Origin of the sequence: Aquimonas voraii (assembly GCF_900101825.1) — a bacterium.
Taxonomy (GTDB): domain Bacteria; phylum Pseudomonadota; class Gammaproteobacteria; order Xanthomonadales; family Xanthomonadaceae; genus Aquimonas; species Aquimonas voraii.
In genome coordinates, this window is the sequence record NZ_FNAG01000011.1 from 54,328 (window position 1) to 109,074 (window position 54,747).

The window sequence follows — 54,747 nt, forward strand, 5'->3', positions numbered from 1 at the left end:
GCTGTTGATGTTGCGTTGCCTTGAATAAGCCTGCGACATCAGGGTGCCACGATGAGTGGCGTGGTTGTGCCTGAGGATAAGCGCATGATCGAAGAAATCATCGAGTTTGCGATTAGGCCCGTTGTCGTCAGACTCAGTGAAGAAGCTTCCCAATCAATCAGCTTGAAGGTGGTCTTCATGGGCGCGGATCGGGTTGTGGCCAACGACCTGCTGCTAGAAGCTCCGATCAGTGGCGGCTCGATTGCTGCAAGTGGTGAAGTGAGGATCATCCTCAAAGATTCGGATTACCCTTGTGGTTTCATTGTCGAGGCAATCCTTGATGGTTTTTCTCCAGAGACAGGATTTTCGGGTTTCTCGATGCGCGGCAAATTAAAGGTGGAAGATGAGGTGCCGCGGGTGAAGTTGATCGCGTATTCCCATCGCTACAAAGTGCGGGAGTGGAGTCGAGATTTCCGCTTTAAGTGACTGTCTTGGGGCGATGATTTCAGTTCTCAACTGCAGGGTCCCAGCTGACTTAAGCCTGCGATCGGCGATCTCGCCAGGTCAAGATGCAAATGAATGCTGGTGCCCTCTTCTGGGGTGTCTGGGACGTCTCAGTTGGTTCCATTGAGGGTGCAGGAATGAGGACTGTAAAATTGCTCTCGCAAGAGCACCAGTTCGCGCTTACTGAGGGCGGTGGCGGAGGTTTGTTTTTGGAGGTTCTTTGCGGTGGATTCGCAATGTATGAGCTTGAAATGAAGCTAAACGACGAGGAAATCGAAAGGTTTCGCGCGGTCGGAGTAGATTTTCTGGCGAGCCTCGCGAACGAGATTAGGAGAAAATCGCCCGAGCTAGTGGCTAGATTGAAGGAAAGATAGGAAACGACAGCCTCCGCAGTTGACAGGGCTGCCTGTTCATTTGGCAAAGATTTCCGAGCATGGAAGTGATGATTTCCTGTATCTGTCCGATGCGCTCTCCACCAGGAGCGGGTGCGATTCGAGTGGCGATTGACGAAGAACGATGGGTGGAGCTTTACAGATGCAGTGCGTTCTACTCGTATTGGTGAGGCTAGCGTGCTGGAGTGGCACAACAAAGAACTCTCCCAAGAGGAAGTCAGTCGTTGGCTGCAGCGCCAATCCAGCGATCACAGATAGGATCAGTGTCGGGCCGAGCATTTGGCCGCGACCGCTCTTTGACAACTTGCTCTGCCCCTCGCAATCGGCGTGATGCTGATTGCGAAGCCCGTTGGCCGCGTGTTCGCGCGCGAGCGGGGCCGCCGGCATCATCACCCGCTTCGCCTACGACGCCCGCCACCGCGTCATCGCCATCGACCACCCGATCGGCGGCGACGAGGGCTTTGCCTACAACGGCGAGGGCGAGCTGCGCGTGCACACCGACCGCGCCGGCCAGCGCATCGAGATCGAGCGCGACGGCCTGGGTCGCATCACCGAGCGCCGCTACGGCGCAGCCCAAAGCGGCGAGGTCAGCCGCGAGGCCTTTACGCTGGATGGCGACGGCCAGCCAACCACGCTGAGCCAGTACGGCGCCGCCGACGGCCCGCACCACGTGCAGCGCCGCTACGACGGCCAGGGCCGCCTGATCGAAGAAGACGACCGCTTCAACCAGCGCAGCACCTGGACCTACGACGAAGCCGGCAACCGCCTGAGCGTGACGGACCCGGCCGGCACCACCACCACCGCGCCGGATCGCCTCAACCGCATCGCCCGCCAGACCACGGCCGCGGGCAGCACGGAGCTCAGCTACAGCAGCGCCGGCCGCCTGCAACAGATCACCCACCCGAACGGCGCGCGCAGCGAAACCCGCTACGACGCCGCCGGCCGCATCGAGCGCATCACCCACCACCAGGGCAGCAGCGAAGTCGCGCGCTTCGAATACGCCTACGACGCGCGCGGCAACCGACGTGAAGAGCGCCGCATCGACGCCAGCGGCACCCAGCGCACGACCTACGACTACGACAAAGACGACCGCCTCACCGGCACCACCGTCACCGCACCCGGCGGCAGCGTCACCGAGACGACCTACACGCTGGACCCAGTCGGCAACCGCAGGCAGGAAGTCGTACGCCGCAACGGCGCCACCGTCAGCGACATCGCCTACACCTACCAGGCCTACCAGCGCCTGACCGAAACCCGCGACACAGCAGAGGCCAGTCCTACTTCGCTGATTCCGGCCGGGCGAGCCTGCACTCGAGCAGCCCCCCCTCGCAAGGGCGGCCTTCCGTCGTGGCGGTGGCGGGCGTTCTGCTTGCCGCTCGCTGATCGATCCACGGTTTCAGGGAGACCGATGCCGGCGCCCAACACGGCCGCTGCGTCAGGCCCCCGCCCGCAGATGCCGCGCCTGCCGTTTCGGCGTCGCCCCGGCCTTCGGCGCGTCGCGCTGCCGCGGCTGCGGTGCCGGGCTGTCGGCGGGTTCGAAGTCGAAGCGGGAGCGGCCGCCAGCGGCGCGGTAGTCGTCAATCAGGGCGCAGTCGATTGCGTCGCCTGGTGTGTCACCTCGCGCCTGCAGGTGTTCACGCAGCAGTAGAACAAGTCGCTCATGGGCGATCGCATGTGTCTGGCCGATGCGTGCGTAGAGCCCGTCGCTGAACGCGAGGAAGTGGGCGAAGGGCGACTCGTCCAGCAGCAGGCCCAGCGTGCGCGGGAAGCGGCCGGAGTTGGCGACCAGGTCCCAGTAGCGGGCGAAGCGCGACAGTCGTTGCAGGGTGGCGAAGTCGAGCTCGCGGGTGGAGAGGATGTTGTAGGGCGGGTCGGGGTTGAAGCGCAGGTCGAACTCGGCGGTGTGGCGGGCGATCGGCGCGCCGCGCAGGCGTTTCAGTATTCCGAACTGGATCTCGTGCGGGGCCAGCCGCACCAGACGGTCGAAGCCGGCGGCGAAGCTGGCCATGTCCTCGCCGGGCAGGCCTGCGATCAGGTCGACATGCAGGTGCGCGCGGCTGTGCTCGCGCAGCCAGCGCAGGTTGGCCTCGGCGGCAGCGTCGTTCTGCTTGCGCGACACGCGCGCCTGCACCTCGGGGTTGAAGCTCTGGATGCCGATCTCGAACTGCAGGCTGCCGGGCGGGAAGCGCGCGATCATCGCCTTCAGGCGTTCGGGCAGGTGGTCAGGGATCAGCTCGAAATGCACGAACAGCGGGTCGTCCGGTGCGGCTTCGAGCTTGTCCAGAAAGAACTGCAGGATCGCCAGCGAGGTGTCGACCTTGAGGTTGAAGGTGCGGTCGACGAACTTGAACTGGCGCGCGCCGCGGGCGTACAGGGTTTCCAGCTCGGCGAGGAAAGCGGGCAGTGGAAACGGCCACGCGGTCTTGTCGAGCGCTGACAGGCAGAACTCGCACTTGAAGGGGCAGCCGCGCGAGGCTTCGACGTAGAGGTGCCGACCCTTCAGGTCTTCATCACTGTATTCGGCGTAGGGCAGGGCCAGCTGGGCCAGCGGTGGCTGCGCGCCGGGAATGCGCTTGGCGGCGGGCGGCGTGCCGGCGAGCAGGGCGCGCGCGAGCTCGGCAAAGCTGAGGTCGCCCCAGCCGGTGATGACGTAGTCGGCCAGCGCGCAGATGCGCTGTTGATCGGTCTCGTGGCTCACTTCGGGGCCGCCGAGCACGATCGTCACCTCAGGCGCGACCACGCGCAGCTGGGCGACCACTCGCGTGGTTTCCTCGACGTTCCAGATGTAAACGCCGAGGCCGAGGATGCGCGGCGATTCGGCCAGCAGCTTCTCGACGATTTCCTCGGTCTTTTGACCGATCACGAACTCGCGGATGACCGAGTGCTCGCGCAGCTCGCCAAGGTTGGCGCGCAGGCAGCGCAGACCCATCGAGGCATGGGCGTAGCGGGCGTTGAGGGTGGCAAGGACGATGGCAGGCATCCGTACAGGGTACGGGCTGCGGTGGGGTTGGCGGAAATCGCAGGTCTGCGAGTTGACCCGGAATCCCGAACCGCAGGCGTGGTGCGAAACCGGGAGCTCGCCCCGGGTGGTCGGACGCTCGGGTGTGTGGCGAGCCCCGGATGCCACGGTGGGCCAGGGCCCACCCTATGAGTCCGCGAAGCGTGATCGGGTGACCAACGCCCGCTTCGTCGGGGCTCAACGCGCTCTCATTCCTCGCGCTGGATAGGGTGGGCCCCGGCCCACCATGAGCACGACACCGCCTCACCCCACGTCTCGCTCTGCAGAGCGAGACGAACACATCGAGCGCAGTCCGCCGATCGCCTCAGCGCTTCTGGAAGCGGTAATGCGCGACCAGCCACTCGTTGCCGCCGGCGTAGCCGAACAGCTCGGCGCAGGCCATCCAGAACATGCGCCAGCGCTGCGCCCAGACCTTCGCCTCGGCCTTGCCGTAGACGTCCTCGAACAGGCGCAGGATCTCGTCGGCATGGCGGTCCTGGTTCTCCAGCCAGTGGTTGCTGGTGCGCTCGTAGTGGGTGCCCGACAGGCGCCACTGTTCCTCCAGCCGCAGGTGCTCCTGGAAGTGCAGGAAGGTGTCGGCCGCCGGCATCAGGCCGCCGGTGAAGAAGTAGCGGCCCATCCAGTTGTCTTCGCCCTCGGTCTCGAAGGGATACATCAGCTCGCGGTGGCAGAAGATGTGGCAGAACAGCTTGCCGCCCGGGTCCAACCAGCCGCTGATGCGCTCGAACAGCACGCGGTAATTGCGCACGTGTTCGAACATCTCGACCGAGACCACGCGGTCGAAGCGGCGGTCGCCCAAGTCGAGCACATTGACGTCGCGGGTCAGGATCTCGACGTTGGTGAGGCCGCGCTTGGCGCACTGGCCGAGGATGTGCTCGCGCTGGCTGGCCGAGTTCGACACGCCCAGGATGCGCGCGTTCGGAAAGCGCTCGGCCATCCACAGAGTCAGAGAGCCCCAGCCGCAGCCGAGTTCGAGGATGCGCATGCCGTCGGCAAGTTCGGCGCGCTCGCCGTACAGCGCCAGCATCGCTTCTTCAGCCTGGTCCAAGGTCTCCCGGCCACTCGGGTAGTAGCAGCTGCTGTATTTCAGTCGCTTGCCGAGGCAAAGCTCGAAGAAGCGCGCCGGCACTTCGTAGTGCTGGCGGTTGGCGGCATCGGTCTCGATCGCCAAGGGGCTCTCGCGCAGGCCGTCCAGCAGTTCGCGGAAGCGCGTCCACGCGGCGACCGCGTCGCCCGCGTGTTCCTCGCGCAGGCGCTGCGCGCACAGGCGGCGGATGCCGAGTCGGGTCAGGGCATCGGGCACCAGCCCGCGTTCGCACAGGTCGATCAGGCTCATCGGGCGTCGGCTCTCGGGAAGAAGAAGGAAAGGGCGTCAGGCGCGCGGGCGACGCGGCGGCCAGAGGAAGAACATGCTGACTTCCTGCTGGTAGCGGCGGTAGTCCTCGCCGCGCGAACGCAGGGCCTGTTGCTCGGTGTACGGAATGCCCGTCACCCAGAGCAGCGAAACCAGCATCGCGATCGGGCCGATCAGGCTCAGCCACCAAAGCGGCGAATCCCAGGCCAGCAGCACGTAGGCGAACCAGTGCAGCCACTCGAAGAAGTAGTTCGGGTGCCGCGACCAGTTCCAGAGGCCGACGCGGCAGGTCTTGCCGCGATTGCCGGGGCAGCGGCGGAACTTGGCGAGCTGCATGTCGGCCAGACTCTCGCCGGCCAGGCTGCCGGCCCAGACCAGCACGCCGAGCAGCATGCTGAGGCTCAGGCCCGTGTGCGGATTGGTGGCCACCGCCAGGAAGGGCAGCGAGAACAGCACCACCAGCAGTGCCTGGGCCATGAAAAAGCCGAAGAATTTGCCCTGGTGCCCCTGCCAGTGCTCGCGCAGGGCGGCGTAGCGGCCATCTTCGGCTTCGTGCAGCACCCGGGCCAGCAGATGAAGGGCCAAGCGCACGCCCCAGATGCCGCCGAGCATGGCGATCAGCAGCCGCGGCAGGCCAGCGCCCGGGCCGAAGCTGCCGTAGAGCAGGGCGGCGACCGCGAGCAGGGCGGCCCAGGCGACGTCGACATAGCCGGCATTGCGGGTGCGGATCTGCAGCAGCCAGACGGCGCTCATGCCGACGACCGCTGCGCCCCCCACGACGGCGACCAGAAGCTCGGGCGAGAAGTTGGACACTCAGACCGCCCTCGGTTCGCGTTTCAGCCGCTCGGCCAGCGCGAGCAGGGAGGGCGTGAGCACCGCCCAGACGGCGCCGATGACCGCGAGGCTCAGCAGGGCGCTGCCATTCAGATCGACGGCATGCCAGACGTGCGCGGCCACCCAGTAGGCGAGGGGGCCGCCGATCAGGCCGAGCAGCACGGCCAGCACGGGCCGACGCTTGAGTGCATCCATCGAGTGGTTCAGGGTGAGAGCGAAAGCCACCCACAGGGCGACGATCCAGATCGGGGCCGCAGACTCCCAGGGCACGGGCGTCTCGAACACCAGCAGGCCGCCCAGCACGAGGGCGGTGTCGACCAGGAAACCGGCGACCGCGGCGATGGCCATGAGCTTCAGATCCGCGCGCGGCGCCGGTGACAGCGGGACCTGCCAGGCGGCGAACAGGGCTGCCGCGACCGGACCTGCCCACCACAGACCCTGTGCCGCGCCGCCGACGGTCACCATCCAGACCAGCTGGAAGCAGACGAGGTTGGCCAGCAGCTTCATGCGTGCAGCTGCGGCGCGCGGGCGCCGTGCAGATCAGGCAGGTACTCGGCGCGCTGGCAGCGCGGCGCGGTCAGCAGCAGCTGGACGTCGCCGATCGAGCGCTCGATAAAGCCGCCCTCGCAGTAGCAGAGGTAGAACTCCCACATGCGGATGAAGCGCTCCGGGTAGCCCAGGGCGCGCACTTCATCGAGCCGGGCGAGGAAGCGCTGTCGCCAGTGGCGCAGGGTCAGCGCGTAGCTCGGGCCGATGTCCTCGAGGTTGTAGAGCTTGAGATCGGTCGAGCGCGCGATCGCGCCCTGCATGGCGTGGATCGAAGGGATGAAGCTGCCGGGGAAGATGAAGCGCTTGATGAAGTCCACCGACTTCAGTGCGACCTCGTAGCGGTGGTCCTCGATGGTGATGGCCTGGATCAGGGCCATGCCATCGTCCTTGAGCAGGCTGCGGACCTTGGCGAAGTAGGTGTCGAGGTACTGGTGGCCGATCGCCTCGATCATCTCGATCGAGACCAGCTTGTCGTAGCTGCCGGTGAGGTCGCGGTAGTCGGACAGCAGCACGGTGATGCGGTCCGAGAGACCGGCTTCGGCGATACGCGCCAGTGCCAGCTCGCGCTGCTCCTTTGAGAGCGTGGTGGTGGTGACATGCACGCCGTAGTGCCGGGCCGCATGGATTGCGAAGCCGCCCCAGCCGGTACCGATCTCGACCACGCGCTCGCCGGGCTTGAGGTCCAGCTTCTGGCAGATTCGGTCGAGCTTGCGGGTAGAGGCGATCTCCAGAGCTTCGGCGGGGTCGTCGAACACCGCCGAGCTGTACATCAGCTTGTCGCAGAGAAACAGCTTGAACAACTCGTTGCCGAGGTCGTAGTGCGCCGCGATGTTGCGGCGGCTGCCCGCGCGCGTGTTTCGCTGCAGGGCGTGCCAGGCCTTGAGCGCCCAGCCGCCGAGACGCGCCAGACCGCCCTCCACGGCGTCGAGCAGATCGCGGTTGATCACCAGGATGCGCACCAGGGTGACCAGGTCGCTGCACTGCCAGTGACCATCCATGTAGGACTCGCCGGCGCCGACCGAGCCCTGGGCCGCGACCATGCGGTAGAAGGCCGGGTCGAAAATGCGGATGCGGCAGCGCAGAGTCTCGCGGCCCTCGACCGCGTGGCCGAGCTTGACCTGGCCTTCGGCGTCCTCGACCACCAGCTCGCACTCGCGCAGGCCCGCCAGTCGGCCCAGCAGCTGGGCGCGCAGGCGGCGATCGAGGCCCTTCAGGGCGGCCATCGGCAAGGCTTCAAGCTGGCTGCCCAAGGGTTCGCCGGAATAGAGCGTGCTGGCTTCGGTGCGGGAATTCATGCGGGCATCGGCCGGAAGCTGCGGAAGTGGGCGACAGCCTGCACGCCCCGGCGTCGACTGCGCGTCATCACGAATGTGTTTTGTTGGGGTGATCGTAGACCGGGTTGCGTTTCAACCACAGCCGCAGGGCCTGCCAATGAATCGCGAAGACGACCTTCGCCGTCATCCAGGGGTGACGCAGCAGGCAGCCGGCCAGCGTCGCCGCGGACAGTGGGCGCCTTTGCAGGGTGAGGGTGGCGTCAAAGTCGCGGCCGTCCGCCCGCTCGATGTTCATGTGCACGAACAGGCGTTCGTCCGGCGCGTTGAAGCGCCAGTCGTAGCCGCGATCCATGGGCATGAAGGGCGAGACGTGGAAGCGCTTGTCGAAGCGCCAGCGCCATTGGTCTGCGGGCAGCGCGGCCTCGATTTCGCCGTGAGTGCCGGCTTCGGCGCCGTCGATCGGCAGCACGTAGCTGTGCCGCTCCTTCCAGGGCGTGTTGGTGATCTCGGCGACGATGCCCTCCAGCGTTTCGCCGTCGGCCTTGAAGCAGTAGTAGAAGCTGACCGGGTTGAAGCTGTAGCCGAAGTAGCGCAGATGGGTCAGCAGGCGGATCGGGCCTTCGGGGCGGTGGCCGGTGACTTCGGCATAGCGGCGGCGTACCGCCTCGTCCAGCGGTACCGATGCATCGCCGAGGTAGTCCTCGCGATGGAAGGCGGCCACGTTGCGACGCCCCACCGACCACAGCCAGCGCCCGGCGAACACGCGCTCAAGCTCGCCGAGGTCGAGATAGAGCATGAACAGCGGATAGCGGAAGGCGTGCGGGTGCGGCGCGTGCCGCCGGTGCTGCACCTGGCCGACATAGACCGCGCTGGCCAGCGGTCGCGTGTCGGCATCCGGTTTCATTGCGGCCAGCGCACGCCCAGCGCGCGCACCACGTCGATCGCCGAGCGGATGCCGTCCTCGTGGAAGCCCCAGCCCCAGTAGGCGCCGGCGTACCAGATGCGGTCGACGCCGTTGATCTCGCCGCGGCGCGCTTGTGCCGCGACGCTGGCATGGGTGTACTCGGGATGCGCATAGCGCATGCGCGCGATGATTTTGGCGGGGTCGATCGCGGCCGTGCGGTTCAAGGTGACCACAAAGGGCTCGCGCGATGTCAGGCCCTGCAGCAGGTTCATGCAGTAGCTGACCGTGCAGTCGGCGCTGGGCTCGGCCGGGATGTGGGCGTTCCAGGCGGCCCAGGCGCGCGGGTTCTTCGGCAGCAGACGCGCGTCGGTGTGCAGCACGGTCTCGTTGGGCTGATAGCGGATCGCGCCCAGCACCTCGCGCTCGCGCTCGCTCGGCTGATCCAGCAGCTTCAGCGCCTGATCGCTGTGGCAGGCCAGCACGACCTGGTCGAAGGTCTCGGCATAGTGCGGGGTGGTAATCTCGACGCCGCCCTCGACCCGGCGCACCGACTGCACCGCCGACGACAAGCGGGCCTCGACGCGCCAGCGGCTTTCGAGCGCGCGGATGTAGGCGCTGGAGCCGCCCTTGACCACCCGCCAGGTCGGGCGCGCGCCGGCGCTCAGCATGTGGTGGTTGGCCATGAACTGCACCAGATACCGCGCCGGAAACTGCAGCACGCGGTCCGACGGCGAGCTCCAGAGCGCCGAGGCCATCGGAATCAGGTGTTCGTCGATGAACATCGACGAGTAGCGGTGCTCGCGCAGGTAGTCGCCCAGCGCCGGGCCCTGCGCGTCGCCCTGCAGCAGGGCCGGTGACTCGCGGTAGAAACGCAGGATGTCCGCCACCATGCGGTAGAAGCGTGGCCGCAGCAGGTTGCGACGCTGGCAGAACAAGCCGTTCAGGGTGCCGGCGTTGTATTCGAGCCCCGTGCGCTCGCTGTGCACCGAGAAGCTCATCGTCGTCGGCTGCGTCTCCACCCCCAGCTCGCGGAACATCGCGGTGAGCAGCGGATAGTTCTCGGGGTTGTGGACGATGAAGCCCGAGTCGACCTGGAAGCTGCGGCCCTCGCGTTCAACGGTGTGCGTATGGGTGTGGCCGCCCAAGCGCGAATCCGCCTCGAACAGCACCACCGAATGCTCGCGCGCGAGCTGCCAGGCCGTCGCCATGCCGGCGATGCCGGATCCCACCACTGCAATGCGCATGTCAGTCCTTGCCGCGCTTCAAGCCCGCAGGCACGGGCTTCAGGTCCCAGACCAGACCCAGCCAGGTCATCAGCTTGAGGCCGTAGTAGGTCAGATCGATTTCCCACCAGCGGAAGCCCTGGCGCGCCGAGCCGGGGAAGTGGTGGTGGTTGTTGTGCCAGCCTTCTCCGAAAGTCAGCAGGGCCAGCCACCAGTTGTTGCGGCTGTTGTCGCGCGTCTCGAAGCGGCGGCTGCCGATCTGGTGCGCCAGCGAGTTGATGGTGACGGTGGCGTGGAAGAGCACCACGGTCGACACGAAGAAGCCCCAGATCAGGAGCTGCGGGCCGCTGGTCCCGAGCCCCGGCGCGGCCGTCTCAAGCCAGCCACCGAGCAGGAACAGCGCGGTCGCCAGCGCCACCGGCATGAGCACGTCGAAGCGGTCGATCAGGCGAAGTTCGGGATACTTGGCGAGGTCGCCGATCGCGCCGGTGTCGGTGCCGAAGGCGCCACGCGTCAGGAACCAGCCCATGTGCGAACGGAAGAACCCGTGCTGCACCGGCGAGTGCAGGTCGCCCGGCTGGTCGGAATGGCGATGGTGGTGGCGATGATGGGCGGCCCACCACAGCGGCCCGCGCTGCACGCTCATCGCGCCAATCACGGCGAACACGAACTGCATCGGCCGCGAGGTCTTGAAGGCCTTGTGCGAGAAGTAGCGGTGGTAGAAGCCGGTGATCGCGAACATGCGCAGCGCATACAGGCCGGCGGCGACCGCCACTGCGAACCAGGACACGCCGACCCAGATCACGCCGAAGCAGGCCAGATGCAGGCCGATGAAGGGCACCACGCGCAGCCAGTCGATGCGGTCGGGATCGCCGGCATCGGCCGGCTGCACGCTGTTGTCGAACCAGCGGACGAGGGCAGCGATCGGAGCGGGCAGGGTGCGCGACTGGGGCGCCGGATCGGGCGTGGGCATTTCGGACATGGGCGCGATTGTGGGGGTGATCGGTGATTTCGCAGTGAATCGCGACGCGATTGCATCTGGCTGGGGCACACTGGTGGGCCCTGACCTGCGGCTCTACGCGCCCAGCGCCTACGCTGGATGCAAACGCTCTGCCACTGCGCGATGTCTGTCCAGCCCCCTCGTTCCCCCCGCTACGGTCTTGCCCGTGTCCTGTCCAAGCGTGGCCTGTGCTCGCGCTCCGAGGCCGAGCGCTGGGTGCGCGCCGGTCGCGTGACCGTGCGCGGGCGTGTGGTGACGGACCCGGAGTCGCCGACGGCGCTGGACGAGCCGCGAATCGTCGTCGACGGTGGGCAGGCGCAGAGCGCCGAGCGCATCTATCTGGCCCTGAACAAGCCGCGCGGGCTGGTCACCACGGCGCGCGACGAACGCGGTCGCGAGACCGTCTACCGCTGCCTTGAGGGGCTGGGGCTGCCTTGGGTGGCGCCGGCCGGGCGTCTCGACCAGGCCAGCGAGGGCCTGCTGGTGCTGAGTAACGATCCCGCCTTCAACGCCGCTCTGACCGAGCCCCGCACGCCGCTGCACAAGACTTACCGGGTGCAGGTCGAAGGCCAGCCGGCCGCGGGCCTGCTGGCACGCCTGCGCTCGGGCATTGATGACGCCGGCGAACGCCTGTCCGCAGTGTCGATCGAGTTGATGCGCCAAGGGCCGCGCAACGCCTGGCTGGAGGTCGTCCTCGACGAAGGTCGCAACCGCCACATCCGCCGCCTGCTGGCCGCCGGCGGGCTGCCGGTGCTGCGCCTGATGCGGGTGGCGATCGGGCCGCTGGCGCTGGGTGAGCTGGCCAAGGGCGCGGTGCGCAGGCTGGCCGAGGAGGAAGTTGACGCCCTGCGCCGCGCCGCGGGGGCGGGCTGAGCATGGCGGTCGCGCCCGTCAGCTTCCGCGAAGCTCTGGCTGTCTGGTGGCGCATCGGTTGGCTGAGCTTCGGCGGGCCGGCTGGGCAGATCGCCCTGATGCATCGCCTGCTGGTCGAGGAAAAGCGCTGGATCGACGAAGCGCGCTTCCTGCACGCGCTGAACTACTGCATGTTGCTGCCCGGCCCCGAGGCCCAGCAGCTCGCGACCTATGTCGGCTGGCTGCTGCACGGCGTGCGCGGCGGCCTTTTGGCCGGACTGCTGTTCATCCTTCCCGGGGCGCTGGCGATCCTCGCACTGTCCTTTGTCTACGTGCTGCTCGGCGAAGTCGCGGTGGTCGACGGCCTGTTCTTCGGTCTGAAGGCGGCGGTGCTGGCCCTGGTGCTGCAGGCCCTGATCCGATTGGCCCAGCGCACGCTGCGCGCGGCCCTGCCGATCGCTATGGCAGTCGCCGCCTTCATCGCCCTGGTCGTGTTCGACGCGCCGTTTCCGTTCGTGGTGCTGGCTGCCGGCGCGCTGGGCATGCTGAGTGCTGGGTATTGGCGGTCAGTCGGTCATGGCGATGACGAGCACGCCCTGCACGACGTGCAGCACCCGGGCACCCTGCGCGCCGCTGTGCTCTGCGCATTGCTGTGGTTGCTGACGATTGGCGGCCTGCTATGGACGCTGGGTGGCGAGCATGTCTTCAGTCGCATCGCCCTGTTCTTCTCGCAGATGGCGGTGGTGAGCTTCGGTGGTGCGTATGCGGTGCTGGCCTACGTCGCCCAGCAGGGCGTCGAGGTTTTCGGCTGGCTGCAGCCGGGCGAGATGATCGACGGCCTGGGCCTCGCCGAAACCACGCCGGGTCCCTTGATTCTTGTCACCCAGTTCGTTGGTTTTCTTGCCGCTTTTCGCGAAGCCACGGGCTTGCCGCCGCTGCTGGCTGCCACCCTGGGCGCGCTGTTGACCACCTGGGTGACCTTCCTGCCCAGCTTCGTCTGGATTTTCGCCGGCGCGCCCCATGTCGAACGCCTGCGCGGGCGGCCGCGCCTTGGTGCCGCGCTGGCGGCGATCAGCGCCGCCGTGGTCGGTGTCATCGCCAAGCTGGCCCTGTGGTTCGCGCTCAATACCCTGTTCGCCGAGCGTGTGCGGGTAGAGACCGGGCCGGTTGACCTGCTGCTGCCGGTGACGGGCAGCCTGCAGCCGATGGCGCTGGCGCTGGCCGTGATCGCCGTCCTGCTGGTGTTCGTCGCCAAGCGCGGCGTGTTCACTGTGCTCGGGGTCTGCGCCGCGCTGGGCATCGCCCTGCAGCTCGCCGGTCTGGACTGAGCCCGCCAGCGGCATACTGCGCGCCCATGCTCACCGATCGCTCCCTCCCGGGTTTCCTGCGTTTGCTCACCGATCTGCGCTGGCTGGCGGTGGCCGGCCAGCCGCTCGCGATCGTGGTGGCGATCAGCGGCATGGACATGCCCTTCGCGCCGCCGCCGCTGTGGGCCGGCGTGGCGGTGCTGATCCTGTTCAACAGCTGGGCGCAGTGGCGCTGCAATCGCGGGCTGGCGCGCTCGCCGTTCGAACTGGCCCTGCATTTGGCGGTGGATCTCGGCGTGCTGACCTGGCAGCTGTACTGGAGTGCCGGCACCGCCAACCCTTTCGTGTCGCTCTACCTGGTGCCGATCGCGCTGGTGGCGGTCGCGCTTCCGCTGCGCTGGGTGCTGGCGGTGGGGCTGTCGGCCTGCGTGGCCTACCTGCTGCTCGCCCTGTTCGCGCCGGGCTGGCCGCATATGCACGGTGCCCGCGCCCTGCAGCTCGACCTGCACCTGTGGGGCATGGCGATCAACTTCCTGCTGAGCGCCCTGCTGTTCGCAGTCGCCCTGCGCTACCTCGGCAACATGCTGCGCGAGCGCGAGCGCGAGCTCTCGCGCCTGCGCGAGCGGTCGGCGCGCAACGAGGGCATCCTCGCGCTGGGCGCACACGCCGCGGCCCTGGCGCATGCCCTGAACACGCCGCTCGGCAGCATGCAGCTGATCCTCGACGATCTCGAGCATGCGCCCGACGATGCCGAGGCGCGGGAGGATCTGCGCACCCTGCGCCAGCTGGCTGGCGAGTGCCGCGCCCGCGTGCAGTCATTGGTCGCGCAGGCGCAGAGCCTCGATGCCCGGCCGCTGCCCGCGGGCGAGTTCTTCGGCGAGGTCATCGAGCGCTGGCGCCTGCTGCGGCCTGCGCTGCGCCTGCAGGCGACCGGTCTCGATGCGGTGTCGACACCAATCCGCCCCGAGCCGCTGCTGGAGCATCTGCTGCTGGCCCTGCTCAACAACGCAGCCGACGCCTCGGTCGAGGCCGGCGAGGATCGCATCGAGATCGCGCTCGCGCTGGAGGGCGACACGCTGCAACTCGCGGTGCGTGACCACGGAGCGGGGCTGGATTCCGCCACCGCGCGTCGCCTGCAGGCCCTGTTCGAGACCACCAAGCCGCAGGGCCTGGGTCTGGGGCTCGCGCTGTCGCATGCGACGGTCGAACACTTCGGCGGCCACCTTGCCCTGCACCCGCACCCACAGGGTGGCAGCGTGGTCGACGTGCAGCTGCCGCTGGCGGCGCTGGCCGATTCCGCAGCGGTGACGGGAGGCACCGACGCATGACTGATGAAGCCGCCCTGCTGGTGGAGGATGACCCGGTGTTCGGCCGCAGCCTGTCGCGCGCTTTGGAAAAGCGCGGCCTGCGCTGCGTCTGGGTGCAGGACGCAGCGCAGGCCTTGCAGCGCGCGTCGAGCCAGCATTTCGACTACGCCGTGCTGGATCTGAAGCTGGGCAGCGAGAGCAGCCTGACCTTGATCGAGCCCTTGCGCGAAGCCTTGCCGGCGCTGCGCATCCTGCTGCTGACCGGCTATGCCAGCGTCGCCACGGCAGTCGATGCGATCAAGCGCGGGGCGATCAACTACCTGCCCAAACCGGCCAGTGCCGACGCCATCCTGCGCGCGCTGCGCGGCGAGGACGCCGACGCGCCGCCGCCCGCCCCCGAGCAGATGACACCCCTTGCGCGCATCGAGTGGGAGCACATCCAGCAGGCCTTGCACGAAACCGAAGGCAACCTCTCCGCCGCTGCCCGCCTGCTTGGCATGCACCGGCGCAGCCTGCAGCGAAAGCTGGCCAAGCGGCCGGGGCCTGGCGGCTGAGCGTCTCTCGGCAGTCGCCCTTGTCAGCCACTCAAGAGTGGCTGACAAGGGCGACGCGAGATCAGAACCGGTATTCCCAGCCCAGCCGCAGACTCCGGCCCGGTTCGTTGACCTGCACTGGCGTCGGGTTGAAGGGGTCCTGGTTGGCGCGATTCAGGTGTTCGGCATAGGCGCGGTCGAACACATTGTCGAGGCCGATGCGCAGGCGCTGCGCGCCGCGCTCCAGCGTCCAGCCCAGATCGAGCACGGCCCAGCCGGGCGTCCGCCGGGCGTCGAGGCCGCTGCCCGTTTCGGTGCTGGCATCCACGCGGTCCTGACGATCGGCACCGCGCAGGCGTGCGCTGAACTCGCCGAGTGAAGTGGATTGGCGAACGCCGAGCGCGACCGACAGCGGCGCAATCTGCGCCAGCGCGCGTCCGTCGCTGCGGTTCTCGCCGCGGACGTAGTCCAGCTGGGCGTCGATGCGGAGGCCGGAGTCGAGCGTCCATTCGGCCTCGAACTCGGCGCCATGCAGCTCGGCATCGACGTTGCGGTAGACGCTGGCGCCATCGGCCAGCACCAGGCCCGGCTGGCCGCGCGCGCGATCACGCAGGATGTAGTCATCCACACGATCGAGGTAGGCAACGAGGCTGTAGCGCGCGGCCTCGGACTGCCAGATCAGGCCGGCATCGAACTGCTGGTGGAGTTCGTTGGCCAGCTGCGGATTGCCGATCCAGCGCGCAGGGCCGGCGCCGCTCGTCGAGGCGATGTAGCGCTCCGTGCTGTCGGCCGCACGCACCGAGCGGCTGAGACCCGCGAACAGCTGCAGGCGCGCGTTGAGCGCATGGTCGAAGCGCAGCAGGGCGCCCAGGCCATCATCCTCGAAGCCTGTCGCGCTTACGCCGTAGTAGCTGCGATAGAAATCCGCGGGCGCCGCGATGCTCATGTTGACGCGCTCGCCCGCGCGCAGCGCATCCGCGTCGAAGCGGTCGAGGCGGAGGCCGGCGGTGAGCTGGGTGTCCGCGGACAGCGGGCCCTGCGCTTCGATGAATAGGCCGCGGCGCTGCAGTTCGGCCTGCGGCCACAGCAGGGCGTTGCGCATCGTGAGCGTGTCCGGATTCATCCCGGCCGAGCGGATCGCCAGCCGCTCAAGCTTGGCCTGCTGCAGTCCGATTTCCAGATTCCAGCCGGCGATCGCGAACTCGGCCGCAAGCTCCAGGCCCGAGCTGTCGGCGCTGGCCGGTACGCGCATGAACATGCCGGTCTGCTGACGCAGCGAGAAGTTGTCCATCACGTGGTCGACCTCGGCCGACCACGCGCTGGCGCGCAGCGAGGCGCCACCGAGTTTGGCGTAGTGCGCGAGCTTCCAGGCGCCGAGGCGGTCCTTGGGGGCGTCCATGCCGGCGCCGGCGTAGAGCACGTCGCGGGTGTCGTTGTAGTCGAGGTTCAGCTCGCTGCGCTGGGCCTCGCTCCAGGTCTGGCCGAGCAACAGGCTCACTGCATCGCGCGCCAGGGCAGAGCGCACTGCGCTGCCGGCACCGTCCTCGTAGCTTTCCCGATCCTCGCGGCTGGCAAGCACGCGCCAGGCCGTGCCGCCCCGGGCGCCGCCGACGTCCGCGGCAGCCTGCCAGAACTCGGCGTTGTCGCCGGCATTGAGGGCGATGCGGCCCTCGAGACCCTGCGCCTCCCAGGGCAGCCGGCGCTCGATCAGGATCGCGCCACCGCTGCCGCCTGGGCCGTTGCGCAGGCTCTGCACGCCTTTCTGCACGGTGACCCGATCAATTGCGGAGGGCTGGGCGAATGCGGTCGGCGGGTCCATGCGGTTCGGGCAGGCGCCGTGCAGCTCCATGCCGTCGAGGCGCACGTTGATCTGGCCCTGGCTCTGGCCGCGGATCGAGGGCTCCAGCCCGTGTCCTCCCATGCGCGAGGCGGCGAGGCCGCTGATGCCACGCAGCACTTCAGCGAGATCAGCGGCGGCGCCCTGGCTCAAGGCATCGCGATCCAGCGCGGGCTCCGCCGGTGAAGGTGGCAGCGCGCCGAGCACCACCACGTTCGGCAGGCGGGTGCGCTGGCTGGCATCGGCGAAGGCGGCGGGCAGCATGGCAAGGGCGACGGCGGCGGCAAGCAGGCGGGGGGACGGGGACATCGCGGCATGGTCCAGGAGGGGAGCCGCGATTGTCCCGGCGCGCGTGGAGCCGCCGGGAGTGACCGAATGTCGCACCCCCGCCGATCCCTGTGCCTGTCTGCGCCATGCGCCCGCATCCACCGGCTGCGGCTAGAGTGTCGGCATCCACGCTGGCGATCGAGACTGCCGCGCATGTACAACATGCTTCCTGCCGACTACTCCGCCTACGTCAGCGCGCTCGGCCTGGGCCTGTTGATCGGCATCGTCCGCGAGCGCCAGCGCGACAGCCAGCAGAAGATCGCCGCCGGCATGCGTACGCACACACTGGCGGCGCTCGCCGGCGCGGTCGGCTGGCAGCTCGGGCTGCCGGTGTTCGCCATCGCCCTGGCCGCGATCGCCCTGCTTGCTTTCGGCAGCTATCGCCTGAACCCGCCGACGTCGCCGGGCCTGACCGGCGAGGTCGCGCTGGTCCTGACCACTCTGCTGGGCGGGCTGGCTCAGCGGCAGCCCGAGCTGGCTGCCGCACTGGCCGTGCTGGTGGCCCTTCTGCTGCAGTCGCGCGCGGCCTTGCATCGCTTCAGCCGAGAGCTGATCAGCGAGGCCGAGGTGCGCGACGGCCTGCTGCTGCTCGCCGCCGTGCTGCTGGTGCTGCCGCTGCTGCCGAATGCGCCGGTCGGGCCCTACGGCGTCTTGAACCCCGCGAAGCTGTGGCAACTGGTCGTGCTGGTGATGGCCATCAGCGCTCTCGGCCATATCGCTCTGCGCCTCGTCGGCAGCCGTTTCGGTCTGCCCTTGGCCGGGTTCTTCGCTGGCTTCGTCAGCAGCACCGCGGCCATCGCCGGCTTCGGCCAGCGCCTTCGCGCGCAGCCCGAGCTGCAGCCGTCCTGCGTGGCGGCCGCGCAGGCTGCGGCACTGGCCTCGCTGATGCTGGCCTTGCCGGTGTTGGGCACCGTGTCAGCCAGCTATCTGGCCCTGGTGCTGCCACAGCTGCTGGCTTTCGGCGCCGTACTGGCGCTGGCGGTGCTGCTCGGCCTGCGCGGCAACGGGGTGGATCCCGGTGCAGCGATGCCAACGGCGGCCTCGCGCATGTTCAGCCTGAGCCATGCGCTGGTCTTCGCTGCCCTCATCGCCGGGGTGCTGCTGCTCTCGGCTTTCCTGCAGCAGCGCTACGGCAGCGCCGGCGCGCTGTTGACCTCGGCGATCGCGGCGCTGGTGGAACTGCATGCGGCGATGGCCTCGATCGCCCAGCTGGGCGCCAGCGGTGCGCTCGACGAAACCCTTGCCGAATGGGCGCTGCAGGGCGTGCTGCTGTCGAGTGTGATCGCCCGCGCTGCGGTGGCCTTCACCGCCGGCGGACGCGCCTACGGGCTGCGTGTTGGCGGCCTGTTGCTGCTCGCCTGGCTGGCCGCTGCGCTGGCGGTACTGCTGTAGAGCCCCGTGACCTTTCAGTGCGGCGGCGGCCTGCGCCCGTGTCCCGCACGGACGCAGGCCGCCTGCTCGTCCTACTGCACGCGGAAGCTCACGTCGTCGAGGTAGACGTAGACGTCGTAACTGGTCTGCGCGCGGGTGATCACCACGCTGTCGAGGGTGACGCTGCTTGCGCTGAGGGCGCCGTTGCCGCCGACCCAGGCCGACCACTGCGCGGCGTCGTCGAGCGCGACCTCATGGAAGGTCCAGGTGTTCGGCGAGAGCGCGCGCGCCGTCGACAGCTCGGTGCCGTCGCTGTCATCGACGAGGAACTGCACGCTGACGCCGCTGGCGCCGGTGTAAAACCAGGCGCCAAGGCGTCCGCCTGCCCGCTGCAGGGCCGCATTGCTGGCCGGTGCGCCGCCGCCGGAGAGCAGGCGCACGAACCAGGCGGCGCTGCTGCTGGGGTTGTCGCGCAGGAACACCTGCAGGCCCCAGCTGCCGTTGCGGGCCTGGATGTTCGAGCGCTGTGCGGTCGACGAGGTGGCAATGCCGACCGTGCTGCCGGACAGCGTCGGCGCGCTGCCGAAGCGGCCGACCGAGGCTTCGAAACTGTCGAGCACGCGGGCGGCGGGCGGCGGGGGCGGCGTCGTGCTGCTGAGGCGCTGCACCAGGGTCGGCAGCCAGGGCAGCAGCAGGCCGGGGCAGGTATTGCTGGTGTGGCCGGACCACTCCTTGTGGCCTAGCACGTTGCTGCGGCTCTTGGGGATGCCGTAGCGGTTGACCACCCAGCGGCTGATGTCGGTGAGCGCGCTGAGCTGCGACTCGCGCGGCGAGAAGTTCACGAAGGTGCCGACCACGCTGATGCCGACGTTGTTGGTGTTGTGGTTGCCTACGTGGGCGCCGGTGCGGTCGGGGTCGCGGCCCTCGTAGACCTTGCCGTCGATACCCACCGTGTAGTGGTAGCCGAAGTCGCACCAGCCGTTGGTGTCGATGTGGTAGGCCTGCATCTGGCGCATGCGCGCGGCCGGCGTGATCGAGTCGTTGTTCGGCGTGGCGGTGTGGTGGATGGTGAGGAAGCGCGGGCTGTGGGTGCTGCCGCAGGCGCCGGTGGCGCGGGCGCCCCAGGACGCGCGCGAGATCACGCCGGGCGCCAGCGGCGCCTTGGCGCTGGCGGTCTCGAAGGGCAGGTCGCGTGCCAGCACGCCGCGCTTGGGCGGTGCTTCGGTCAGCGGTTCGGCCTGCAGGAAAGCGAGTTGCGATTTTCCGCGCTGCAGCTCCACGCGCTGCGCCGGGCGCGGCAGCAGGATGCGGCCGACGTGGGCCGCACCTTCCGACCAGGTGATCTCGACACCGCCGGCATCGAGGGCCTTGCCGCGGGCGTCGTAGGACACCCAGCGCAGCGCGTGCACGCCCTTGCCGTCGAGCTTCAGGCCGACGCCGTGCAGCGTGGTTCCGGTCGCAGCCTCGACGCGTCCGCCGTCGGCGAAGAACGCCTCAAGGCCCTCGGCGAGCACCGAGATCTCGTCGCCGTCCACGTAATAGGGCGTTTCCGCGGCGCGGCCGCTCTGCAGCGATTCCTGAAGCAGCCAGGGCAGCTGCCACTGCTTGAGCGGGTCCTCGGCCCCGACGTCGGCTTCCTGTGCGGTGGCCCAGAGCGGCGCGCCCAAGGTCAGGGCGACGAGGCCTGCGCGCAGGTAGGCCTGCGCGGCGTGGCAGCCGCGGTTGTTCTGGTTTGGCATGGTGCGTGTTCTCCCCGATTGTCGATGCGGGATGCCCGTCGCGGGCGTCCCCGTGCATGGCTGCCCCCCAGCAGCCCTCTCTTGCCAGCGCTTGTTGTACTGGCGGCGGAACCATGTCGGCGGTCTTGCGGAATGTCAACGCACATGACGTTGCATGGGGCGACAGACATCGGACGGCGCCAGCGCAGGGCAGGGAGCGCTGGCCCAGCGCGCGGATCTTGGGAGGGGCTGGCTGACCGGCGCTTCGCGTGGGCGGTCAAGCTCTCCGCAGCCCGATCCACCCGGGTTTGGCGCGATGAACTGTGCGTTCGTTCGCGTTCTGGCGCATCGCGCTTGCGTTGCCGCGCGGCACGGCCGAGCATCGCGGGCCGGTCTTCGCTGTACCCCTTCGTGCCCAGAGGTTGCTGTCATGTCGATTCACGGTGAGCCCCTGGCACATCCTGCCGTCGACGGCGCTGTCGACGCCGTGCCGCGCCTGCGCGCGCAACTCGCGGCGTTCATGTGGATCTGCGCCGGCCTCGCGGCGAGCTCCGCCGCCTTCGCGCAGGCCACGGGCTGCGATGACCTGGCTGCGCTGGCGGTGACCCCGCGCGTCGACTACCACACGCAGATCCAGCCGATCTGGGAGATCCGCTGCTCCAACTGCCACGTCAATTTCGGCAGCGCGCCCGCCGCCGAACTCAGCCTGAACGCCGAGGATTCGTGGATCGAGCTGGTCGATATCCCCAGCGTGCAGGCTGCCGGTCGCACCCGCGTCCTGCCCGGCCAGGTCGCGGCCAGCTACCTGTTCGAGAAGATCAACTGCGAGCAGCCCGCTGTCGGCACGCGGATGCCGCGCGGCCGCATCGCCATTCCTCTCAGCGAGCAGGCGCTGATCCGCGACTGGATCCAGCAGGGCGCGCGCGAACTCACGCCGCCGCTGCTGTTCGCTGATGGTTTCGAGCCTCGGCCGACGGCGGCTGCGCCGGCGCGCTGAGGCCCGCAAGCCGGCCAGCAGGCACGAGAGCGGCTGGTCCTCAGGCGCGGCCCGCACAGACGCTCAGGACTTCCGGGACGCTCGCATGACGCGGCGGGCGCTATCTTGGTGGCCCTTTGGTTTCCCGCTGGAGTGCCCCATGCGTGATCTGTTCCGATCCGGCCGCGCGCCGCTCGCAACCGCCCTTGCCCTGAGCCTCGCGCTCACCGCCTGTTCGCAGGCGGAGCCCCCTACCGCTGCGCAACCCGCCGCGCACAGCGCCAGTGCGGCAGCCGCGCCCGCTGCCGCGGTGGCGACGCCCGCCGAACCTGTGCGCCAAGGCAGCAGCCAGCACGGCGCGCTCAGCATCAGCACGATCGCGACGGGGCTGGAGAACCCGTGGGCGCTGGCCCACCTGCCGGATGGCCGCATCCTGATCACCGAGCGTCCCGGACGCATGCGTCTGATCGGTGCCGACGGCGCGCTGTCAGCACCGCTGTCCGGCGTGCCTGCAGTCGTCGCGGAAGGGCAGGGCGGTCTGTTCGACGTGGTGCCGGCGCCGGATTTCGCCGACAGCCAACGCATCTACTTCAGCTTCGCCGAGCCTGGCGAGGGCCGCCTGGCGAGCACCGCCGTCGCGCACGCCCGCCTTACCGATGCCGGGCTTGAGGACGTGCAGGTCATCTTCAGCCAGAAGCCCAAGCTCGACACCCGCCACCACTTCGGCTCGCGCCTGGTGTTCGACGGCCAGGGTCATCTGTTCATCACCCTCGGCGACCGCGGCGTGCGCCCGAGCGCGCAGGATCTGTCCAGCCACATGGGTGGCGTGATCCGGGTGAACCTCGATGGTTCGGTGCCGGCCGACAACCCCTTCCTCGGACGGGAGGGCGTACTGCCCGAGTTCTGGAGCTACGGCCACCGCAACCAGCAGGGCGCGGCGCTGAACCCGTGGACGGGCGCGCTCTGGACCCACGAACACGGGCCCAAGGGCGGCGACGAGATCAACATCCCGCAGCCCGGCAAAAACTACGGCTGGCCGATCGCGACCTACGGCATCAATTACTCGGGCGAAGTCATTCCCGAAGCGCAGGGTGAAACCGTCGAAGGCATGGAGAACCCGCACCACGTCTGGAAGGTGTCGCCGGGCGTCAGCGGCATGGCCTTCTACAACCACGACCGCTTTCCCGCGTGGAAGCACAGCCTGTTCGTCGGCTCACTGGCGCAGCGCGCGCTGATCCGCCTCACGCTGGATGGCGATGCCGTGACCGGCGAGGAGCGCCTGCTCGAAGACCTGGGCTGGCGCATCCGCGACGTGCGCGTCGGGCCGGACGGCGCCGTCTATGTGGTCACTGACGAAGTCCAGAGCCGCGTGCTCAAGGTCGAGCTGGCGGGCTGACCTCCGCGTCGCTGCATCAAAGCGAAGCCACCCGCGAGGGTGGCTTCGATATTCATGGCAGCCGTACGGGATCTGGAAGGAACGAGGCTGGGGCTCGCAGGGTTTCAGTCAGCCTGCAGGGTGATGGTGTCCAGTGCACCGGCCGGCGGCACGAACGGCGCGGCCGTGCTGTTGGCCGCGATGAATTGCACCGGCAGCCGGATTTGGCTCGCGACCGGCTGGCCTGCGATGCGGGCCGGGTTGAAAGTCGAGCGTTCGACCGCATCCGAAGCGGCGCGGTCCAATGCGGCGTAGCCCGAGCTGCTCTCGATGTCGACGGTCTGCACTGCACCGACTGCATCGACGCCTACCTTCAGCAGGGTGGTGCCTTCGCCGCCAGAGGCTTTCAGTTCGGCCGGGTAGGTCGGTGGGCTGAGTCGCCCATAGCTTGGGGGCGTGAGTGAAGCTGATGGCTCCCCTGCGTTTGCGGCGGGCTTGTCCAGAGAGAAACGCACCGGCACCGCGATCCATGATTCGACAGCTCTTCCCTCCCGCTTTGCGGCGTGGAACGCCCACTTCGCCACAGCATCGAGTGCCGCCCTGTCGAGGAAGTCCGAGCCTGTGCTGCGCTCGATCTGCAGGTCTCCAGCCGAACCGTCCGGAAGAACTTGCACCTTGAGCAGGACCTCGCCCTCCTGTCGCTGCTGGATCGCCTCGGCGGGGTATTTGGGTGGCTGAACCTTGCGGTAGGCCACTTCGGTGTTGTCGCCCTTCGGCGGTTCGCTCACCACGATCGGTAGGGGACGCCTCGTCGGTGACGGAGGCGAGGCTGCTGGCGCTCCGGTTGGGGCCGAAATGTCGAGAACTTCGCTTGCTGGGGCGGCGCGCGCTGGCTGCTGGGACCACGCCAATCCTGCGACGGAAAGGCCGATGCAGGCGGCAATCGAGAACCCAGCGGTCAGACGAAAGATCGAAGGCAAAGGTCGAGTCAACATGGTGATGCGCTCCTTCAGTGGATGCGTGCCGAAGGCAGGACAGCCCAACGGCGCCGCGGAGAAAGCGGAGGAACTGCCGAGTAGCGCTTTGCCGTAGCTGAGTCGGCTGCGCGGATGCATGGCCAGCACGCAGGCGTCGCAGGCCAGCTCCTGGTCGAGGCGATAGGCGCGCTGTGCCAGCCGCAGCAGCGGGTTGAACCACTGCAGGGCGCAGAGCAGAGCGAAGCCGAGGTTGCAGTAGACGTCGCCACGGCGGACGTGCACGCGCTCGTGCGCCAGCACCAAGGCCTGCTGTTCGGGCGCATAGCGATGCTCGAAGTCGGCGGGCAGGACGATCCGCGCACGCAGCCCAACCACCGCCGGCAGCCCATCCGTGTTGGCGGCCCTGGCCCTCCACAGGCCCTCGTGCATGGGGGCGAGCTTCCCGAGCGCGCGTCGGAAGCGTCGCTGCTGCATGGCGATCCGCGCGAGCGCAACACCGCAGCCTGCAAGCCAGAGCGCGGCCAGCAGCGGCCACAGCGAGGCCAGATCGAACGGCATCGCGGAGTTGTCCTCAGGCACGGTCAGCGGCAGCCCAGCGCCTGCGCTGACGCGACCGAGTCCGATCGCCGCTGGGGCTATCGCGGGTGCCGGCAGCAGCACCGCGAGCATCGCCGCAGGCAGCAGCCACCACAGCGCGTAGGCGACGCGGGCGCCGAACAGAGTGCGCACCGGACGCCGGACGAGCAGCACGATGAGGCAGGCGGCACTGGTGGCGAGGCTCAGCTCCAGTGCCTCGTGCGCCAATGAGGTGAGCACTGCTGCGCTGGCGCTCATTTCCTTGTGCCCTTGCTCGAACCCTGCTCGCTGCGCTCCAGCAGCGCGCGCAGTGCGGCACGGTCCTCTTCGCTCAAGCCCTGTTCTGCCTGGAAGTGCGCGACCAGGGGCGCGAGCCTTCCACCGAACAGGCGATCAAGCAGGCTGCTGCTCTGCTGGCGGACCCATTCTTCGCGCGTCAGCACCGGCGCGTACAGATAGCGCCGGCCGTCGCGTTCTGCGCTGATCGCCCTCTTCTTGAGCAGGCGATTCAGTAGGGTCTTGATGGTCGCCTCTTGCCACTCCTGCTCTCCGGCCAGCGCCGCGACCACCTCTTCGGCGCTGCGCGGACTGCTCGCCCACAGCACCTCCATCACCACCGACTCCGCCTCACTGATCTGCATTGCGTTTACTCTTGTAATCGACAGTTGAAGATTACGCCTGTAAACGCTCAAGTCAAGCGGCTTGCGGGTGGGGCGAATCGATCGCGTGTGTGCAGGATCCGCGGGCGCGCCCTGCAGGGCGCGCCGCAGCGCTGAATTCTTCAACGCGGCCCCAACAAGACGAAAGGCGAGCCTCGCGGCCCGCCTTCCGTCTTCCATCGTTCGGCGCAGCGTAGCGCGTCAGACCGCCGCGCGCAGGCCGAAGCCCGGATCGCCGCGCAGCGGCTCCGGGCGATGCGGCAGCAGGTCGGGGCCGAGCAGGCGGCCGATGCGCGAGAACACCTCGTCGCGCGAGAAGGGCTTCTTCATGAAATCGTCGGCGCCGATGCGCTGCAGGTAGAACTGCTCGGTGGCCTGTTCGTTGCCGCTGATCATGATGATCGGGATGTTGCGAGTGGCTTCGGAGCGGCGCAGGTGGCGCAGCGCCTCGAAGCCGCTCATGCCGGGCAGCACGATGTCGAGGAAGATGAGGTGCGGGCGCTCGGCTTCTGCGATTTCGATGCCGCGCTCGGCGTCATAGGCTTCGCGGGTGGCGAAGCCGTTCTGCTGCAGCATGCGGCGCAGGACCGTGACGATCGTGGTGCTGTCGTCGATGATCAGGAAGCGCGTGTCGGGCCGGGCCTGCTGGCGAGGACGCAGGCGGCGCTCGACCACCCTCTCCTCGCCGCCGAACAGGCGCTTGAACAATCCCACTCCACTCATGGCCCGCCCCTAACGAAACCCCGACGTGACGTAGATTGTCACGATTTGTGATTCAGTGACGCAAGGGGTAGGGCTGAGACAGTTTGTGACAAAGCCCCGCAAGTCTGAAAACTCGCGGGGCCGAAAGGCGCACTGCTTCTCACTCAGCTCGGACGCAGCGAGACCACGTCGGGACTCAGCACCAGACGCAGAGCGTCGAGTCGCGGACGCGCCTGCGGCAAGGCGGTGAGCAGCTCGGCATGTTCGCGCTCCAGCGCTTCGAGCTCTTCCGGACGGACCGCCGGATTGATCCTGGCCAGCCGCTTCAAGCGCGCGAGTTCGGCGCCCAGCAACTCCTCGGCCTGGCCGAGGGCGGTCTCGACGCGCTGCTCGGCCTGTGACTTCGCCAGCTTCTCGGCGGCGCCCAGCATGGGCGGCAGCAGGGTGGTCAGCAGCTTGCGCTGGCGCGACAGATCGATGGGGCGGTCGCCGGAACTGCGCAGGGCGCGCGCGCCGGGCACGTAGTCGAGCCGGGGCTGCAGGCGGGTGTCGACCACCACGGTCAGCGGCAGCGGCGGCAGGAAGCGGTCGACGTGCAGATCGGCCTCGGCCACGCATTCCAGCACGTAGACGGCCTCCAGCAGCAGGCTGCGCGGCGGCAGGCTGTCGTCGACCAGGGCCGCGGCGTTGCCGGTCTCAGAGGACAGCAGCAGTTCCTCGGCATTGAGCAGCATCGGATGGTCGGCGCGCAGGTAAAGCAGGTCATCGCGGGCCAGGGCGCGGGCGCGCGAGAACGTGGCCTGGCGGGCGCCGGCCTTCAACTCCTCGAAGGCATCGAGGGTGACGTACTCGGGATCGAGCAGGACGATCTCGTGGCCCTGCGGCTCATTGTGGATGCCGAACTGCTCCAGCAGGCGCAGCGGGTAGTCCTCGATGGTGGCGGCGATGTCGTCGAGCTTCAGCGCCTGCAGCAGGCGACCGTCGCTGGCGGCGCGCTGGCTGGAAAGCTCCAGCAGCCGGTCGCGGCCGCGGTGCACTTTGTCAGACAGCTCGGCGTGCACCGCGCGGGTTTCGGCGATCAGGGTCTCGACGCCGTTGTCGCTCGGGGTCTCGAACAGACTGAGCAGCTCGGGGCCGAAACGGCGCAGCAGCTCGCGACCGTCGGCGCAGACCTGGCGGAACGCGTCCAGGCCCTCGTCGTACCAGCGCAGCAGCAGGTCCTGCGGGCTGGCCTCGACGGCACAGGCGTGGATCTGCACGGCGCCCTGTTGACCGATGCGGTCGAGGCGGCCGATGCGCTGCTCCAGCATGTCCGGGTCCAGCGGCAGGTCCCACAGGATCAGGTGCTGGGCGAACTGGAAGTTGCGCCCTTCGGCGCCGACTTCCGAGGCGATCAAGAGGCGCGCGCCTTCGGGATCGGCGAAATAGGCCGCCGCGCGGTCGCGCTGCAGCAGGTTCATGTCTTCATGGAAGCGCGCCACCGGCAGGCCCGAGCGCAGGCGCAGGGCCTCGTCCAGCGCCTGCACCTTGGCCCGTGAGCGGCACAGCAGCAGGGCCTTGGCCGGCGCGATCGCCTCCAGCCGCTGCAGCAGCCATTCGAAACGCGGGTCGCGGGTGTAATCGTGCTCGGGTTCGTGGTGGCCGTGGGCGCCGGCATCCGCCAGGGCTTCGGCGCGCAGTCGCCCCTGCAGGGCCGGATCTTCGCCGCTTTGGACGAGACGCTCGATATGGGGAACCCGCTCGGGAAAGCCGCCGACCGCGGCGCGCCGATTGCGGATCATCACCCGCCCGGTGCCGTGGCGATCGATCAGGGCTTCGATCAGTTTCCAGGCCGCGGCCTCGTCGCCGGCCTCGATCTTTGCAAGCGCCGCCGAAAGCGTCTGTGGCTCGTCGTGGAAGAGTTCTTCAAGCAGCGCGCGGCCAGGGGCATCGGGTGCACGCGCTTCCAGCAGGGCTTCGGTGACCTGCGACAGCGCGAGATGCCGGTCGGACTCGGCGATGAAGGTGTCGAGGTCGGCATAGCGCGCGGGGTCGAGCAGGCGCAGGCGCGCGAAGTGGCCGCTGCGGCCGAGCTGCTCCGGCGTGGCCGTCAGCAGGATCACGCCCGCCGTGGCCTGGGCCAGACTCTCGACCAGGCTGTACTCGCGGCTGGGCGCATCCGGCGCCCAGGAAAGATGATGGGCCTCGTCGACCACCAGCAGATCCCAGCCGGCTTCGAGCAGCTGCTGGGCGCGCTTGCGCGAATGCGCCAGCCAGCCGACCGAGGCGATCACGCACTGCTCGTCCTCGAAGGGGTTGCAGGTGGTGTCCACCTCGGTGATCGCTTCGCAGCGCTCCTCGTCGAACAGGGCGAAGCGCAGGTTGAAGCGGCGCAGCAGTTCGACGAACCACTGGTGCACCAGGCTCTCGGGCGTCAGCACCAGGACGCGACGGGCGCGACCGGTGGCGAGCTGCTGGGCCAGGATCATGCCGGCCTCGATGGTCTTGCCGAGGCCGACTTCATCGGCCAGCAGCAGGCGTGGCGTTCGTCGCTCGGCGGCCAGTTCGGCCACCTTCAACTGGTGTGGAATCAGGTCGATGCGCGCGCCCAGCACGCCCCAGCCGGGATGTCGGCGGGCTTCGGCGCGGCGGCGCAGGGCTTCCCGGCGCAGCTCGAAGGCCGGGCTGCGATCGACGCGGCCCGAGAGCAGGCGGGCGTCGGCCTGCGAGACCGGCTGCTCGGGGTCGAGCAGGCCCTCGTGGATCTGCTTGTCGCCGACGCCGTAAACGTACAGCCCATCGGCGACATCGACGCTCTCTACGGTGTATTCCACGCCTTCGGCGCGCAGGCGGTCGCCGACGCGGAAGTCGGCGCGCGACAGCGGGGCGGTGTCCATCGCGTACTGGCGGACCACGCCGCTGCCGGTGAAGACGATCTGCACGCTGCGGCCGATGAGGCGCATCACCGTGCCCAGGCCGAGCTCGGGCTCGGCGGTGGACAGCCAGCGCTGTCCGGGGACGAAGGGAGAATTCATCCGCCCAATTCTACGCGTCAAGCAAGGCCGTCCAAAGTCGGGACCGGGCGGTCCCAGGGGGCGAGCTTCACCGCCGGGCCGGCCTGTGCGATGCTCCGCGACCGCCCGATGGGACCTGTCGTCCCAGGCGAGGGGCCGAAGGCCGCGCCAGCGTGAGCGCGGCCGGCCCGCGACACGCGCGGCGCCCAATGGCAGGGGCCGCAGCCGTCAGATTCCGCCTGCGGCGCGGTTCGACCGCGCCCGCGCCCCTCGACGGCCCTCACAAGAACAAACGACAAGGCCTTTCAGGAACCCCGCATGTCTCCGATCACCGTCAACGCCCGCATTTCCCCGCGCGGCGGCCTCGATGTCCTCTCGCGCAGCGAAGTCAGCCGGCTGCGCGACGCCTCCAAGGGCGGCCTGCACGAGCTGCTGCGGCGCTGCGCGCTGGCCGTGCTGACCTCCGGCAGCACCAGCGACGATCCGCGCGCCGCGCTTGAGCGCTACCCGGACTTCGACATCGAAGTCCAGCAGCAGGACCGCGGCGTGCGCCTCGAGCTGCGCCATGCGCCCGCCCAGGCTTTCGTTGACGGCAAGATCATCGCCGGCGTCGCCGAGCTGCTGTTCGCCGTGGTGCGCGACATCGCCTACGTTTCCACCGAGATCAAGGAGTCCGGCCAGTTCAATCTGGACGACAGCCAGGACATCACGAATGCGGTGTTCGAGATCCTGCGCAACGCCCGCGTACTGAAGCCGAACGTCGAGCCCAACCTCGTCGTCTGCTGGGGCGGTCATTCGATCGCCCGTCACGAGTACGAGTACACCAAGCACGTGGGCTACGAGCTGGGCCTGCGCGACATCGACATCTGCACGGGCTGTGGCCCGGGCGCGATGAAGGGGCCGATGAAGGGTGCGGCCGTGGGCCATGCCAAGCAGCGCCGCTACCAGAACCGCTACATCGGCATCACCGAGCCCGGCATCATCGCCGCCGAGTCGCCGAACCCGATCGTCAACCACCTGGTGATCATGCCGGACATCGAGAAGCGCCTGGAGGCTTTCGTCCGCGTCGGCCACGGCATCATCGTGTTCCCGGGCGGCGTCGGCACCGCCGAGGAAATCCTCTACCTGCTCGGCATCCTGCTGCATCCGGACAATGCCCACCTGCCGTTCCCGCTGGTGTTCACCGGGCCCAAGGAGTCGGCGGCCTACTTCGAGCAGATCGACCATTTCCTGCGGCTCACGCTGGGCGATGCTGCGGCCGAGCGCTACAAGATCATCGTGGACGATCCGCGCGAGGTCGCGCGCTACATGGAGCGCGGCCTGTCCAAAGTGCGCGAGCACCGGCTCGATACCAAGGACGCGTTCTTCTTCAACTGGGCGCTGAAGATCCAGCCGGAATTCCAGCACCCTTTCGCCCCGACCCACGAGAACATGGCCAGCCTGAAGCTGCATCGCGACCAGCCTGTCCACGCGCTTGCTGCGGACCTGCGCCGCGCGTTCTCCGGCATCGTCGCCGGCAACGTCAAGGAAGAGGGCATGCGCGCGATCGAGGCCCATGGCCCCTACGTGATCGATGGCGAGCCGGAGATCATGCGTGCACTGGACGCCCTGCTGCGTGCCTTCGTCGAGCAGCGGCGCATGAAGATGAGTGGGGACTACAAGCCCTGTTATCGCGTCGGCTGACGCCGACGCGACGGGATTGGGGAGTCGGGATTCGGGATTCGCAAGAGCGGCATCGGCTGGCGTGGCGAGACTCAAGACCGCGCTGGCGCGCAGATGGAGCGGGTCGCACCGGTTTTGTGTATTGGGCAGCTGTCGCGGGCGGATCGATGGAGCGAGGCCGCAGCACTCGCCGCGACCGATCGCCCGTCGCACGAATCTCGAATCCCCAATCCCGAATCCCGCCGCAAAGCGGCATCAGTCGCCGCGGATGATCCCCGGCCCCTTGCCCGCGGTCTTCTCGTACACGCCTTTGCCGATCTTGCGGTATTGGGTGAAGCCGGCCTCGCCGATCTTCTTTTCCTTCAGCAGGTGGGCGCCGCCGATGGCCAGCGCGGGCGCGCCGATCTGCTGCTGCACCGGCGCGCCGCACCTGGGGCAGTGCTCAAGCGGCGGCTCCGAGAGTTTCTGCAGCTGGTCGAAGCCCTCGCGGCAGTGCGCGCAGCCGGCCTCGCCGCTGGCGCGGTATTCGAAGATGGGCATGACGGTCTCCGCAGGTCCGAAGGCCCGAAGGGTGGGGGCGGCGGCGTCGGCTGACAAGCGACGGGCTGCGCTGCGGGCACAAAAAACCCCGCTCGATGGCGGGGTTGATTGATTCACGCTGGCGCGGATGGTCGGGGAGACAGGATTTGAACCTGCGACTTCTACGTCCCGAACGTAGCGCTCTACCAGGCTGAGCTACACCCCGATCTTGGCACCGCGTGAGAGCCGCGCATCATACGGGCCTCACGCGAGCTGCGCAAGATGCTCGTGAGGCGAGGGCACCAAACTGGTAGCCTTTACCGCTTCCAGCGGGGCCAACGACGACCCGCTGCACCGCCCTATGGAGCCTGCCTTGATCAAGCCCCGCACCGTGCCCGGCGTACTGGAACTGCTGCCGCGCGACCAGATCGCCTTCCAGCGCATGCTGGACATCATCCGCGACAACTATGAGCGCTTCGGCTTCCTGCCGGTGGAAACCCCGGTGATGGAGCTGTCCGAGGTGCTGCTGACCAAGTCCGGCGGCGAGACCGAGCGGCAGGTCTATTTCGTGCAGAGCACCGGAGCACTGGAGAAGGCCGAGGCCGGCCAGCTCCCCGAGCAGGCCCTGCGCTTTGATCTCACCGTGCCGCTGGCGCGCTATGTGGCCGAGCACGAGCACGAGCTGCACTTCCCCTTCCGCCGCTACCAGATCCAGCGCGTCTACCGCGGCGAGCGCGCCCAGCGCGGCCGCTTCCGCGAGTTCTACCAGTGCGACATCGACGTGATCGGCAAGGATGCGCTGTCGGTGCGCTTCGATGCCGAGCTGCCGGCGGTGATCTACTCGGTCTTCAGCGATCTCGCGATCGGCGCCTTCACCATCCAGATCAACAACCGCAAGTTGATGCGCGGCTTCTTCGAGGGTCTGGGCGTCGCCGACCCCGAGCAGCAGGGCGCGGTGCTGCGCGAGGTCGACAAGCTCGACAAGCGCGGCCCGGACTACGTGCGCGAGACGCTGACCGGCGAGGGCTTCGGGCTCTCCGCGGATGCGGTCGGGAAGATCCTCGACTTTGTCGGCATCCGCTCGGCCGGCCACGCCGATGCGCTGGCCCAGCTCGATCGCCTCGGGCAGGGCAGTGAGACCTTCAACCAGGGCATCGCCGAGCTGCGCGAGGTGCTGGAGCTGGTGCGCGCCTTCGGCGTGCCTGAGGCCAACTACGCGATCAACCTGTCGATCGCCCGCGGCCTCGACTACTACACCGGCACCGTCTACGAGACCACGCTCAACGACTACCCGCAGATCGGCTCCATCTGCTCCGGTGGTCGCTATGAAAACCTGGCCGGTCAGTACACCAAGTCGCATCTGCCAGGCGTTGGCATCTCGATCGGCGCCTCCCGCCTGTTCTGGCAGCTGCGCGAGGCCGGGTTGATCGAGTCGGCCGAGAGCAGCGTCGAGGTGCTGGTCGCGCAGATGGACGAAGTGCGGCTGCCCGAGTACCTGAAGCTCGCCTCGGAGCTGCGCCGCGCCGGCATCAATGCCGAGGTGCAGCTGGAGCCGCGCAAGGTCGCCAAGCAGTTCCAGTACGCCGATCGCGCCGGCATCCGTTTCGTGCTGCTGCTGGGCGAGGATGAGGCCGCGCGCGGCGTGGTCGCGGTCAAGGACATGCGCAAGCAGGAACAGTTCGAGGTGCCGCGCGAGGACCTGGTGCGAGCGCTGCGCGTGGAGCTGGAGCAGGCCCGCGCCATGGCCGGTCGCGGCAGTCACGGCGGCTGAGTCCGCCGCGGATCCATCCCCGCGCGAACGGGCCCGACTCAGGCCAGGAATCCCGCCACCAGGTCCACCACCTCGGTCGACAGCAGGGCTGAGGCGGTGATCGTGGCGAGGCCCAGCCCCCAGGCGACGAGCTGCAGAGCACCATCGCGTTCGACCAGCGCGAGCGCGTACAGCACCAGCAGCAGGCCGAAGGGGTAGTTGGTCAGTGGAATCGGCAGCGACAGCAGGATGCCCAGCAGGATCAGCTGGGCGCCGGTGAAGACGGTGGCCCAGAGCTGGGTCGCGAGCCCGTTCAGGCGCGGCTTGCAGAGGCGTTCGATCCGTTGCAGCACGCCGCCCATCTTGCTGTTGAAACCCTGCAGGCGAGTTCGCGGCACGGTTCTTCCACGCCAGCGCTTGGGCAACCAGGGCTGGCGCCGGGCGAACAGCATCTGCAGACCCAGGACCGACACCAGGGGGCCGCTGATCGCGCCGACGCCGAAGGGCAGAGGCAGGAATGCCGGCATGATCGCCAGAAGCAGGGCTGCGCCGAAGGCGCGTCGGCCGAAGGCGGCAAGGAGGGCGTCGAAGCTCGGGTCGGCTTCGCCTGCGGCCAGTTCGCGCAGGATCTGGCTGGTGCTGGGGGCGCTGGAAGGCTGCATGGGACCTCGGGCTGGCGAGCGCGCACTTTACCGGGCCGTGGCGGGCGCGTCGTTCCGTCTGTTGCTCGGAAACTTGGAGTCGCCCGCGTGTGCGCTGTCTGAACGCCCGCGGCCTTGCCGCGCTTGCCTGCGCTTTCCTGTTGTAACGTGACGCGCCGACGCCGAGTGCGTCCCCCTCGAGGATCCGGTCTGCCGCGCAGGCCCCAAGGAGTGCAGATGTCGCTGGTAGCGGGAGGCCACACCCTGAAGAAGTACGACGAGGACCTCGCGACCCTGCGTGACCTCGTGATCAAGATGGGCGCCGGCGTCGAGGAGCAGCTGCGTCTCGGCATGCGTGCGCTTGAGATGCGCGACATGGAGCTGGCCGAGCGCGTGGTCGAGGGCGATCGCCAGATCGACCGCTACGAGCTCCGCGCCGACGAGGAAATCGCCCAGCTGATCGCCCTGCGCGCGCCGCTCGGCGTGGATCTGCGCACGATCTTGGCCCTCTCGAAGACCGTCAACGACCTCGAGCGCATTGGCGACGAATCGAAGAAGCTGGCCAAGATCGCGCAGCGACTGATGGACGCCAGCGGCGATCGCGTCGAAGTGCCGATGGTTGCCGAGATTGGCGGGCTCGCAAAGATCTCGGCGAGCATGCTGCGCGGCGCGCTGGATGCGCTGGTGAGACTGGATCTGGAAGAGGCCGAGCGCACCCGCCGCGACGACGATCGGCTGGACAAGGCCTACAAGGCCAGCGTCTCCCAGCTGACCCAGCTGATGTCGGACAACCCGGCCGCAGTCGCGCCCGGCGTGCAGGCCCTGTTCGCTCTGAAGTCGCTGGAGCGGATCGGCGACCACGCCAAGAACATCGCCGGCTACGTCTTCTATCTGGTCGAAGGCCGCGATGTGCGGCACCCGAAAGCCCGTCTGACGGCGGAGGGCTGAAGCGCCGGGACGCTGGCAGCCGGCGCCGTGAAGCGCCGGCGCGCGGCGATCTCAGAACAGGTCGCCGCCGGCCGAGAGCGCGCGCTCCATGCGGTCGCCGAGGCCGCCGATTTCGAGGATCAGGCGGTCCAGCTCGGCCGCGGTCAGGCCCTCCAGCGGGCGGTTCTCGCAGAGCTGCAGGTAGGTCAGGCCGTCGAGCTCGGAGATCGCGAGATAGCCGACGCGCTGCTCCCAGTTGAAGGCCAGCGCGCGCTTGGCGTCGAGCCCGGTGGTCGGCGCCAGCGCGGTGCTGACGCGCAGGAACTTGCGGCCGTCCTCGTCCTCGAGCTCGGTCAGGAACAATCCCTGGTGGCGGGAGCCATGGTTCAGGGTCAGCTCGATGCCGACCAGATACGGCTCGCTGCGCGAGACCGTGTAATGGGAGGCGGCGTGGGCGCGGACCTGTTCGAAGTTCTGCATGGCGGGAGCGGCATCTGGAAGCGGAGCCGTATGCTACCAGCCCGAACACTGCCGCCCGAGACTTTGCCCATGCCTGATCGCCCTGCGAGCGTCGACCAGCCTGATGTGATGTCGCGCAGGGCCGCGATTCTCGGTGCAGTACGCGCCATCCCGCGCGGCGAGGTGCGTTCGTATGCCGAGGTCGCGCGGGCGGCCGGCTGGCCGCGGCATGCGCGGCTGGTGGCGCGGCTGTTGTCGGAGTCGGAGGCGTCGGGTCTGCCTTGGCACCGCGTGCTGCGTGCCGACGGCTGCATCGCTTTTCCGAAGGGCTCCCCGGCCTGGCTTGAGCAGGCGCGGCTCCTGCGCGCGGAAGGGGTGGAGGTCATCGACGGGCGGGGGCGTCGCCCTGCCGGCCGGGAAAAATCGGAGGCCACGCTGGACGCGGCCCTCTGGGGCGATGCTTAGGCCGCGGCTGGAGGCTTGAGTCCGCCCCGCGGGCGCGTCGAGCAGCCCGCGCGTGAGGCGGGGGCGCAGATCTCAAGGCCGGCGGGCGTCGGAAAGGCCCGGGGGCGTCAGCAGGCTGGGCGGCAGATCGGCGAGCACGCCCGCGACCTTGTGCAGGAAGTCACTTTGCGCCGAAGACTTGCGCCAGACCAGGGCGATCTGCCGGCTCGGGCGGGAGTCGGTGAAGCTCAGCAGGCGCAGAGTCTCGGAACGCGGTACCGGCGGCTGCACCGCCAGCAGCGGCAGCAGGGTCACGCCGACGCCCGCCGCGACCATCTGCCGCAGCGTTTCCAGGCTGGTGGCACGGAAGCCATCCTTCTCGCTGGCCCCCGCCAGATGGCAGACATCCAAGGCTTGATCGCGCAGGCAGTGGCCGTCGTCCAGCAGCAGCAGGCGTTCGTCGGCGATGGTGTCGAGCCCGAGTCGCTCGGTATCCGCCAGTGGATGGGTCGAGGGCACGGCCAACACGAAAGGCTCCTCGAAAAGCAGCTCCGTGTGCAGCTGTTCCTCGTGCAGGGGCAGTGCCAGTACGGCGGCGTCGATTCGGCCTTCCTGCAGTTGCTGCAGCAGGATTTCCGTCTTTTCCTCGGTCAGCAGCAGCTCGACCCGCGGAAAGCGCTGGCGCAGCTTCGGTACCACATGTGGCAGCAGGTAGGGGCCAAGGGTGGGGAAGATGCCGAGCCTGAGCGTGCCGGATTCGGGGTCCAGGCTGCGCCGGGCGATCGCCCGGATCTGCTCGATCTCGTTGAGTACCACCCGGGCGCGCTGGGCGATCTCGGCGCCGGCCTCGGTCAGCATCACCTTGCGTGGCGCGCGTTCGACGAGGGTGACGCCGAGCTCGTCCTCGATCTTCTTGATCTGGGTCGAGAGGGTGGGCTGGCTGACGAAGCAGGCGTCGGCGGCGCGCCCGAAGTGGCGCAGCTCGGCCAGCGCCACGAGATAGCGGAGGTCGCGAAGGTTCATGGGCCGGCTCGGCAGTTTAGATAGATCTGAGCGATCGGTATTGTAAACCCAATTGTCTTTTTGAATCAAATGTAGCCGGCCGGTGAGCGCCGGGAATCCTTCATCTACGGCCGGAAAGAACACAGGGCCCACCGATGGCGGGCCCTGTGTGTCCGTGTGACGTTTTCAGCGCGCGGCGTTGGCGTTCATCACCGAATTGCGCGAGGCGTCCAGGTACTGGGCGGGATCGCGCATGCCGGTGGTGTGACACTGACCGCTCACGTGGCCGCGATTGATTCCGCCTGGCAGCTGGGCATAGCTGCGCTCGACGGTGCCGTCCTCGGGGTCGCTCAGCACCAGGTCGGAGGCGAAGTTGCAGTAGTCGTTGGTGTACCAATTGGTCGTGCGGAACGCGGTGCTGTAGTAGTTGACCTGGCCTCGCGCCCAGCTCGGGATGCCGGCCAGCCAGCTCGCCGCGCCGCTGTAGGTCAGGTTGCTGTTGGTGCCGCAGCCGACCCCGAAGATCCCGCCCAGCGCGGCCAGCACGCCGGCGAGGTTGGTGCCCTGGTAGGGCGTGCCCACCGACTGCATCCGGCGCGCACCCACCGCATTGTCGAGGCCGCTCCAGTAGTAGGTGTAGAGATGCAGGGAGGCCGCGCCGCCCTGGCTGTGGGCCACCGTGCCGAACGAGTTCCAGGTTGCCCCGAAGTCGCGGATCCGGCGGGCGAACTCGTCGTGGCTGCGGTTCTGGTTGGCGTCGAGGAAGGTCGAGGCATTGCTGAACTGGCTGGCGGGCCAGACGCCGCCCGAGCAGTAGCCATGGACCAGGATCAGGCGGCTGCCCACGCCCTTGCGCTCCCATTCGGCGGGGCGCGGGCCCTGGGTCATCAGCTCATCGACCTGCAGGTCGCTGGCGCTGTACTTGCGGGCGGACAGGCTCATCGCCAGCGGCAGCCGCTCGGCCTTCGCCAGCGAAACGAAGTGGTTGGGATCTTCGATCCGCAGATGGCGCAGCTCGAAGGGCCCGCGGGCGCCGGCCTTGGCCACCCAGCGTTCGTCGAAGCCCAGTTCGATGGCGCCTCCGCCCATCTCGACCATGCCCCCGACCCAGGCGATCGCGACCTCGGCGCCCTTGGCGTCACGGCCCCAGACTTCGCCGATCGCGCGGTAGTGGCCGCCCTTCTTCGCTGTGTCGACCGGCACCCGCAGGGCCAGCCGTGAGGGTCCGCCGGACTTCGCCAAGGAGGCGCTGGCTGCTCCGCCGATGCGCAGGTCGGATTCCACGACCGGGATGACATGCTCGGCGGTGCGAATCAGCTCGGTGCCGTCGGCGCTGCGGCCCTTCACCAGCACCTGCGCATTCAGCAAGCCGGCGCCGCCGGCATCGAAGACGCCGCCGTAGAGCCCGTCGCCGGCCGCCCCATCGGCGTGCAGGCCATCGTCGAACATGGCGATCTTCTCGACCGTGCCGTCGGCGCGGGTCAGCCGGATCGAGGCTTCTTCGACCGTCCCCGCCTGCGGACCCAGCAGTACGCCGGACTTGCCGATCGCGGTCAGCTGCGCGGTCAGGCCGATGCGGCCGCCGGCGAGGTAGTCGAGGTGGCTCGGATGCGAGGCGATCTCAGTCCCGGAGTCGCCCTCGATCAGCAGGAAGCCCTGGGTGCGCGCGCCGGCCTCGGCGCTGATTTCCAGCGACCAGCCGCCCTTTTGCAGGCGACCGAACTGGTACAGCTCGGAGGCGAAGCGCTCGCCCTCCAGGCCGAACTCGCCCGGCTGCATGCGCTCGGCCAGCTGTGCGGCTTTGTAGAGGGTGCCCGAGGGGCCGCGCAGGCCCAGCTCCCAGCCGTGGTCATCGCCGGCCAGCAGCAGCACCTGCAGCTCCGAGCGCTCGACCGGCAGCGCCATCCGCCAGCTCAGGCGGCCGGATTTCTCCGCGCTGAGTTCGACCGGAATCAGCGCCGACTTCGAATGGATCGCGGTGGCGGCCGGCGAGGGCGCGCGCATCTGCGCGATTTCCGAGGGCGGCCCCGCCAGCTGCTTGAAGGCCGGCGAGGCGATGGCAGGCAGCGTGGAGCCGAGCAGCAGTGAGGCGGCGCAGACCGCCAGAGGCTTCAATTTCATTGGTTCCCTCCCCAGGGAATGAGTGCGTCGCAGGCAGGAGGCCAGCGGCGTGCGGCGCACCGAGGGCGACAGCTCGATGGCTGTCGTTCTCCTCCCCTACGCCGGCGCATGGAGGCTAGGCCCAAACGCCAGCTGAACGCATCCTGCACTGCAGCGAAGCGCGGCCGGCTCGGCCCACGATGGGGCGCGCGCTAAACTGCACGGATGGACATCCTGCTCGCCAACCCCCGCGGCTTCTGCGCCGGCGTCGACCGCGCTATCGAGATCGTCAAGCGTGCGCTGGAACTCTTCGGCGCCCCTATCTACGTGCGCCACGAGGTCGTGCACAACCGCTATGTGGTCGAGGACCTGCGCGCGCGCGGTGCCGTCTTCGTCGAGGAACTCGACCAGGTGCCGGACGGTGCCACGGTGATCTTCAGCGCCCATGGGGTTTCGCAGGCCGTGCGTGCCGAGGCTGCGCGCCGTGGTCTCAAGGTCTTCGACGCCACCTGTCCGCTGGTCACCAAGGTGCACATGGAAGTCGCCCAGCACTGCCGCGCCGGTCGTGACGTGGTGCTGATCGGCCACGCCGGCCACCCCGAGGTCGAAGGCACCATGGGGCAATGGAACGCCGAAAGCGCGGGCGGCCGCATCTACCTCGTCGAGGACGTGGCCGATGTCGCCCGGATCAAGGTCGGGCAGCCCGAGAACTTGGCCTACACCACCCAGACCACGCTGTCGGTGGATGACACCCGCAGCATCATCGAGGCCCTGCGCGAGCGTTTCCCTGCCATTGTCGGCCCGCGCAAGGACGACATCTGCTACGCCACTCAGAACCGGCAGGATGCGGTGCGCCGGCTGGCGGCGGAATGCGATCTGCTGCTGGTCGTGGGCTCCGTCAACAGCTCGAACTCGAACCGGCTGCGCGAGCTGGCCGAAAAGCAGGGCGTGACCGCCTACCTGATCGACGGTGCCGAGCACATCGATCCCGCGTGGCTGGTCGGGCGCCAACGTATCGGTTTGACCGCCGGAGCCTCCGCCCCCGAGCTGCTGGTGCAGGGCGTGGTGGATCGCCTGCGCGAGCTGGGCGCCAGCGGTGTCCGCCAGCTGGAGGGTGAGCCCGAGAACGTGATCTTCGCCCTGCCGAAGGAGTTGCGCGTCACCCTGGTCGCCTGATTCTGGGCGCACGCGTGCGTTGACCCGGTGCGCCGACCTGCCTAAACTTCACGGCTCTTCGCCGGAATAGCTCAGTTGGTAGAGCGGCGCATTCGTAATGCGTAGGTCGCAGGTTCGACTCCTGTTTCCGGCACCAGTAAATGCAAACGGCCACCTTGCACTCCGCAGGTGGCCGTTTGTTTTTTGCGCGTCCCGGTTCAGCCCTCGGCGGCAGACGCGGGTGGAAATACGCGCACCCGTTGGACCACGTTGTCGCCGATAGCCTCGACGCGCATCCGCAAGCCTTCGACTTCAAGCTCGGTACCGGCTTCCGGCAAAGCTTCCAGCCTGCCCACGATGAGTCCGTTCAGGGTGCTGAACTCATCTGTCGGCAGCGCCCAGCCGAGGTGCCGATTGATGTTGTGCAGCGGCGTGCGACCGTCGATCAACAGGCTGCCATCCGCAGCGTGCTGGATGCGACGGGTGTTCTGGCCGGGTGCGCTGACGAAGTCGCCGACAATCTCCTCCAGGATGTCCGGCAGGGTGACCAGACCCACGATGTCACCGTACTCGTCCACGACCAGGCCGACCCGCCGCTTGACGCGCTGGAACTCCAGCATCTGCTGGGTCAGCGGTGTGCCTTCGGGCACGAAGTAGGGCTTGCGCAGGCGCGACTCGATGAAGGCCGGGGTGATCTTCTCGGCCGGCGTGTCGAGCAGGTTGCGCAGGTGCAGGATGCCCAGCACATGGTCGACGCTGCCGCGATACACCGGCGCCCGGCTGAAGGGGAAGCGCGCCAGCTGCGCGCGCAGCTCAACCGGGTCCGAATCGAGGTCCAGCCCCTCGATCTCGTTGCGCGGGACCATGATGTCCTCGACCTTGGCTTCTTCCAGGGCGAGGATGTTGAGCAGCATCTGCCGGTGCTTGTCCGGGATCATGCGCCCGCCCTCTTCAAGCAGAGTCCGCAGTTCGGCGGCGGACAGGGCATGGGCGTCGCCGGCAGGCTCGCGATGGCCGACCAACCACAGTACGCCGGCCGCCAAGCGGTTGACGAGCCACACCAGGGGAAAGCTGCACTTGAGCAGCGGCCACAGCACATAGGAGGCCGGAAGGGCCACGCGCTCGGGACGCAGCGCAGCGAGCGTTTTCGGAGCGACTTCCGAAAAGATCAGAACCACCACCGTCAGTACAGCGGTGCCCAACAGCACGCCTGCCTCACCCGCGATGCGTACGAAAGCGATGGTGGTGATCGATGAAGCCGAGATGTTGACGAAGTTGTTGCCGAGCAGGATCAGGCCGATCAGTCGCTCAGGCTGTTCCAGCAGCCGCTGCGCCAGGCGGGCCCCCCGACTGCCTTCGCGGGCGAGGTGCATCAGCCGGTAGCGGTTGATCGACATCAGCGCCGTCTCCGAGCCGGAGAAAAAGGCCGAAAAGACCAGCAGGATGCCGAGGGCGGAGAACAGCAGGCTTAGGGGTATGTCGTCCATGCGCGTGATGTGGCAGGCGGCGCCAAGAGGGCGACGTCGACCGTGGGTGGCCCGCGATTGTGGCAGAAAGAGACGGGGGCCGCCCCGGCATTCCAAGGGTCGGAACCCTCCTGGCTTCGTGCGTGCGCTGGCCGCCTCGCCTGGTCTCAGCCCCTGCGACGACCGGCTTGCTAGATTGCGCCCCGGCTCTTGATCAGGAATCGCGCGTGGCCAAGTCGAAGATCGCCTACGTCTGCAGCGAATGCGGAGGCAATTCCAGCAAGTGGCAGGGCCAGTGCCCTGATTGTGGTGCCTGGAACACGCTGGCCGAGTTCGTCGAGACGCCCGCTGCCGCGGCCACGCGGAGGTCGGGCTATGCCGGCGGAGGCCTGCAGGCCAAGGTCACCCGTCTCGATCAGGTTCCGCAGGGGGTGGAGTCGCGCACCGAGGTCGGCATCGGCGAGTTCGACCGCGTGCTGGGCGGTGGCCTGGTCGATGGCTCGGTGGTGCTGATCGGTGGCGACCCGGGCATCGGCAAGTCAACCCTGCTGCTGCAGACCCTCGATGCGCTGGGCAGCCGTCTGCCGGGCTTGTATGTCACCGGCGAGGAAAGTCTGGGACAGGTGGCCAACCGTGCTGCCCGACTGGGGCTGTCGCTGCCGGGCCTCAATTGCCTGACCGAAACCTGCGTCGAGCGCATCGTCGCCCACCTCAATGCCGAGAAGCCGCGGCTCGCGGTGATCGACTCCATCCAGACCATCCATTCCGAGCAGCTGCCGGCGGCACCCGGCTCGGTCAGCCAGGTGCGCGAGTCGGCGGCGCGGCTGGTGCGCCACGCCAAGGAGCAGGGCACCAGCATTTTCCTGGTCGGCCATGTGACCAAGGAGGGCGGCATCGCCGGCCCGCGGGTGCTGGAGCATATGGTCGACGCAGTGCTCTACTTCGAGGGCGAGTCGGGCAGCCGCTTCCGCGTGCTGCGGGCCTTCAAGAACCGCTTCGGCGCCGTCAACGAGCTGGGTGTGTTCGCGATGGGGGATCGCGGCCTGCGCGAGGTGCCGAATCCTTCGGCCATGTTCCTGTCGGGCACGCTTGCCGAGACTCCGGGCAGCATTGTGATGGTCACCCGCGAGGGCACACGGCCACTGCTGGTCGAAGTCCAGGCCCTGGTCGACCAGAGCTCGCTGTCGAATCCGCGCCGCGTGTCGCTGGGCCTGGAGCAGAACCGTCTGGCCATGCTGCTGGCGGTGCTGCATCGCCACGGCGGGCTGGCGGTGTTCGATCAGGACGTGTTCGTCAACGTCGTCGGCGGCATCCGCGTGCAGGAAACCGCGGCCGATCTGCCGGTGCTGCTGGCCGTGCTGTCGTCCTACCGCAACCGCGCGCTGGCCGAGAAGACGATTTCCTTCGGCGAGGTCGGCCTCTCCGGCGAGATCCGCCCGGTGCCGAACGGCGAGGAGCGCTTGCGCGAAGCCGCCAGCCATGGCTTCCGCCGGGCGATCGTACCCAAGGCCAATCTGCCGCGGCGCGGCAGCATCAAGGACATGGAGGTGATCGGCGTGGAGCGGTTGTCGCAGGCGCTGGAGGCCGCCGACTGAAACAGGGCGGCCTAGGTCACGCCCAGCGCCGACAGCTCGCGGTTCAGCAGCTCGGCGTTGCCGAGGTTGAGCTCGATGGTCCGCTTCAGCCGCAGAAAGCTGTCGAGGTCGATGCGCTCGCAGCTGAAGCCGGCGGCGACGTTGTCGAGCCGGGCCAGGCTCACCGCCATCGCAATCATCGGCCCGCCCTCCAGGCGCACATCCAAGCGGTAGCGATTGCCAATACGACCATCGAAGCCCAGAGGCCGCGAAACCAGGGCGCCGCGGATGGCGAGGTCGATCAGCTGCGACTGCCACATGGCCGAGCCCGAGTAGATGCGCACCGCGCCCTCGATCGGGAAGCGGCTGTGGCGCCGTCCGTGATCGGCGCGCGTCGAAGCGGGGAGGGAGCTCATGCGCGGGCCAGCACCAGTTCAAGCACGAATTTGCTGCCGAAGAACGCCAGCAGCAGCAGGCCCATGGCAAGCAGGGTCAGACGAACGGCACGTTGGCCACGCCAGCCGAAGCGATGGCGCCCGAACAGCAGTGCTCCCAGCACCGCCCATGACAGCACCGAGAGCACGGTCTTGTGGGCGAGGTGCTGGGCCAGCAGGTTCTCGACGAACAGCACCCCGCTGACCAGGGTGAGCCCGAGCAGCACAAAGCAGGCCCAGAGGATGCGGAACAGCAGCGCCTCGGTCTGGATCAGCGGCGGCAGACCGCGCGTCACGGCAGAGGGTCGCCGGTTGCGGAGGTCGCGCTCCTGCAGCCAGAGCAGGGCGGCAAGCAGCGCAGCCACGCTCATCGACGCGTAGGCCAGCAGGGCCGTCCAAGCATGCAACTGTAGCTGCCAGCTCAGGTTGGCGGCAGTCTGCGCCGGTAACAGTGCGTAAGGCAGGGCAGCCAGCGCCGCCAGCGGCATCACCACTCCCTGCAGTGCACTCATCCTCCGCAGCAGGCCATCGGCAAGCGTGAGCACGCCCATGCCGAGGCCAACCAGCGAAAACGCCGCAAAGAAATGCAGCTCGGGGCCACCCTGCTCCCATGTGCGCAGGGCGTAGCCGATGGCGTGCAGGTCGACCGCGGCGAGCCCCGTCAGGAAGGGTAGGCGGCTCGAAGTCGAGCGACCGCGCTCGCGCAGCGCCAGCCGGGCGGCGGCGAGATAGCACAGGGCGGCCAGCAGCTGGAGAAGAAGGGCGAGCATGGCGAGCAAGTGTGGCATACGCACGCCGGCGCCGGCTGGCCAGGCACGCCTTGGCTATACTTGCGGGTCACCCAGCAAGCCGGCACCGCCCATGTTCGAGTCACTGAGCCAGCGTCTCTCCGCTACCGTCCAGCGCCTGCGCGGCCGTGGTCGACTGTCCGAGGAGAACATCCGCGAAGCCCTGCGCGATGTCCGCATGGCCCTGCTCGAGGCCGATGTCGCGCTGCCGGTGGTGCAGGCCCTGATCCAGCGCATCAAGGTGCGTGCGGTCGGCCAGGAGGTCGCCAAGAGCCTCACCCCCGGCCAGGCACTCATCAAGGTGGTGCGCGACGAACTGACCCTGGTGATGGGCGCGCAGAGCGCCGAGCTCAACCTCAATGTGCCGGCGCCGGCGGTGATCCTGATGGCCGGCCTGCAGGGTGCGGGCAAGACCACCACCGTCGGCAAGCTCGCCAAACACCTCAAGGAGCGCCGCAAGAAGAAGGTGATGGTGGTCAGCTGCGACGTCTACCGCCCTGCGGCGATCCAGCAGCTGCAGACGCTGGCCGGCCAGGTTGACGCCATCTTCCACCCCAGCACGCCCGACCAGAGCCCGCGCCGGATCGCGGCCGAGGCCATCGATGCTGCGCGCAAGCAATACGTCGATGTGCTGCTGGTCGACACCGCCGGCCGTCTTGCCATCGACGAAGCGATGATGGCCGAGATCAAGGACCTGCACGCGGCGGTCAACCCGGTCGAAACCCTGTTCGTCGTCGACGCGATGACCGGACAGGACGCGGCCAACACCGCCAAGGCCTTCAGTGAGGCGCTGCCCCTGACCGGCGTGGTGCTGACCAAGACCGACGGCGACGCTCGCGGCGGTGCCGCGCTCAGCGTCCGCTACATCACCGGCAAACCGATCAAGTTCATTGGTGTCGGCGAGAAGCCCGATGGCCTGGACGTGTTTCATCCCGACCGCGTGGCGAGCCGAATCCTCGACATGGGCGACGTGCTGTCGCTGGTCGAGGAGGTTGAGCGCAAGGTCGACCAGGAGAAGGCGGCGAAGCTGGCCGAGAAGGTTGCCAAGGGCAAGAAGTTCGACTTGAACGACATGCGCGACCAGCTGGAGCAGATGCAGAGCATGGGCGGGCTGTCCAGCCTGCTCGACAAGCTGCCCGGAATGGGCGCCATCCCCGAGCAGGTAAAGAGCAAAGTCAACGATCGCGAGATCGTCCGCATGGTCGCCATCATCAACTCCATGACTCCGAAGGAGCGCCGCTTCCCGGCGACCCTGAACGGTTCCCGCCGTGCCCGCATCGCCCGCGGTTCGGGTACCCAGCCCGCGGACGTCAACAAGCTGCTGAAGCAGTTCCAGCAGATGGAAAAGATGATGTCAAAGCTCGGCTCGGGCGGCCTGAAGGGCATGATGCGCGGCATGAAGGGCATGCTTGGCGGCCGCGGTCCGGGCGGCATGCCGCTGCGCTGATCCGGGGCTTCAAGGGGTCTTCGATTCGCCTCGCCGGCGTCCGGTCTTGGCGGCAGCGCTTTGACATCCGAGCGGCCGCGGTTATTATTGCGCGTTCACTTGGGCGCTTCGCGCCCGACCATCACCCAAGAACTACAGAGCAATCGACCATGGTCAAGATCCGTCTGACCCGCGGTGGCGCCAAGAAGCGTCCCTTCTACCACGTCATCGTGACCGACGAGCGCAACAAGCGCGACGGCCGCGCCATCGAGCGCGTGGGTTTCTACAACCCCGTCGCCGCTGGCAACGACCCGCGCCTGCAGCTGGACATCGCCCGCATCGACCATTGGGTCGGCCACGGCGCGCAGATGAGCGACAAGGTCCGCTCGCTGTACAAGGAAGCCAGCCGCGCTCCCGCGGCGGCCTGATTCCTTGCGGGTGCGACGCGCATGACCGGGCCGGGCGAAGCCCCTGCCGAGTCCGCTGAGCGTCGCGTCCTGATGGGTCGCGTCGTTGGCGTGTTCGGCGTCCGCGGCTGGCTCAAGATCGAGTCCTACAGCGAACCGCGCGACCGCATCTTCCGCTACCGCCCCTGGCTGATGGGGCGATCCGATTCCTTGCGCGAAGTGCTTCCCCGCGAGCTGCGCGAGCAGGGCAAGACCGTGGTGGTCCAGCTGCCGGGCTGCGACTCGGTCGAGCAGGCCGAACTGCTGCTGGGCGAGGAGATCTGGGTGCGGCGCTCTTCGCTGCCCCCGCCTGCGCCCGGCGAGTACTACTGGATCGATCTCGAAGGCCTGAACGTGGTGACCACGGACGGCGTCGACTTGGGTCGGATCTCGCACATGATCGCCACTGGTGCCAATGACGTCATGGTGGTGCGCGGTGATCGGGAGCGTCTGCTGCCCTTCACCCCTGGCCACGCGGTGGTGTCCGTCGACTTCGCGGCCGGCCGGGTGCTGGTGGATTGGGACCCCGAGTTCTAGCCCTTGGCCACGCGCTGGCGCTGGGTTCGGAGAAGACGGAGGCGAGATGCGCATCGATGTGCTGAGCCTGTTTCCCGAGTTCTTCGCGACCAGTGCCGAGGTTGGCGTGGTGGGAAGGGCGATCCGGCAGGGATTGCTGGAGTTGCACTGTCATAACCCCCGGGACTTCGCCGAGGACAAGCATCGCCGCGTCGACGACCGCACCTTCGGGGGTGGGCCCGGCATGGTGATGCAGGTGGCGCCGCTGCGGGCGGCTCTGGCAGCGATCCGCGCGCAGGCCGACGAGCCTGCGAGGACTGTCTATCTGAGCCCCCAAGGCGAGCGACTCACCCAGCGCCGGGTCCGAGAGCTTGCGGCGCGTCCCAGGCTGCTGCTGGTCTGCGGCCGATACGAAGGCGTGGATGAGCGGCTGGTCCAGCGCGAAGTCGATCTGGAACTGTCGATCGGCGACTACGTGCTGTCCGGCGGTGAACTGGCAGCAGCCGTGCTGATCGACGCGGTGGGTCGGCTCCAGGAAGGTGCCTTGAACCGCAGTGAAAGCGCCATCCAGGACAGCTTCGAGGACGGCCTGCTCGACTGCCCGCACTACAGCCGGCCGGAGCATGACGACTACGGTTCGGTGCCTGCGGTGCTGATGTCGGGCGACCACGCCGCCATCGAGCGTTGGCGCCGCAAGCAGTCGCTCGGCCGCACCTGGCTGAGGCGACCCGATCTGCTGGCGCGGATGCAACTGGGCGCGAAGGACCGCGTCCTGCTGGAAGAATTCCGCCGGGAGCTGGCGGAGCAAAAATAATCGCGCGCGCCCCTGACATGCGCTCGGGTTTCGCGCTACACTTGTCGACTAACTTTGCCGGTGGGTAGTGTCATGAGCAAGATCAACAAGAACATCATTGCCGAGTTCGAGGCCGCCCAGGCTGCGCGCCAGCTGCCGGACTTCGGCCCGGGCGACACCGTGATCGTCAACGTCAAGGTCAAGGAAGGCAACCGCGAGCGTGTCCAGGCCTATGAAGGCGTGGTCATTGCCAAGCGCAACCGCTGCCTGAACTCCGCGTTCACCGTGCGCAAGATCTCGCACGGTACGGGCGTCGAGCGCGTCTTCCAGAGCCACAGCCCGCTGATCGACTCGGTGGAGGTGAAGCGCCGCGGTAAAGTCCGCTCCGCCAAGCTGTACTACCTGCGTGATCTGGAAGGCAAGGCGGCCCGCATCAAGGAAGACCTGGGCGCTCCGCGCTGAGGATTCTGGCTTCCGCGCTTCGCGCGACGGCCGGGCTCGAAGGCCTGTTCCCTGTTCGGGAACGGGCCTTCGTCGTTTTGAGATCCGCTGGAGGGAAGCTGGCATTGCAGATCCGTGCGCTGTGGCACCGTTCCCTTCCGGTGTTCGCTGGCAGGCTGCCCCGACGGCGCGTAATCCGCTCCTGACTTCGATGTGGGTCCAGTTTCTCGCGGTCAGCGCCCGCCAAGACTTGCTAAACTCAAAGACTTGCACGTCTTTCTTGAGGTATCGCCTGATGATCAGGATCGCTCCGATCGCGTTTGCCGCCCTGGGCCTAATGGCCTCTGGCCTCGCGCCCGCCAACGTCTGCGAGGGTGGCGCTGCGGGCATCCCGCGTAGTCCGCAGCTGGCGGCCTTGGCTGCTGGCGATGAGGTGTCGGGCGCTTCGGCACACCTCTTGGGTACGCACCCCAACGAGCAGCTTTCGCTCAGCGCCGTACTGCTGCGCCGCCAGCTGGGCACCTGTGGGCCCAGCAATGAGTTCGCGGGCTATGTGCCCAAGACCCAGCACGACAACACCCCCTGGCGCTTCAATGCCGACTCCGGCAAGGGGCTCAGCGCCGCCGAGTTCGATGCATGGATGAAGAGCCGCGGGGTCCGCGTGGCGCGAGGGCGCAGCGAGCCGGCCGCTCAAGAGACGCCTGTAGTCTCACAGTAAGATCCTGTGCAAGCTGTGCAGACAAAGGCCCGCGGAAGCGGGCCTTCTGCTTTCGTCTCGCGCGCGATGCCCGGCGATCGTGCGGCTTGAAGGAGTGTCGCGCTTCAGCTGGGCGCGTCCTGATCGAGTCTAGCGATCGAGGGTGCGGGTGAACGAGCGCGGGCGCGAGCGCGAGGGAGGGGCGGGCAAGTCGTTCATCCACCGCAGGGCCGCGGACGGCCTAGCCCGGCGCGCGCACGATCAGTTGGGTCATGTCCCGCGCGAGTGCCACCCAGAGCTCGCTTGCCAGCAGGCTGCCAACACGGCCATCGGGGAAAGTCGGTGCGGAACCCCTTCCATCCCCGAATGGACGCCAGTGCAAGCAGCGTGGGCCTCACCAGACCAGATCGTCAGGCACCTGGAAGCGGCTGTAGAACTCGTCGTCGGAGTCAGGCGCAGGCGCCTCTTGTGGCGTTTGCGCATGATCCACGCAGATCACCGCGGGGTCGATAGCGCGCAGGCGATCGCCGACGTCGCGTGCGACCAGGGCATAGGCGTCACCCAGGCTGACGATCAGCAGCGCGCCGCGCCCCAGCAGCGGGCGCTGCGCCTGGCCGATGCGCAGGCTGCGGATCAGGCCGGCGTGCTCGAAGCGGTAGTCGCCGTCGTCGCCCGCTTTGACCCGATGGGCCTCGATGATCTGCCGCACCTGGGCGGCGCGTTCCGCGGCCTCGCGCTCGCTGCGGCGCTGGGCTTCCAGTGCGCGGTCGCGCGCCGCGCGCTCCTGGCGCAGACGCTCGGCATCGACCGCCTCCGCATCGGCATCGGCGGCCGGTGCGGCCTTGCCAGTGCGCGCCTTCTGCTGTTGGCGCACGACCTGGTCGAGCTTGTTCTTGTTGACCAGGCCGGCCTTCAGCAGTTGATCCTGCAGCGGATTGCGCGCCATCAGTCGTCCTTGCGGGTGAACTTGTCGAGCAGGCCCATGCCGACCGCCGAGACCACGAAGGTCAGGTGGATCACCACGTACCAGTAGAGCTTGTCGTTGTCGGTGCGGTGGGTGTCCATGAACACCTTCAGCAGGTGGATCGAACTGATCGCCACGATCGAGGAGGCGACTTTGTTCTTCAGGCTGCTGTAATCCATCTTGCCCAGCCAGCCGAGCTTGTCGCCCTCGGCGGCGGCATCGAGGCGCGAGACGAAACTCTCGTAGCTGGAGAGCATCACCATCACCAGCAGGCCGCCGACCAGCGCCAGGTCGATCAGGGACAGCACCACCAGGATCAGATCGGCTTCGGTCTTCTCGAACACCTGTGGCAGCAGGTGGAAGACCTCCTGGAAGAACTTCAGGCCCAGCGCCAGCACTGCCAGCGACAGGCCCAGGTAGATCGGTGCCAGCAGCCAACGCGCGGCATACAGGCTGCGTTCGATGACGCGCTCGAGCATCGTACGAGGACCTCGCGGTAGAGAACTCTGGGGGCGCGCACGATAGCAGGCCCGTGTTCCTGCCGCAGGCGCGGTCGCGCGGAATCGCCCAGGCCGGGGTGGCGCGACCACGCCCAGCGTCCAGAAGCGCCGAGGCCCGGGTTGGCCCGGGCCTCGGCGTTGTTGCTCGCCTCAGGCGGGCATCAGGGCACGGTGGTGCACTGCTGCACGCGCACGTTGTCCACCATCCAGCCGTTGGGACGATTCACCGAACCATCCGAGGTGAGTCGGAAGCGGAAACGCACGTTCTGGCCGGCGTAGGGGGCCAGGTCCACGGCGGTGCGGATGTAGTCCCGCGTTCCACACCAGGCGGTCTGTGGCGTTGCCGGGTTGCCACTGCCCAAGGCGCCGTCGTAGGGCGGGTTCGCCACGCCCGAGGTCACTGCGGTGAACGGGCCGTCATTCGCGGATACCTCGAGGAAGCCGCCATCCCAGCAGCCGCCGCCGCTGCGCGGCTCCATGTCGTGGCGCTGCCAGAACACCAGAGAGCTCGGGCCGCCGCTGGCGGGAACCGCGATGACGGGGGTCTCAATGCGCTGATCCGAGGTCGATGCGGGGGCGATTCCCTGCAGGCCACGGAGCCCGCCCTGGGGCGCGAATGTGTTCATCACCCAGGAGTTGGTGCCCGTTCCCGCGCTGCTGGTCCAGTTGCTGGGCAGGGGGCCCGCCCCGGCTTCCATGTCTTCTGAATACAGTGTTTGGACGTTGGTTCCGATCGGGCAGTCGCCTGGCAGAGCGGCCGTGGTGAAGCTGCCGATCGCCGACACGGTCCCGATTGCGCCGCTCTGTTGAGCAAGAGGGATGACGCTCTCGAAGCCGTTCGCGAAGACTTCGGGCGTCGCGATTGCGCAGGCATTGCGTGCAATCACCCGCCAGTGCAGTCGTGAATTGCTCGGCAGCGCCTGCGGCGGGGTGAAGCTCAGCCCGCGCGTGCTGGTCTCCGCAACGATGTCGGTGAAGTCTTCGTCGCGAGCGATCTGCACGGTGTAGTCGAAGCTCTGCGCGCCGGCTTCCCAGCTGAAGCTGGCGTCCAGCGCGACGCCCGTCGCGTTGTCCGCGGGGCTCGACAAGGTGGCGGCACCCGCCGGCCCTTGCGCCACGAACAGGCTGCGGCTGAGGCTGCGAACGATATCGCCCGAGCTGCCTGTGAGCTGCAGCGTGTGCGTTCCGGCGGGCACGCCGGCCATGTTGATCTCGACGCTGGTCGAGCCCGGTAGCGTACTGATCACCGCGGGGTCGAAGCTCACCGTGCCGGGGGCGGGCAGGCCCGAGGCGCTCATCGTGACCGGCTGGCTGAAGCCGAGGATCTGGCCGAGGTCGAGGGTGCTGGTGAACGTGTCCCCGGCGCAGAAGGATTCCGGGATGTCACCGCCGGAGAGCGTGAAAGAAGCTTCCTCGGCGCAATTGCTGCACACCAGCGCGAAGTCCTGGTCGGTGGCGTCGCCGCTGTTGGGAACGCCGTCGCCGGGCAGCGTCGTGGCGCGCACCCGCACCACGACATCGCTGGTGCCTGCGGGCAGATACACGTTCTCGGTCACCGCGCGAGCGTCGGCCGAACCCCCACTGACCGAGCTGCCGTTGCTGAAAACGTTGCCGCGGTAGGTGACCCCGCCGGCCACGACCTCGAGGTCGAGATTGTTCACCAGGGACGGGTTTGCACCTGCGGCGCCGGGGGCGTCGGTCCAAGCGAGGGAGATGCGAACCGGCTTGCCGGTATCCGGCACGCCGAAGCTCCGCTCGAACACCTCGCCCGCATTGTCGAGAACATGACTCTGGTCGTAGTGAACACTCTCAAGGCCGATGCCGATGCTGCCCGGCAGATGCACGCGGCCCCAGCCCTGCGCGTTGTTGGGAATCGGGGCGGCGCTGCCGCCGATGTCCACGGCACCGTTGATCAGCAGCGCCTTGAGCATGGCCGGGCTGGGGGAAGCCCCGCCGTTGCGGCTGCGCCACCACTCGGTGAGGAGGACGGTCAGGCCCGCCGCATGCGGAGAGGCCATGCTGGTGCCGGTGCAGAACGCATAGTTCTGCAACACACCGGCGCCGATCGCCGTGCCGCACTGACTGGCTCCGGCGACGCGACGCGTCGCCGCGATCTGTGAGCCAGGCGCCGAGATGGTCGGCAGGATGCGGCCGTCGACGGCGGGCCCGCGGCTGCTGGAGGTGGCGACCGCATTGATCGAACCGGCACGCTGGTTCAGCGAGTTGCCGGTGGTGATCATGTTCTTGGCTTCTTTCGGCGCTGTGATGGTGCTGGCGCCGCTGCCCGAGTTACCCGCCGAGAACACCAGCACGAAGGGCTCGTTGACGGTGGCGGTGTCGAAGTCGCCGTCGCGCACCATGAAATCGTGGGTGCGTGCCGACGCGTTGTAGCCGATGCCGGTGCCCTCGCCGGACGTCCAGCTGTTGTTGCTGCCGATGGCGCCCAGCAGCAGCGCGCGCTTGGACAGCTCCTGCCAGCCTCCGGCGGGCGGCCAGGCCGTGCCGCTGGCGCCGCAGATCGGGTTGAGCGCCACCAGGCGGGTGGCAGGCGCCACGCCGACGCCATAGTGGTAACCGCTGCCATCGACGCCGCCAGCCACCACGCCCGCGCCGGCCATGATTCCGGCGACGTGTGTGCCATGGCCGCCGGTGGATTTGTCGTCGCCCGGCCGGCCCGATGCGGAGCTGCAGCCCGCGTAATCGAAACCGCCGACGATGCGGCCGGCGAACTCCGGGTTGTCGTAGTCGATGCCCGTGTCGGTCACCGCAAAGGTCACGTTGGCGCCACTCAGGCCCAGCGACTGCAGGAAGTTGAGATAGCCCGGGCCGATGACCTGGTTCGAGGCGTTGTAGTTGCCCGCCACGATCTGGCTCGACATTTCGTCATCGAGGATGGGCTTGGGGCTGGAATACTCGACCCAGAGCACCTGCGGCAGCTCATTCAGCGCCGCAATCTTGTCGGCGTGCAGGCCAAGCACTACGGTGTGCAGCGCCCGGTCGGGCTGGGCCGGGGCGTGGCTTCGGATCGCGCCTCCCATCGCAGCGATGCGCAGCAGCAGTTCATCGAGCTTGCCATCGTTGACCACCAGGGCAGCGACGTTGTCGATCTGGCCTTGCCGGCCCTTCAGTTCCGGTGCGGACTTCCATTCCGGGCTGAACTCGCCCTGCCAGCGCACGCCCTCGATGGTCTCGGTGCGAGCTGCCACCGAGGCGTCCGACCACACCAGGTACGCATTGTGCGGGTAGTACTGCAGCACCCGCGCGCCCACGGCCTTCAGCTGGTCGAGCGCGCGCTGGTCCGGCGACCGCTCGAACTGGACCAGGCGCAGCGCGTAGCCCTCGTGGGTCAGTTTTCCGGGACGGAAGCTCGTCGCCTCCAGCAGCGGATCAAACCGATGCGCTCCAAACGAGAGCATCCGGCTCTCATCGTTGTTGGCGAAAGACGATCCCGCCGCGGCGATCGCCACGAAGACCATCAGCCCCCTGCATGCACTCCTCATTGAACACTCCCCAAAGACGCCCCCACGGCGTGAGTGCGCAGACTACACCGTGGAATGTCCGTGGGAGGCCGGTACAGCGCCTTCGCTGGGAGCCTCGGTCTGCAGGGGCGTCATGACCCATGCTCTTCCTCCTGCGCGGATTGCGGACAGCGAGCTGATGCCGGGCTCCTTCGTCGAGCGGCTGACCGCGACTTTCGCGATGGATGCCGTCCTCGGTCAGCGCGGCTTCGGCCTGTCGAGGTTCGGACTCGTCATCGGCCTGGGTCCGGAGTCCAGCCCCCAAGCGGGAAGTTCGCGTCGAGAACGCCCCGCACCGGCGCACGCTCGCCGGCGTGTTCGGTCAGGGTCGAGAAGTTCGCGAGCAGGCCCTCCTGGACCCCGCCGGTGAATTCGGTGACGGCGAAGCCGATCACCGGCAGGCCGAGCAGCAGGTTGGCGCTGCGGGTGTCGCTGTCCGGCTGCAGCGAGCTGAAGAGGTAGTTCCGCTGCGGGTCGCCGAGCTCAAGCCGCATCCAGCCCTCCGTGAAAAGACCTTCCAAGCGTGAGTCGCACACGCCGGGATCTGAATCGGAGCGCTGCGCGCGCGACCTGCAGGTGTCCCAGTGCAGCGGATGCGCGCTGCCCAGCAGGGGCGAGGGGGCATCGCCGAAGTGCACCTCGTGCAGGCGCTCCCTGTACCCGGTCACCGCCGGGTTGTTCAGGGCGATGACCTGGCTGGCGTGGCAGAGAGAAGGCGCTGGCGGGATAGGCGGCGGCAGGAACTGGGCGCCCTCTGCGACTCGGCCGACACGCTGGCCCTGCCGGTCCCCGTAGTCGGCGCGCAGTGGCTCGCAGGCGCCCGACGTCTGAAAAATCGGCCAGTCCGGCTGCGTGGCGCTCCAGCGGTACTCGGCACGGAAGGGCAGTCGTTCGATCGGGGTGTCGCGGGCGAGGTGCAGGGGTTTGGTGGGAAAGGTCAGCACCCACTCGGTGCGCGCCTGCAGGCCGCTGGTGGAATGCGCGAAGACGTTGTCGAGCTGTCGCTGCATCAGCACGGCCGACACCGCCTTGAGCCCCGCATCCGGCCCGGAGAAGCGCAGGCTCTGGAACTGCGCGCCGTGGTGGAACTCGGCATGGGCGACCCCGGCGTCGGCGCTCCGCGCGCTGGCCAGGGTGACTTGATCGGGCCAGAAATCACCATGCAGGTTCTCGCTGCTGCGGCCCCTGCAGTCGGGGGCGCAGTCGCGGGCGGGGACAAAGAAACCGTCCATCGCAGTCGCTGACAGGCTGAAGCTGCTGCCCTTGGGCACATCAACGATGATCGCGTTGCCGGTCAGGCCTCCGTCCGGGCTGAGGATGCCCCGCCCGGGCTCATCCCACCATGAGCCCCTCCATGCCAGGTCCAGCCAGTCGCAGCCCGCGCGTTCGCCGCGCGCGCCGCGACGGATCTCGCTGGCCGCGGGGAAGGCGGTCGTCGGCCCGACGCCCGGGACGTCCTCCACCCGCCCCAGTTCGATGACCTCGACGAAGCCCTCGCGCGTGCGGCTGCGCTGATGCGGGCCTGCATCGGCGCCGGAGCCAGTGGAATAGGCGAACTCGAAGAAGTCCTGGCTGCCGCCCAGGGGCAGTTGCGGCAACGTGCAGGAGCTGTCGTTGGTGATGAGGCGTGCGGGTGCCGCCTGCGTGTAGTCCGGGCCCGAGGGAGCCGACGAGACCGCTCCCGTCCACACATCGAAGGGTGCCAGGTAGAGATTGAACGCCATCACCGAGGCGCCGTTGCGGCTCTCGCGGAAGCGCACGCGCAGTGCCTTGGTGCTGCTGCGGGTGTTGACCACGGTCAGCAGGGTGACCTTGTTGACGTTGACGGTGTAGTAGGGGAACAGCAGCACCTGGCCGCGGCCATCGGGGTCGATGTGCACGGCCGAGGCCGGGTCCGCGCCGAGCAGGCTCGCGGCCATCAGGAAGGGGAACAGGAATCGGCCAGGAAGGGGGCGCATGGAAGTCTCCATTGAAGGGATCGAA

The 54,747-nt window shown here is 68.2% G+C and carries 47 protein-coding genes, 2 tRNA genes and 1 pseudogene; 23 read left to right on the forward strand and 27 right to left on the reverse strand.

The annotated features are described in order from the left end of the window. Positions 1–84: 84 nt before the first annotated feature. The 3 genes and pseudogenes from BLP83_RS14615 to BLP83_RS19460 all read left to right on the forward strand — a co-directional run. A complete protein-coding gene (locus BLP83_RS14615; protein ID WP_143006700.1) occupies positions 85–465 on the forward strand; it encodes a hypothetical protein in 381 nt (126 codons plus the stop codon). 89 nt (positions 466–554) lie between these two features. After that, positions 555–857: a hypothetical protein gene (locus BLP83_RS14620; RefSeq protein WP_143006701.1), complete on the forward strand. Its 303-nt coding sequence runs from the start codon at positions 555–557 to the stop codon at positions 855–857. A 688-nt stretch (positions 858–1,545) separates the two neighbouring features. Next, positions 1,546–1,872: pseudogene (locus BLP83_RS19460) on the forward strand (hypothetical protein); the annotation flags it as partial. Positions 1,873–2,310: 438 nt separating this feature from the next. Here the strand turns inward: BLP83_RS19460 and BLP83_RS19125 are convergent. From BLP83_RS19125 to BLP83_RS14665, 8 genes are all read right to left on the reverse strand, one after another. Then, positions 2,311–3,855, reverse strand: a complete 1,545-nt coding sequence (locus BLP83_RS19125; RefSeq protein WP_091244358.1) for a B12-binding domain-containing radical SAM protein — start codon at positions 3,853–3,855, stop codon at positions 2,311–2,313. 343 nt (positions 3,856–4,198) lie between these two features. Then, on the reverse strand, positions 4,199–5,230 hold the full coding sequence (locus BLP83_RS14635) for an SAM-dependent methyltransferase (protein WP_091244359.1): 1,032 nt from the start codon (positions 5,228–5,230) through the stop codon (positions 4,199–4,201). Between the two features lie 36 nt (positions 5,231–5,266). Then, positions 5,267–6,001, reverse strand: a complete 735-nt coding sequence (locus tag BLP83_RS14640) for a DUF1295 domain-containing protein (RefSeq protein WP_091244485.1) — start codon at positions 5,999–6,001, stop codon at positions 5,267–5,269. A 60-nt stretch (positions 6,002–6,061) separates the two neighbouring features. Then, positions 6,062–6,589 (reverse strand): DUF2878 domain-containing protein, encoded by a 528-nt coding sequence (locus BLP83_RS14645; RefSeq protein WP_091244363.1) that lies wholly within the window; start codon positions 6,587–6,589, stop codon positions 6,062–6,064. Continuing rightward, the gene (locus BLP83_RS14650; RefSeq protein WP_091244488.1) at positions 6,586–7,854 is read right to left on the reverse strand and encodes an SAM-dependent methyltransferase; all 1,269 of its coding nucleotides are present in this window, start codon (positions 7,852–7,854) and stop codon (positions 6,586–6,588) included. The genes BLP83_RS14645 and BLP83_RS14650 overlap by 4 nt, the downstream gene beginning before the upstream one ends. A gap of 139 nt (positions 7,855–7,993) precedes the next feature. Continuing rightward, a complete protein-coding gene (locus tag BLP83_RS14655; RefSeq protein ID WP_091244365.1) occupies positions 7,994–8,809 on the reverse strand; it encodes a DUF1365 domain-containing protein in 816 nt (271 codons plus the stop codon). Then, on the reverse strand, positions 8,806–10,053 hold the full coding sequence (locus tag BLP83_RS14660; RefSeq protein ID WP_091244370.1) for an NAD(P)/FAD-dependent oxidoreductase: 1,248 nt from the start codon (positions 10,051–10,053) through the stop codon (positions 8,806–8,808). Before BLP83_RS14660 ends, BLP83_RS14655 begins: the two co-directional genes overlap by 4 nt. Position 10,054: 1 nt before the next feature. Further along, complete coding sequence (locus BLP83_RS14665) at positions 10,055–11,005, reverse strand: acyl-CoA desaturase (protein WP_091244491.1); 951 nt, start codon at positions 11,003–11,005, stop codon at positions 10,055–10,057. Positions 11,006–11,155: 150 nt separating this feature from the next. Here BLP83_RS14665 and BLP83_RS14670 point away from each other — a divergent pair, with 150 nt between their 5' ends. The 4 genes from BLP83_RS14670 to BLP83_RS14685 are packed head-to-tail and all read left to right on the forward strand — an operon-like array spanning position 11,156 to position 15,052. Further along, positions 11,156–11,905, forward strand: coding sequence for a pseudouridine synthase (locus BLP83_RS14670; RefSeq protein ID WP_091244373.1), 750 nt, complete (start codon positions 11,156–11,158; stop codon positions 11,903–11,905). Between the two features lie 2 nt (positions 11,906–11,907). Continuing rightward, positions 11,908–13,212 carry a chromate efflux transporter gene (gene chrA, locus BLP83_RS14675; protein WP_091244376.1) on the forward strand — a complete coding sequence of 435 codons (1,305 nt, stop codon included), beginning with the start codon at positions 11,908–11,910 and terminating at the stop codon, positions 13,210–13,212. A gap of 26 nt (positions 13,213–13,238) precedes the next feature. Then, complete coding sequence (locus BLP83_RS14680; RefSeq protein ID WP_091244379.1) at positions 13,239–14,519, forward strand: ATP-binding protein; 1,281 nt, start codon at positions 13,239–13,241, stop codon at positions 14,517–14,519. After that, the gene (locus tag BLP83_RS14685; protein ID WP_091244382.1) at positions 14,516–15,052 is read left to right on the forward strand and encodes a response regulator transcription factor; all 537 of its coding nucleotides are present in this window, start codon (positions 14,516–14,518) and stop codon (positions 15,050–15,052) included. The genes BLP83_RS14680 and BLP83_RS14685 overlap by 4 nt, the downstream gene beginning before the upstream one ends. 61 nt (positions 15,053–15,113) lie before the next feature. Here the strand turns inward: BLP83_RS14685 and BLP83_RS14690 are convergent, their stop codons facing one another. After that, a complete protein-coding gene (locus tag BLP83_RS14690) occupies positions 15,114–17,177 on the reverse strand; it encodes a TonB-dependent receptor domain-containing protein (protein ID WP_091244385.1) in 2,064 nt (687 codons plus the stop codon). Positions 17,178–17,348: 171 nt separating this feature from the next. Between BLP83_RS14690 and BLP83_RS14695 the strand changes: the two genes are divergently transcribed. Then, on the forward strand, positions 17,349–18,587 hold the full coding sequence (locus tag BLP83_RS14695) for an MgtC/SapB family protein (protein WP_176764219.1): 1,239 nt from the start codon (positions 17,349–17,351) through the stop codon (positions 18,585–18,587). 71 nt (positions 18,588–18,658) lie between these two features. Here the strand turns inward: BLP83_RS14695 and BLP83_RS14700 are convergent, their stop codons facing one another. Continuing rightward, positions 18,659–20,305, reverse strand: a complete 1,647-nt coding sequence (locus tag BLP83_RS14700) for a peptidoglycan recognition protein family protein (RefSeq protein WP_091244391.1) — start codon at positions 20,303–20,305, stop codon at positions 18,659–18,661. Positions 20,306–20,714: 409 nt separating this feature from the next. On the opposite strand from BLP83_RS14700, the gene BLP83_RS14705 reads away from it, so the two are divergent. Both BLP83_RS14705 and BLP83_RS14710 read left to right on the forward strand, forming a co-directional pair. After that, a complete protein-coding gene (locus tag BLP83_RS14705) occupies positions 20,715–21,281 on the forward strand; it encodes a hypothetical protein (RefSeq protein WP_091244394.1) in 567 nt (188 codons plus the stop codon). Positions 21,282–21,420: 139 nt separating this feature from the next. Further along, positions 21,421–22,656 carry a PQQ-dependent sugar dehydrogenase gene (locus tag BLP83_RS14710; RefSeq protein ID WP_091244397.1) on the forward strand — a complete coding sequence of 412 codons (1,236 nt, stop codon included), beginning with the start codon at positions 21,421–21,423 and terminating at the stop codon, positions 22,654–22,656. 104 nt (positions 22,657–22,760) lie between these two features. Here BLP83_RS14710 and BLP83_RS14715 read toward each other — a convergent pair whose 3' ends face one another. The 4 genes from BLP83_RS14715 to rapA form a co-directional block, all read right to left on the reverse strand. Continuing rightward, positions 22,761–24,446: a TonB family protein gene (locus tag BLP83_RS14715; protein ID WP_091244399.1), complete on the reverse strand. Its 1,686-nt coding sequence runs from the start codon at positions 24,444–24,446 to the stop codon at positions 22,761–22,763. Continuing rightward, positions 24,443–24,829 carry a BlaI/MecI/CopY family transcriptional regulator gene (locus BLP83_RS14720; RefSeq protein WP_091244402.1) on the reverse strand — a complete coding sequence of 129 codons (387 nt, stop codon included), beginning with the start codon at positions 24,827–24,829 and terminating at the stop codon, positions 24,443–24,445. Before BLP83_RS14720 ends, BLP83_RS14715 begins: the two co-directional genes overlap by 4 nt. Before the next feature lie 219 nt (positions 24,830–25,048). Further along, a complete protein-coding gene (locus tag BLP83_RS14725) occupies positions 25,049–25,570 on the reverse strand; it encodes a response regulator (protein WP_091244406.1) in 522 nt (173 codons plus the stop codon). A 143-nt stretch (positions 25,571–25,713) separates the two neighbouring features. Then, positions 25,714–28,563, reverse strand: coding sequence for an RNA polymerase-associated protein RapA (gene rapA, locus BLP83_RS14730; protein WP_091244409.1), 2,850 nt, complete (start codon positions 28,561–28,563; stop codon positions 25,714–25,716). A 297-nt stretch (positions 28,564–28,860) separates the two neighbouring features. Between rapA and ppnN the strand changes: the two genes are divergently transcribed. Beyond that, positions 28,861–30,225, forward strand: coding sequence for a nucleotide 5'-monophosphate nucleosidase PpnN (gene ppnN / locus BLP83_RS14735; protein ID WP_091244412.1), 1,365 nt, complete (start codon positions 28,861–28,863; stop codon positions 30,223–30,225). A gap of 234 nt (positions 30,226–30,459) precedes the next feature. Here the strand turns inward: ppnN and BLP83_RS14740 are convergent, their stop codons facing one another. Then, positions 30,460–30,744 (reverse strand): FmdB family zinc ribbon protein, encoded by a 285-nt coding sequence (locus BLP83_RS14740; RefSeq protein ID WP_091244414.1) that lies wholly within the window; start codon positions 30,742–30,744, stop codon positions 30,460–30,462. A gap of 128 nt (positions 30,745–30,872) precedes the next feature. Continuing rightward, positions 30,873–30,949, reverse strand: a tRNA-Pro gene (locus BLP83_RS14745). Between the two features lie 147 nt (positions 30,950–31,096). Here BLP83_RS14745 and hisS point away from each other — a divergent pair. Continuing rightward, on the forward strand, positions 31,097–32,494 hold the full coding sequence (gene hisS / locus BLP83_RS14750; RefSeq protein ID WP_176764220.1) for a histidine--tRNA ligase: 1,398 nt from the start codon (positions 31,097–31,099) through the stop codon (positions 32,492–32,494). Between the two features lie 38 nt (positions 32,495–32,532). Here the strand turns inward: hisS and BLP83_RS14755 are convergent, their stop codons facing one another. Further along, a complete protein-coding gene (locus BLP83_RS14755; protein WP_091244420.1) occupies positions 32,533–33,135 on the reverse strand; it encodes an exopolysaccharide biosynthesis protein in 603 nt (200 codons plus the stop codon). A gap of 216 nt (positions 33,136–33,351) precedes the next feature. On the opposite strand from BLP83_RS14755, the gene phoU reads away from it, so the two are divergent. Beyond that, positions 33,352–34,062 (forward strand): phosphate signaling complex protein PhoU, encoded by a 711-nt coding sequence (phoU, locus tag BLP83_RS14760; protein WP_091244423.1) that lies wholly within the window; start codon positions 33,352–33,354, stop codon positions 34,060–34,062. A 51-nt stretch (positions 34,063–34,113) separates the two neighbouring features. Here phoU and BLP83_RS14765 read toward each other — a convergent pair whose 3' ends face one another. Then, positions 34,114–34,521, reverse strand: a complete 408-nt coding sequence (locus BLP83_RS14765; RefSeq protein WP_091244426.1) for a hypothetical protein — start codon at positions 34,519–34,521, stop codon at positions 34,114–34,116. Positions 34,522–34,590: 69 nt separating this feature from the next. Here BLP83_RS14765 and BLP83_RS14770 point away from each other — a divergent pair, with 69 nt between their 5' ends. Further along, complete coding sequence (locus BLP83_RS14770; RefSeq protein WP_245680056.1) at positions 34,591–34,965, forward strand: MGMT family protein; 375 nt, start codon at positions 34,591–34,593, stop codon at positions 34,963–34,965. 72 nt (positions 34,966–35,037) lie between these two features. Here BLP83_RS14770 and oxyR read toward each other — a convergent pair whose 3' ends face one another. Together oxyR and BLP83_RS14780 are read right to left on the reverse strand one after the other, a co-directional pair. Beyond that, the gene (gene oxyR, locus BLP83_RS14775; protein ID WP_091244429.1) at positions 35,038–35,967 is read right to left on the reverse strand and encodes a DNA-binding transcriptional regulator OxyR; all 930 of its coding nucleotides are present in this window, start codon (positions 35,965–35,967) and stop codon (positions 35,038–35,040) included. A 165-nt stretch (positions 35,968–36,132) separates the two neighbouring features. Continuing rightward, complete coding sequence (locus BLP83_RS14780; protein WP_091244432.1) at positions 36,133–38,067, reverse strand: choice-of-anchor X domain-containing protein; 1,935 nt, start codon at positions 38,065–38,067, stop codon at positions 36,133–36,135. Positions 38,068–38,271: 204 nt separating this feature from the next. Here BLP83_RS14780 and ispH point away from each other — a divergent pair, with 204 nt between their 5' ends. Further along, positions 38,272–39,222, forward strand: a complete 951-nt coding sequence (gene ispH, locus BLP83_RS14785) for a 4-hydroxy-3-methylbut-2-enyl diphosphate reductase (protein WP_091244434.1) — start codon at positions 38,272–38,274, stop codon at positions 39,220–39,222. 60 nt (positions 39,223–39,282) lie between these two features. Beyond that, positions 39,283–39,358, forward strand: a tRNA-Thr gene (locus BLP83_RS14790). A 61-nt stretch (positions 39,359–39,419) separates the two neighbouring features. Here BLP83_RS14790 and BLP83_RS14795 read toward each other — a convergent pair. Further along, entirely contained in the window at positions 39,420–40,688 is a 1,269-nt protein-coding gene (locus BLP83_RS14795; RefSeq protein WP_091244437.1) for an HlyC/CorC family transporter, read from the reverse strand. Positions 40,689–40,894: 206 nt separating this feature from the next. On the opposite strand from BLP83_RS14795, the gene radA reads away from it, so the two are divergent. Next, positions 40,895–42,262: a DNA repair protein RadA gene (gene radA / locus BLP83_RS14800; RefSeq protein WP_091244440.1), complete on the forward strand. Its 1,368-nt coding sequence runs from the start codon at positions 40,895–40,897 to the stop codon at positions 42,260–42,262. Positions 42,263–42,273: 11 nt separating this feature from the next. Here the strand turns inward: radA and BLP83_RS14805 are convergent, their stop codons facing one another. Further along, positions 42,274–42,657, reverse strand: coding sequence for a PilZ domain-containing protein (locus BLP83_RS14805; RefSeq protein WP_091244443.1), 384 nt, complete (start codon positions 42,655–42,657; stop codon positions 42,274–42,276). Then, on the reverse strand, positions 42,654–43,445 hold the full coding sequence (locus BLP83_RS14810; protein WP_091244446.1) for a cytochrome C assembly family protein: 792 nt from the start codon (positions 43,443–43,445) through the stop codon (positions 42,654–42,656). The genes BLP83_RS14805 and BLP83_RS14810 overlap by 4 nt, the downstream gene beginning before the upstream one ends. Positions 43,446–43,536: 91 nt before the next feature. Here BLP83_RS14810 and ffh point away from each other — a divergent pair, with 91 nt between their 5' ends. The 6 genes from ffh to BLP83_RS14840 all read left to right on the forward strand — a co-directional run bounded on the left by ffh (position 43,537) and on the right by BLP83_RS14840 (position 47,803). Further along, entirely contained in the window at positions 43,537–44,910 is a 1,374-nt protein-coding gene (gene ffh / locus BLP83_RS14815; RefSeq protein ID WP_091244449.1) for a signal recognition particle protein, read from the forward strand. Positions 44,911–45,059: 149 nt separating this feature from the next. Then, positions 45,060–45,317 carry a 30S ribosomal protein S16 gene (gene rpsP / locus BLP83_RS14820; RefSeq protein ID WP_091244452.1) on the forward strand — a complete coding sequence of 86 codons (258 nt, stop codon included), beginning with the start codon at positions 45,060–45,062 and terminating at the stop codon, positions 45,315–45,317. A 21-nt stretch (positions 45,318–45,338) separates the two neighbouring features. Continuing rightward, entirely contained in the window at positions 45,339–45,872 is a 534-nt protein-coding gene (rimM, locus tag BLP83_RS14825; protein WP_091244454.1) for a ribosome maturation factor RimM, read from the forward strand. A 46-nt stretch (positions 45,873–45,918) separates the two neighbouring features. After that, a complete protein-coding gene (gene trmD / locus BLP83_RS14830) occupies positions 45,919–46,665 on the forward strand; it encodes a tRNA (guanosine(37)-N1)-methyltransferase TrmD (protein WP_091244457.1) in 747 nt (248 codons plus the stop codon). A 72-nt stretch (positions 46,666–46,737) separates the two neighbouring features. After that, positions 46,738–47,106 carry a 50S ribosomal protein L19 gene (gene rplS / locus BLP83_RS14835; protein WP_091244460.1) on the forward strand — a complete coding sequence of 123 codons (369 nt, stop codon included), beginning with the start codon at positions 46,738–46,740 and terminating at the stop codon, positions 47,104–47,106. Positions 47,107–47,380: 274 nt separating this feature from the next. Continuing rightward, positions 47,381–47,803 (forward strand): hypothetical protein, encoded by a 423-nt coding sequence (locus BLP83_RS14840; protein WP_143006702.1) that lies wholly within the window; start codon positions 47,381–47,383, stop codon positions 47,801–47,803. Positions 47,804–48,176: 373 nt separating this feature from the next. Here BLP83_RS14840 and BLP83_RS14845 read toward each other — a convergent pair whose 3' ends face one another. The 4 genes from BLP83_RS14845 to BLP83_RS14860 form a co-directional block, all read right to left on the reverse strand. Then, on the reverse strand, positions 48,177–48,728 hold the full coding sequence (locus BLP83_RS14845) for a DUF2058 domain-containing protein (protein ID WP_091244466.1): 552 nt from the start codon (positions 48,726–48,728) through the stop codon (positions 48,177–48,179). After that, complete coding sequence (locus tag BLP83_RS14850) at positions 48,728–49,225, reverse strand: TIGR00645 family protein (RefSeq protein ID WP_091244469.1); 498 nt, start codon at positions 49,223–49,225, stop codon at positions 48,728–48,730. Before BLP83_RS14850 ends, BLP83_RS14845 begins: the two co-directional genes overlap by 1 nt. A 182-nt stretch (positions 49,226–49,407) precedes the next feature. After that, a complete protein-coding gene (locus tag BLP83_RS14855) occupies positions 49,408–52,722 on the reverse strand; it encodes a S8 family serine peptidase (protein ID WP_218121257.1) in 3,315 nt (1,104 codons plus the stop codon). A gap of 275 nt (positions 52,723–52,997) precedes the next feature. After that, positions 52,998–54,722 carry a hypothetical protein gene (locus tag BLP83_RS14860; protein ID WP_143006703.1) on the reverse strand — a complete coding sequence of 575 codons (1,725 nt, stop codon included), beginning with the start codon at positions 54,720–54,722 and terminating at the stop codon, positions 52,998–53,000. Positions 54,723–54,747: the final 25 nt, after the last annotated feature.

Coding starts and splice junctions, on each gene's coding strand:
- BLP83_RS14615 (WP_143006700.1), top strand. CDS start 85: ATGATCGAAGAAATCATCGAGTTTGCGATTAGGCCCGTTGTCGTCAGA.
- BLP83_RS14620 (WP_143006701.1), top strand. CDS start 555: ATGAATGCTGGTGCCCTCTTCTGGGGTGTCTGGGACGTCTCAGTTGGT.
- BLP83_RS19125 (WP_091244358.1), bottom strand. CDS start 3,855: ATGCCTGCCATCGTCCTTGCCACCCTCAACGCCCGCTACGCCCATGCC.
- BLP83_RS14635 (WP_091244359.1), bottom strand. CDS start 5,230: ATGAGCCTGATCGACCTGTGCGAACGCGGGCTGGTGCCCGATGCCCTG.
- BLP83_RS14640 (WP_091244485.1), bottom strand. CDS start 6,001: ATGAGCGCCGTCTGGCTGCTGCAGATCCGCACCCGCAATGCCGGCTAT.
- BLP83_RS14645 (WP_091244363.1), bottom strand. CDS start 6,589: ATGAAGCTGCTGGCCAACCTCGTCTGCTTCCAGCTGGTCTGGATGGTG.
- BLP83_RS14650 (WP_091244488.1), bottom strand. CDS start 7,854: ATGGCCGCCCTGAAGGGCCTCGATCGCCGCCTGCGCGCCCAGCTGCTG.
- BLP83_RS14655 (WP_091244365.1), bottom strand. CDS start 8,809: ATGAAACCGGATGCCGACACGCGACCGCTGGCCAGCGCGGTCTATGTC.
- BLP83_RS14660 (WP_091244370.1), bottom strand. CDS start 10,053: ATGCGCATTGCAGTGGTGGGATCCGGCATCGCCGGCATGGCGACGGCC.
- BLP83_RS14665 (WP_091244491.1), bottom strand. CDS start 11,005: ATGCCCACGCCCGATCCGGCGCCCCAGTCGCGCACCCTGCCCGCTCCG.
- BLP83_RS14670 (WP_091244373.1), top strand. CDS start 11,156: ATGTCTGTCCAGCCCCCTCGTTCCCCCCGCTACGGTCTTGCCCGTGTC.
- chrA (WP_091244376.1), top strand. CDS start 11,908: ATGGCGGTCGCGCCCGTCAGCTTCCGCGAAGCTCTGGCTGTCTGGTGG.
- BLP83_RS14680 (WP_091244379.1), top strand. CDS start 13,239: ATGCTCACCGATCGCTCCCTCCCGGGTTTCCTGCGTTTGCTCACCGAT.
- BLP83_RS14685 (WP_091244382.1), top strand. CDS start 14,516: ATGACTGATGAAGCCGCCCTGCTGGTGGAGGATGACCCGGTGTTCGGC.
- BLP83_RS14690 (WP_091244385.1), bottom strand. CDS start 17,177: ATGTCCCCGTCCCCCCGCCTGCTTGCCGCCGCCGTCGCCCTTGCCATG.
- BLP83_RS14695 (WP_176764219.1), top strand. CDS start 17,349: ATGTACAACATGCTTCCTGCCGACTACTCCGCCTACGTCAGCGCGCTC.
- BLP83_RS14700 (WP_091244391.1), bottom strand. CDS start 20,305: ATGCCAAACCAGAACAACCGCGGCTGCCACGCCGCGCAGGCCTACCTG.
- BLP83_RS14705 (WP_091244394.1), top strand. CDS start 20,715: ATGTCGATTCACGGTGAGCCCCTGGCACATCCTGCCGTCGACGGCGCT.
- BLP83_RS14710 (WP_091244397.1), top strand. CDS start 21,421: ATGCGTGATCTGTTCCGATCCGGCCGCGCGCCGCTCGCAACCGCCCTT.
- BLP83_RS14715 (WP_091244399.1), bottom strand. CDS start 24,446: ATGAGCGCCAGCGCAGCAGTGCTCACCTCATTGGCGCACGAGGCACTG.
- BLP83_RS14720 (WP_091244402.1), bottom strand. CDS start 24,829: ATGCAGATCAGTGAGGCGGAGTCGGTGGTGATGGAGGTGCTGTGGGCG.
- BLP83_RS14725 (WP_091244406.1), bottom strand. CDS start 25,570: ATGAGTGGAGTGGGATTGTTCAAGCGCCTGTTCGGCGGCGAGGAGAGG.
- rapA (WP_091244409.1), bottom strand. CDS start 28,563: ATGAATTCTCCCTTCGTCCCCGGACAGCGCTGGCTGTCCACCGCCGAG.
- ppnN (WP_091244412.1), top strand. CDS start 28,861: ATGTCTCCGATCACCGTCAACGCCCGCATTTCCCCGCGCGGCGGCCTC.
- BLP83_RS14740 (WP_091244414.1), bottom strand. CDS start 30,744: ATGCCCATCTTCGAATACCGCGCCAGCGGCGAGGCCGGCTGCGCGCAC.
- BLP83_RS14755 (WP_091244420.1), bottom strand. CDS start 33,135: ATGCAGCCTTCCAGCGCCCCCAGCACCAGCCAGATCCTGCGCGAACTG.
- phoU (WP_091244423.1), top strand. CDS start 33,352: ATGTCGCTGGTAGCGGGAGGCCACACCCTGAAGAAGTACGACGAGGAC.
- BLP83_RS14765 (WP_091244426.1), bottom strand. CDS start 34,521: ATGCAGAACTTCGAACAGGTCCGCGCCCACGCCGCCTCCCATTACACG.
- BLP83_RS14770 (WP_245680056.1), top strand. CDS start 34,591: ATGCCTGATCGCCCTGCGAGCGTCGACCAGCCTGATGTGATGTCGCGC.
- oxyR (WP_091244429.1), bottom strand. CDS start 35,967: ATGAACCTTCGCGACCTCCGCTATCTCGTGGCGCTGGCCGAGCTGCGC.
- BLP83_RS14780 (WP_091244432.1), bottom strand. CDS start 38,067: ATGAAATTGAAGCCTCTGGCGGTCTGCGCCGCCTCACTGCTGCTCGGC.
- ispH (WP_091244434.1), top strand. CDS start 38,272: ATGGACATCCTGCTCGCCAACCCCCGCGGCTTCTGCGCCGGCGTCGAC.
- BLP83_RS14795 (WP_091244437.1), bottom strand. CDS start 40,688: ATGGACGACATACCCCTAAGCCTGCTGTTCTCCGCCCTCGGCATCCTG.
- BLP83_RS14805 (WP_091244443.1), bottom strand. CDS start 42,657: ATGAGCTCCCTCCCCGCTTCGACGCGCGCCGATCACGGACGGCGCCAC.
- BLP83_RS14810 (WP_091244446.1), bottom strand. CDS start 43,445: ATGCTCGCCCTTCTTCTCCAGCTGCTGGCCGCCCTGTGCTATCTCGCC.
- ffh (WP_091244449.1), top strand. CDS start 43,537: ATGTTCGAGTCACTGAGCCAGCGTCTCTCCGCTACCGTCCAGCGCCTG.
- rpsP (WP_091244452.1), top strand. CDS start 45,060: ATGGTCAAGATCCGTCTGACCCGCGGTGGCGCCAAGAAGCGTCCCTTC.
- rimM (WP_091244454.1), top strand. CDS start 45,339: ATGACCGGGCCGGGCGAAGCCCCTGCCGAGTCCGCTGAGCGTCGCGTC.
- trmD (WP_091244457.1), top strand. CDS start 45,919: ATGCGCATCGATGTGCTGAGCCTGTTTCCCGAGTTCTTCGCGACCAGT.
- rplS (WP_091244460.1), top strand. CDS start 46,738: ATGAGCAAGATCAACAAGAACATCATTGCCGAGTTCGAGGCCGCCCAG.
- BLP83_RS14840 (WP_143006702.1), top strand. CDS start 47,381: ATGATCAGGATCGCTCCGATCGCGTTTGCCGCCCTGGGCCTAATGGCC.
- BLP83_RS14845 (WP_091244466.1), bottom strand. CDS start 48,728: ATGGCGCGCAATCCGCTGCAGGATCAACTGCTGAAGGCCGGCCTGGTC.
- BLP83_RS14850 (WP_091244469.1), bottom strand. CDS start 49,225: ATGCTCGAGCGCGTCATCGAACGCAGCCTGTATGCCGCGCGTTGGCTG.
- BLP83_RS14855 (WP_218121257.1), bottom strand. CDS start 52,722: ATGGTCTTCGTGGCGATCGCCGCGGCGGGATCGTCTTTCGCCAACAAC.
- BLP83_RS14860 (WP_143006703.1), bottom strand. CDS start 54,722: ATGCGCCCCCTTCCTGGCCGATTCCTGTTCCCCTTCCTGATGGCCGCG.